Origin of the sequence: Bosea sp. BIWAKO-01, from assembly GCF_001748145.1 — a bacterium.
Taxonomy (GTDB): Bacteria; Pseudomonadota; Alphaproteobacteria; order Rhizobiales; family Beijerinckiaceae; genus Allobosea.
The window spans coordinates 6,785,209-6,832,823 of the sequence record NZ_BCQA01000001.1 but is presented as its reverse complement, the minus strand read 5'-3'; the positions used below and the strand labels follow the sequence as shown (position 1 = coordinate 6,832,823).

General features: G+C 67.0%; 38 protein-coding genes and 1 pseudogene (1 of these 39 running past the window's edge). 22 read left to right on the top strand and 17 right to left on the bottom strand.

Translation table 11 applies throughout. From position 1 onward, the window contains the following. Window positions 1-222: 222 nt before the first annotated feature. From BIWAKO_RS31720 to BIWAKO_RS31710, 3 genes are all read left to right on the top strand, one after another. A complete protein-coding gene (locus BIWAKO_RS31720) occupies window positions 223-840 on the top strand; it encodes a GyrI-like domain-containing protein (RefSeq protein WP_069882993.1) in 618 nt (205 codons plus the stop codon). Window positions 841-912: 72 nt separating this feature from the next. Beyond that, on the top strand, window positions 913-1,866 hold the full coding sequence (locus tag BIWAKO_RS31715) for a SphA family protein (RefSeq protein ID WP_084652097.1): 954 nt from the start codon (window positions 913-915) through the stop codon (window positions 1,864-1,866). A gap of 471 nt (window positions 1,867-2,337) precedes the next feature. After that, a complete protein-coding gene (locus BIWAKO_RS31710) occupies window positions 2,338-3,012 on the top strand; it encodes a phosphoribosylanthranilate isomerase (protein ID WP_074471647.1) in 675 nt (224 codons plus the stop codon). Between the two features lie 159 nt (window positions 3,013-3,171). On the opposite strand, the gene BIWAKO_RS31705 is transcribed toward BIWAKO_RS31710, so the two are convergent. Then, window positions 3,172-6,732 carry an autotransporter domain-containing protein gene (locus BIWAKO_RS31705; protein ID WP_069882023.1) on the bottom strand — a complete coding sequence of 1,187 codons (3,561 nt, stop codon included), beginning with the start codon at window positions 6,730-6,732 and terminating at the stop codon, window positions 3,172-3,174. Between the two features lie 189 nt (window positions 6,733-6,921). On the opposite strand from BIWAKO_RS31705, the gene BIWAKO_RS31700 reads away from it, so the two are divergent. Continuing rightward, window positions 6,922-10,884, top strand: a complete 3,963-nt coding sequence (locus BIWAKO_RS31700) for an AAA family ATPase (protein WP_069882022.1) — start codon at window positions 6,922-6,924, stop codon at window positions 10,882-10,884. A 49-nt stretch (window positions 10,885-10,933) separates the two neighbouring features. Here BIWAKO_RS31700 and BIWAKO_RS31695 read toward each other — a convergent pair whose 3' ends face one another. The 4 genes from BIWAKO_RS31695 to BIWAKO_RS31680 all read right to left on the bottom strand — a co-directional run bounded on the left by BIWAKO_RS31695 (window position 10,934) and on the right by BIWAKO_RS31680 (window position 17,047). Then, the gene (locus tag BIWAKO_RS31695; protein ID WP_069882021.1) at window positions 10,934-12,217 is read right to left on the bottom strand and encodes an NAD(P)/FAD-dependent oxidoreductase; all 1,284 of its coding nucleotides are present in this window, start codon (window positions 12,215-12,217) and stop codon (window positions 10,934-10,936) included. Between the two features lie 85 nt (window positions 12,218-12,302). Next, a complete protein-coding gene (locus BIWAKO_RS31690) occupies window positions 12,303-13,118 on the bottom strand; it encodes an NAD-dependent epimerase/dehydratase family protein (RefSeq protein ID WP_069882020.1) in 816 nt (271 codons plus the stop codon). A 91-nt stretch (window positions 13,119-13,209) separates the two neighbouring features. Next, window positions 13,210-14,925, bottom strand: a complete 1,716-nt coding sequence (locus BIWAKO_RS31685; RefSeq protein WP_201788674.1) for a hydantoinase B/oxoprolinase family protein — start codon at window positions 14,923-14,925, stop codon at window positions 13,210-13,212. 1 nt (window position 14,926) lies between these two features. Beyond that, window positions 14,927-17,047: a hydantoinase/oxoprolinase family protein gene (locus BIWAKO_RS31680; protein WP_069882019.1), complete on the bottom strand. Its 2,121-nt coding sequence runs from the start codon at window positions 17,045-17,047 to the stop codon at window positions 14,927-14,929. A 166-nt stretch (window positions 17,048-17,213) separates the two neighbouring features. On the opposite strand from BIWAKO_RS31680, the gene BIWAKO_RS31675 reads away from it, so the two are divergent. Next, window positions 17,214-18,113 carry a LysR family transcriptional regulator gene (locus BIWAKO_RS31675; protein ID WP_084652095.1) on the top strand — a complete coding sequence of 300 codons (900 nt, stop codon included), beginning with the start codon at window positions 17,214-17,216 and terminating at the stop codon, window positions 18,111-18,113. Between the two features lie 28 nt (window positions 18,114-18,141). Here the strand turns inward: BIWAKO_RS31675 and BIWAKO_RS31670 are convergent, their stop codons facing one another. Then, window positions 18,142-18,780, bottom strand: a complete 639-nt coding sequence (locus tag BIWAKO_RS31670; protein ID WP_244523608.1) for a LysE/ArgO family amino acid transporter — start codon at window positions 18,778-18,780, stop codon at window positions 18,142-18,144. A gap of 69 nt (window positions 18,781-18,849) precedes the next feature. Between BIWAKO_RS31670 and BIWAKO_RS31665 the strand changes: the two genes are divergently transcribed. Next, a complete protein-coding gene (locus tag BIWAKO_RS31665; RefSeq protein ID WP_069882018.1) occupies window positions 18,850-19,791 on the top strand; it encodes a LysR family transcriptional regulator ArgP in 942 nt (313 codons plus the stop codon). Window positions 19,792-19,879: 88 nt separating this feature from the next. Here the strand turns inward: BIWAKO_RS31665 and BIWAKO_RS37225 are convergent, their stop codons facing one another. Continuing rightward, window positions 19,880-20,002, bottom strand: a complete 123-nt coding sequence (locus BIWAKO_RS37225) for a hypothetical protein (protein ID WP_274533607.1) — start codon at window positions 20,000-20,002, stop codon at window positions 19,880-19,882. A 515-nt stretch (window positions 20,003-20,517) separates the two neighbouring features. Between BIWAKO_RS37225 and BIWAKO_RS31655 the strand changes: the two genes are divergently transcribed. After that, the gene (locus tag BIWAKO_RS31655; RefSeq protein WP_069882016.1) at window positions 20,518-23,097 is read left to right on the top strand and encodes an AMP-binding protein; all 2,580 of its coding nucleotides are present in this window, start codon (window positions 20,518-20,520) and stop codon (window positions 23,095-23,097) included. 159 nt (window positions 23,098-23,256) lie between these two features. Here BIWAKO_RS31655 and BIWAKO_RS36950 read toward each other — a convergent pair. Beyond that, a pseudogene (locus tag BIWAKO_RS36950) lies at window positions 23,257-23,540 on the bottom strand (type 2 periplasmic-binding domain-containing protein); the annotation flags it as partial. A gap of 112 nt (window positions 23,541-23,652) precedes the next feature. On the opposite strand from BIWAKO_RS36950, the gene BIWAKO_RS31650 reads away from it, so the two are divergent. Continuing rightward, the gene (locus tag BIWAKO_RS31650) at window positions 23,653-24,666 is read left to right on the top strand and encodes an aldo/keto reductase (protein ID WP_069882015.1); all 1,014 of its coding nucleotides are present in this window, start codon (window positions 23,653-23,655) and stop codon (window positions 24,664-24,666) included. Between the two features lie 184 nt (window positions 24,667-24,850). Here the strand turns inward: BIWAKO_RS31650 and BIWAKO_RS31645 are convergent, their stop codons facing one another. The 3 genes from BIWAKO_RS31645 to BIWAKO_RS31635 all read right to left on the bottom strand — a co-directional run bounded on the left by BIWAKO_RS31645 (window position 24,851) and on the right by BIWAKO_RS31635 (window position 27,681). After that, complete coding sequence (locus tag BIWAKO_RS31645) at window positions 24,851-25,837, bottom strand: Bug family tripartite tricarboxylate transporter substrate binding protein (protein WP_069882014.1); 987 nt, start codon at window positions 25,835-25,837, stop codon at window positions 24,851-24,853. A 42-nt stretch (window positions 25,838-25,879) separates the two neighbouring features. Beyond that, window positions 25,880-26,650: a class II aldolase/adducin family protein gene (locus BIWAKO_RS31640; RefSeq protein ID WP_084652093.1), complete on the bottom strand. Its 771-nt coding sequence runs from the start codon at window positions 26,648-26,650 to the stop codon at window positions 25,880-25,882. A gap of 95 nt (window positions 26,651-26,745) precedes the next feature. Further along, window positions 26,746-27,681: a LysR family transcriptional regulator gene (locus BIWAKO_RS31635; RefSeq protein WP_176733449.1), complete on the bottom strand. Its 936-nt coding sequence runs from the start codon at window positions 27,679-27,681 to the stop codon at window positions 26,746-26,748. A 154-nt stretch (window positions 27,682-27,835) separates the two neighbouring features. Between BIWAKO_RS31635 and BIWAKO_RS31630 the strand changes: the two genes are divergently transcribed. Beyond that, window positions 27,836-28,423: a LysE family translocator gene (locus BIWAKO_RS31630; RefSeq protein WP_069882012.1), complete on the top strand. Its 588-nt coding sequence runs from the start codon at window positions 27,836-27,838 to the stop codon at window positions 28,421-28,423. A 48-nt stretch (window positions 28,424-28,471) separates the two neighbouring features. Here the strand turns inward: BIWAKO_RS31630 and BIWAKO_RS37220 are convergent, their stop codons facing one another. After that, on the bottom strand, window positions 28,472-28,957 hold the full coding sequence (locus tag BIWAKO_RS37220; protein ID WP_274533623.1) for an aminotransferase class I/II-fold pyridoxal phosphate-dependent enzyme: 486 nt from the start codon (window positions 28,955-28,957) through the stop codon (window positions 28,472-28,474). Continuing rightward, the gene (locus BIWAKO_RS37215; RefSeq protein ID WP_274533622.1) at window positions 28,954-29,556 is read right to left on the bottom strand and encodes an aminotransferase class I/II-fold pyridoxal phosphate-dependent enzyme; all 603 of its coding nucleotides are present in this window, start codon (window positions 29,554-29,556) and stop codon (window positions 28,954-28,956) included. The genes BIWAKO_RS37220 and BIWAKO_RS37215 overlap by 4 nt, the downstream gene beginning before the upstream one ends. Between BIWAKO_RS37215 and BIWAKO_RS36940 the strand changes: the two genes are divergently transcribed. Then, window positions 29,512-29,943, top strand: a complete 432-nt coding sequence (locus BIWAKO_RS36940; protein WP_244523705.1) for a hypothetical protein — start codon at window positions 29,512-29,514, stop codon at window positions 29,941-29,943. The genes BIWAKO_RS37215 and BIWAKO_RS36940 overlap by 45 nt on opposite strands. Window positions 29,944-30,039: 96 nt before the next feature. On the opposite strand, the gene BIWAKO_RS31615 is transcribed toward BIWAKO_RS36940, so the two are convergent. From BIWAKO_RS31615 to BIWAKO_RS31600, 4 genes are all read right to left on the bottom strand, one after another. Further along, a complete protein-coding gene (locus BIWAKO_RS31615; protein WP_069882009.1) occupies window positions 30,040-30,747 on the bottom strand; it encodes a class I SAM-dependent methyltransferase in 708 nt (235 codons plus the stop codon). Beyond that, window positions 30,737-31,201: an Rrf2 family transcriptional regulator gene (locus tag BIWAKO_RS31610; RefSeq protein ID WP_069882008.1), complete on the bottom strand. Its 465-nt coding sequence runs from the start codon at window positions 31,199-31,201 to the stop codon at window positions 30,737-30,739. The genes BIWAKO_RS31615 and BIWAKO_RS31610 overlap by 11 nt, the downstream gene beginning before the upstream one ends. 391 nt (window positions 31,202-31,592) lie before the next feature. Beyond that, the gene (locus tag BIWAKO_RS31605) at window positions 31,593-32,066 is read right to left on the bottom strand and encodes a VOC family protein (protein ID WP_141740429.1); all 474 of its coding nucleotides are present in this window, start codon (window positions 32,064-32,066) and stop codon (window positions 31,593-31,595) included. A gap of 173 nt (window positions 32,067-32,239) precedes the next feature. Then, window positions 32,240-33,637: a metal-dependent hydrolase family protein gene (locus BIWAKO_RS31600; protein ID WP_084652088.1), complete on the bottom strand. Its 1,398-nt coding sequence runs from the start codon at window positions 33,635-33,637 to the stop codon at window positions 32,240-32,242. Window positions 33,638-33,884: 247 nt separating this feature from the next. Between BIWAKO_RS31600 and BIWAKO_RS31595 the strand changes: the two genes are divergently transcribed. The 12 genes from BIWAKO_RS31595 to BIWAKO_RS31540 form a co-directional block, all read left to right on the top strand. Further along, a complete protein-coding gene (locus BIWAKO_RS31595; RefSeq protein WP_069882006.1) occupies window positions 33,885-35,474 on the top strand; it encodes a cation:proton antiporter in 1,590 nt (529 codons plus the stop codon). Beyond that, window positions 35,471-36,712 (top strand): flavin monoamine oxidase family protein, encoded by a 1,242-nt coding sequence (locus tag BIWAKO_RS31590; RefSeq protein WP_069882005.1) that lies wholly within the window; start codon window positions 35,471-35,473, stop codon window positions 36,710-36,712. The genes BIWAKO_RS31595 and BIWAKO_RS31590 overlap by 4 nt, the downstream gene beginning before the upstream one ends. 263 nt (window positions 36,713-36,975) lie before the next feature. Next, complete coding sequence (locus tag BIWAKO_RS31585) at window positions 36,976-38,499, top strand: ABC transporter substrate-binding protein (protein WP_069882004.1); 1,524 nt, start codon at window positions 36,976-36,978, stop codon at window positions 38,497-38,499. A gap of 62 nt (window positions 38,500-38,561) precedes the next feature. Beyond that, window positions 38,562-39,503: an ABC transporter permease gene (locus BIWAKO_RS31580; protein WP_069882003.1), complete on the top strand. Its 942-nt coding sequence runs from the start codon at window positions 38,562-38,564 to the stop codon at window positions 39,501-39,503. Further along, on the top strand, window positions 39,503-40,375 hold the full coding sequence (locus BIWAKO_RS31575; RefSeq protein ID WP_069882002.1) for an ABC transporter permease: 873 nt from the start codon (window positions 39,503-39,505) through the stop codon (window positions 40,373-40,375). Before BIWAKO_RS31580 ends, BIWAKO_RS31575 begins: the two co-directional genes overlap by 1 nt. 1 nt (window position 40,376) lies before the next feature. Next, window positions 40,377-41,582 carry an amidohydrolase/deacetylase family metallohydrolase gene (locus tag BIWAKO_RS31570; protein WP_069882001.1) on the top strand — a complete coding sequence of 402 codons (1,206 nt, stop codon included), beginning with the start codon at window positions 40,377-40,379 and terminating at the stop codon, window positions 41,580-41,582. 101 nt (window positions 41,583-41,683) lie between these two features. Beyond that, a complete protein-coding gene (locus tag BIWAKO_RS31565; protein ID WP_069882986.1) occupies window positions 41,684-42,526 on the top strand; it encodes an IclR family transcriptional regulator in 843 nt (280 codons plus the stop codon). Between the two features lie 259 nt (window positions 42,527-42,785). Then, window positions 42,786-43,607 carry a metallophosphoesterase family protein gene (locus tag BIWAKO_RS31560; RefSeq protein ID WP_069882000.1) on the top strand — a complete coding sequence of 274 codons (822 nt, stop codon included), beginning with the start codon at window positions 42,786-42,788 and terminating at the stop codon, window positions 43,605-43,607. A 75-nt stretch (window positions 43,608-43,682) separates the two neighbouring features. Then, complete coding sequence (locus BIWAKO_RS31555; RefSeq protein WP_069881999.1) at window positions 43,683-44,870, top strand: ABC transporter ATP-binding protein; 1,188 nt, start codon at window positions 43,683-43,685, stop codon at window positions 44,868-44,870. A gap of 2 nt (window positions 44,871-44,872) precedes the next feature. Next, entirely contained in the window at window positions 44,873-45,796 is a 924-nt protein-coding gene (locus BIWAKO_RS31550) for a carbohydrate ABC transporter permease (RefSeq protein WP_069881998.1), read from the top strand. Between the two features lie 110 nt (window positions 45,797-45,906). Next, entirely contained in the window at window positions 45,907-46,671 is a 765-nt protein-coding gene (locus BIWAKO_RS31545) for a carbohydrate ABC transporter permease (RefSeq protein WP_371332240.1), read from the top strand. A gap of 108 nt (window positions 46,672-46,779) precedes the next feature. After that, on the top strand, window positions 46,780-47,615 hold the 5' portion of the coding sequence (locus BIWAKO_RS31540; RefSeq protein ID WP_141740307.1) for an extracellular solute-binding protein. It continues 436 nt past the right edge of the window; 836 of the gene's 1,272 nt are visible here — the first part of the coding sequence; it begins with the start codon at window positions 46,780-46,782; the stop codon falls past the right edge of the window.

Here is a 47,615-nt window from a genome sequence, read left to right as displayed (position 1 = left end):
GCATCGACCGGGGTTTCTCTGAGACCTGGCCAGCCCCCGAGTTGGCACACGAACAGGCCGGGCACGCGAACGGATCTGGCGCGTGAACGGATTTGACCTGCCCTGAACGCCCATGTCCGGCTGCGGGCGCGATCGAGCCGGTTCCGCGAGCGACTGCTGCCATTCCTCGTCATCGCACGGTGGTTTCGGTGACAGGTGACCGGAGCGGGGATGGTGGCGCGGATGGCGAAGATCGATTTCAAGAAAGCCCTCAAGCCACTCTATGACCCGCCCGCCGGGGACTTCGCTTTGGTCGAGGTGCCGCCGATGCTGTTCGTGAAGGTGAACGGCGAGGGCGATCCCAACACCGCACCGGCTTACCGCTCGGCGCTCGAATGGCTCTACGGGGTCAGCTACACCGTGAAGTTCGCCGCAAAGGCTGCGCTCGGCAGGGATTATGTGGTGCCGCCGCTGGAAGGATTGTGGTGGGCCGACGATCCCCGGAGCTTCATCACCCGGCAAAAGAGCCAGTGGCACTGGACGATGATGATCATGGCGCCGGATTTCGTCTCACCTGACATGTTCGAGAAGGCTGTAGCCAAGACGGGCTTGAAGCTCGGCCAGCCCCCGCAAAGCCTGCGCCTCGAACCCTATGCCGAAGGGCTCTCGTTCCAGACCCTGCATGTCGGCAGCTATGATGAGGAGGGGCCGGTCCTGGCCCGGCTCCACGGCGAGGTGATGCCGGCCAGGGGGATGGTCTTCAACGGCCCCCACCACGAGATCTACCTGAGCGATCCGCGCAGGACGGAGGCGGCCAGGCTCAAGACGATTCTGCGCCAGCCGGTGAAGCTCCGGGCTTAGGTGAGGCGGTCGAAATGACCGACGGCGCGCCTTCGGCAGCGTCAGCGATGGACCTCCACAGGACATCGGGTGATGTCGATTGACCCCGGGGTCGGCATGACGCAGCTTGACGCTCAAGGCGCATCGATAAGTGCCATGAGGGGAACGATGCGGCAGGTTTCGGTCAAGATCGCGGCAGCTGCGTTTGGTATCCTTGTCGCGGCTGCAGGTCCCGCGACAGCGACCGAAGGTGGCGCCAGCCTTTATGTTCTTGGTTTTCACGGCGCGATGGCGGGTTTCCTTCCGCCGCCGGGCTTTTACTTTGAAACGGACCTCTACAGTTATTCCGGCCGCTTATCCGCGGGCGTGCGGACATCGCTTGGTGGCGCCGTGCTGGCCAACGTCAAGGCGGAAGCGCGGGCCGCTTTCCTGACGCCGACATGGGTGACGCCGCTGGAGATTCTCGGCGGCAATCTGGCCATCGGCGTTTCGCTGCCTTTGGGGGTGCCGCGTGTCAGCGCAGGCGCGGTCATTTCATCGTCACGGCTCGGGCGGGCCGTGGGTCTTAGCGAGCGGGACGCAACCTTCAATCTGGGCGACCCGATCGTATCGGCGGTTGTCGGCTGGCATGCGGGGAAGTTCCATTGGTCGACCGCGGCAGCGGTCAATATTCCGTCGGGAACCTATCAGGACGGCGAACTCTCGAACATGTCCTTCAACCGCTGGATCGGCGATCTGTCGGCTGCCTTGACCTATCTCGACCCGGAGCTGGGGTTGGACATCTCCACGGCCCTGGGTTTTGAAATCAACGGCAGGAACAACGCGACGGATTACAACAGCGGCAATGCGCTCCATGCCGATCTTGCGATCACCAAGAACCTGACCAAGGAACTGTCGATTGGCCTGCTGGCGGGGCACTACCATCAGATCACGGGCGACAGTGGCTCGGGCGATTCAGTGGGGCCATTCAAGGGACGCGTCACGGCGGTCGGCGGGTCCATCGGCTACAATTCAAAGTGGCCGGCACGCCCGTATCGACCCAATTGAAGGTCTTGCGGGAAGTCGCGGTCGAGAACCGCCCGCGTGGCACGATAGCCCTGTTCACCCTGGCCTTTCCCCTTGGCGGCCAGGCAGCGCCGGCCGCGAAACCGGTGAAGTAACGGTCTCGGGCGAGTGGCTCAGTTCTGAGGACGATAAGAACATCCGCTTCCGGCGGTTGGGTTCACACTCAATCTCGCGAGCCTACGCGCCATCATGCTCACGCAACCGGAGCGGGAGCCAAGATCGCTCGGCCAATCCGGAATGTCTGCTTCCGGACAAGGGGTCTTCGATCGCGGGCCTGCGAGAGCAGGTTCCGATCGGTCTGACGCGGCGGAATTCGAAAGCCTCCAGGCGAGGAGGGCTCAGGCCCGGGGCCGATGCAACCCCAGTCTTTCTGCCTCCACGACCAGATGCGTCCACTCCGTCTCGGTGGCGCGACGAGATTGCGTCATGAACCGATTTCCCTGATGGGTGGGTATGAGAACCCGGATCAAGATTTGCGGGATCGCGTCGGCTGACGAAGCCCGCCTGGCGATAGACGCCGGCGTCGACGCTCTCGGCTTCAATTCCGTGGGGCCGTCCAGCCCTCGCTATGTCGCGGACGCGACAGTCGCCGCGATCACGACGCTCACACCGCCTCCCGTCGCGACCTTCCTGCTGACCGTCGAGCGGACAGCCGATGCGATCGCCGCCCATGTGCGCCGGACGCGTCCGAGCACGGTGCAGATCCTCTGGGGCATCGATCCGGCCGAGTCCGCCCGTCTGGCCGAGATCGAACCGGATCTGCGTCGCGTCCAGGTCGTCCATGTCGAGAGCCGCGCAGCGCTGGAGCTGATCCCGGCCTACAGCCCCTATGTTCACGCCTTCCTGCTCGACTCAGGGAGCCCAAGCGCGGCGGCGCCGGAACTGGGCGGCACCGGGCGACCGCATGACTGGGCGATCAGCGCCGAATTCGTCGAGGCCAGCCCTCTGCCGGTGTTCCTCGCGGGCGGGCTTACCCCGGCAAATGTCGGCGCCGCCATCCGACAGGTCAGGCCGTTCGGCGTGGACCTGTCCTCAGGCGTTCGGACTGCAGGCCAGCTCGACCCGGCCAAGGTGGCGGATTTTGCGCTGGCGGTGCGGAAGGCGGATGACGCTCTGAACCCGACCTAGGGCTCGGCGCAAGTCGCCCCCGGCCAATCCAGTCAGGCCTGCATTCCACCAATAGGCGCATCTCGGTTCACTGGCGCCTTGCACACAAGCCAGGGAGCCTTGGTCGTGCACCCGCTCGGCCCGCGCCATTCACGGCGCCGGAATCAGGCCTGCTCGCCTTCAGAACCTGATGTCGATGCGCCCCTTGAGGGCGTGATCGCGGGTTCGCTCGCCGACGGCTGCGGAATAGGTGATCCCGACCGTGGTCGAGGCGGTGGCGCGCCAGTCGAGCCCGGCTTCGGCGACCAGCGCATTGCGATCGATGGCCGTCGCGTAGACCTGGGCCGGCGTCGTGCCGCCCACGAAAGCCGTTGCGGCCTGCGGTGTCAGCTCGCCAAAGCCGTAACGCCAGCCGATGAGGCCGCGGGCGAAGAGCGGCATCGTGCCGAGCTGCGCCTCGGCGCGCAGGCCAAGCGTCGTGAAGCCGAGGTTCTGCTCTCCGGAGAAGACGCGCAGCGCGGCTGCGCCGCCCTGTTCTAGGCCGGAGCCGGAGGAGACCCTGAGCAGGACGAGCTGGGCGAAGGGCTCGAGGGCGAAGCGCTCGAAGCGGAAGGCATGGCCAAGTTCGGTGAAGGCCTGAGCCACCTGGCTGTCGCGATCCGAGCGCAGCCTGTCGCCAAAGCCGCGGAGCTGCACCTGGCGGGTCAGGCTGGTTTCGCCGAATGAATAGCCGAGGCCGCCATCGAGCCGCCAGGCGCCGAGGCGCGCGCCGGCATAGAGTGCGGCATGGCCGCTTTCGAGCCGGCCCGACGACAGTCTGGCGTCGACGTCGAAGTTCGAGCGGGTGTAGCCGCCGGCGATGCCGAGCCTGAGCGAGCCCGCGGCCGTATCGTAGAGCTTGAGGTCGGCGCCGAGGATGGCGCCGCCGGTGCGCTGGGAGAGGCTCGCGGCATTGCCGTCACCATTGCTGTTCGCTTGCGCTCCGACCGCCTCGCCCCAGATGGTGAAGCGCTCCTCGAAGCGCGGCGCCGGCATCTGGACCGGGCTCTTGCGGCTCGGCAGGTCGGCCGTGAACTCCGCCGCGACGCTCTGGCCTGGCGCCACCAGCAGCGGCCCGCGCAGGCGCCCGAGGATCGCCTCGCGCAGCAGCCGGCTTTCGCCGATCGCGACCGCGACGCCCTGGGCATGAGCCTCGCCCGAGAGCTGGTCGAATCCGGCGCGCGCCTCATCGGCGGTGGCCGAGAGCAACGCATCATAGACGCGGTTTCCCGCTCCCAGCCCCTCCGCCGCGACCGCGATCCCGCTCTGGTTGCGCGTTCGGGCGATGAAGGTTCCGCCCCCGCCCGGCCCGAACGACGTGCCGTTGCGGCTCATCGTCAGAGTGACGTTCTGCGGGGCGTAAGCCAGCGAGGGCGTCAGGAAGGCGAGGTTCGAGGTGACGTCGGTGAACCGCCCGCTGACGCCGCCGCCCGCCGTCAGGATGGTGTAGGTCGTCGCGGCCGCGTAAGTGCCGTTCTCGGCCAGGACCTGGACGGTGCCGCCCGAGAGTGTCGCCAGGCCCGACGCATTGATCCGGTCGCCCTGTCCGGCTGCGTTGATCTCGACCTGATAGGTCGAGCCGGCGGCGAAGGCGACATTGCCGGCAATGGTCAGCGTGCCGATCGAGTTGCCCGGCGCGACCGTACCGCCGCTCATCACGGCAAGGCCACCGAGCGTGCCTGAGCCGGCGAGCGTGCCGCCGCTGTTCACCGTCGCCGCGCTCGCGATCGAGCCGTTGACGACGAGCGTGCCGGCATTGACCGACGTCGTGCCGCTATGGAGGCTGGCGCCCGAGAGCACGAGCGTGCCGGCGCCCGCCTTGGTCAGGGATTTGCCGTCCCAGCCGGTCGCGGCATTGGGCGCCCTGTCGGTCAGCGCCACGCCCATATCGAACCTGTCGGCGGGATTGCTCAGCGTGAACGTGCCATGCGCGAGAGAGTTGCCCGCGGTCCAGCTCAAGCCATAGCTCGCGAGATATTGCTTGCTGTCGGCCGACTTGCCGGTCGCCAGCGTCAGATAATCGACCGTTCCGTTGAAGCCGCCGATTGTGACCGTGCCGAAGTCGCCGTTGATGCCTGAACGGGTGTCGATCAGGACCTTGCCCAGGCCGCCCGCATCGCTGATGCCGCTGAGGTTGAAAGCGACGTTGCTGCCGAGCGTGACGCGTTCGGCCTGCAGCAGGGGACCGCCCGCGGAGGCCACGACCGACAGGGCCGTATTGTTGGCGAAGCCCACATCCAGAGCGACGGTCACTGCCGCCAGGCTCTGGATCGCCAGGCTGCCGCCGGTCACATTGATGCCGCCCGCGAGAGTGTAGGTTCCCGCTGCCGCGCCGGTCCCGAATTGCAGCGTGCCGCCCGATACCGTTGCGTTGCCGCCGGAGCCGAGGCCGGCCGTGTTCGCGACGACCAGCGTTCCGGCCTTGACCTGGGTCGTGCCGCTACGCGTCAGGGCTTTGTCCAGTGTCCAGGTGCCGCTGCCCTGCTTGACGAGCGCGCCGGTGCTGAAACTGGTCGTGCCGCTGACGGCCGCCGAATAGAGCTGGGCGCCCGTGCCATCCAGCGTCAGCGTCGAGGCAGCGTTGGTGCCGATGCCCAGATTGCCCGTGATGCTGGAGCCGGTGAATAGCGAGACGGTGTTGGTGCTCGCGGTGCGCAGCGCCACATTGCCTTTCAGCGCGCCGGAATTGCTGAGCGCGGTGTTTCCGCCGATCGCCTGCACCGATGCCGTGCCCTCGATGGTGGCGCCGGCGCCGTTGGTCACCGTGCCGCCATTGATCAGGCGCACGCCGGCCGAGGGGCCCTTGATGAGGCTGCCCGGCCCGGTGTTGGTGACCGTGCCCGCCGCGCCGCTGATGCCCACGCCCGCGGCAAGGGCGTCTGTGCCGTCGGCGATGATCGAGCTTGCCGTGTTGGTCACCGTGCCGCCATCGGCAAAGCTCACCCCGTAGAGCTTGCCCGTGATCGTGCCGCCGCCCTGGTTGGTGACGATGCCCAGGCCGGCGACGATCTCCACGCCATGTCCCTGGTTGTCCGCGGTCACGCTGATGTTGCCGCCGGCATTGGTCACCGTGCCCGCACCCCAGATGCGGACGCCGCCCAAGCCGCCGGCAATGCTGGCGCCGGTCCCGTTGGTCACCGTTCCATCGGTATTGATGAACACGCCGAGGCCATCAGTGCCCGTGGCGCGGATGGCGCTCCCGGCCCCGAGATTGCTCACGTCACCCCCCTTGTCGAGCAGCACGCCGTAGCCCGCGGCTGTGATGGTGCCGCCCCGGTTGGTCACCGAGCCGCCGTCGCCGAGTTGCGCGCCGGCGGAATCCCCCTCGATCCGCCCGGTGGCAGCGTTCTCCACCGTGGCGACGCCGGTCGTGGACAGGACGCCAACCTGTCCCGCAGCCGTTCGCGAAAGGGTGCCCGCATTGCTCAGCGTGCCCCCGTTAGTGAGGGTGATTTCGTTGCCGATGTTGACGCCGGCATTGATCGCCAGGGTGGCGCCAAGATCGGCGCTGTTGTCCACAGTGACGGTATCGCCGCCGAGCTGCGCGTCGGAGCTCACGACCAGAGTGCCATTCGTCACAAGGGTCTGGGCGTAGCTGCCGGCGCCCGGAAGCGTCAGGACCAATCCAGCCAGTGCGGTGGTGGACAAGAGCCGCCCGCGGCGCAAACCGCGCGCAGCGCTGGTCAACAAATTCGATGTCATCAGTCCGTCTCATGCATGCAAAACATCGCTGTCCGGCGCAGCGATCTCTGGCTATTGTTTAAGTTCGTGCGCCGTCGTCAGGCCGTTATTGCGTCGTGACATGAACGTTAATTCTGCCTGCCTCTGCGTTCGCGCCGGGCAGAACCTCTGCTTTTCGAGAAGGATCGACGTGTTCGTGTTGCCGGCAGAATGAAGGACGATGTCGCTCCTCCCAAATTCCGTCTCTCGCTGCTCGGACGATTCGAGCTGGCAACCCGCGATGGCATCGTCGGGCTGCCGAGCCGGAAACTCTCGGGGTTGTTGGCCTATCTGGCCTGCACGGCGCCTCAACCCCAGCCACGTGAAAAGCTGGCCCACCTGCTTTGGGGCTCGCATTTCGAGACCCAGGCCCGACAGAATCTGCGGCAGGCGATTTTTCGGCTGCGCCGGATTCTAAGCCAGGAAACGCTCGTCAGTACCGACGACGAGGTCTGGCTCGCGCCCGGCGCGATCGATTGCGATGCTGTTCGCTTCGAGGCGCTGATCACCGAGGGAGGGGCTGCGTCGCTCGCGGCGGCGGCCGATCTCCACCGGGGCTCGTTCCTGGCCGACCTGAATATCGAAGAAGACGCGTGGTTGAGTTGGCGCGCCTCGCTGCGGGGACGCCTCGAAGGCCTGGCGCTCGACGCGATGGTCAGCGCGAGCCAGGACGCGATGCGGGCGGGAAACGAGGAGGCTGCGCTCAAGGCGGCTCATCGGGCCATCCAGGTCAATGCCCTGCGCGAGGATGCGCATCGGGTCGCCCTCCAGGCGCTCGTCGCCATGGGACGCAAGGCCGAGGCGCTCAGGCATTATCAGGATCTGGCCGCGCTGCTGAGGCGCGAACTCGGTGCGGCGCCCGATGCGGTCACGCAAGCGCTGGCGGCGGAGCTGCGCAGCGCAACGCCACAGCCTGCGCCACGGGCGAGCGGCGAACGGCATCCCGCACCCTCCGGGACAGTCGAATCTCCCGTCGCGGCAAGGATCATGGCGGCGCTGGACGGCGAGGCCCCCATGAAGGCGCGTCGCCCGGATGCTCTCGAGCAACGCCAATTGACGATCCTGGTTTGTGATCTGCTCGGCGCGATCAGCCTCTCGGTGAGCCCCGATCCCGAAGACATCCACGATCTGATCGCCGCCTTCCACGCGACCGTCGCCGACGTCGCGGCACGATTTGGCGGCTTCGTCGCCCATTACCAGGGCCATGGCGTCGTCGTGTATTTCGGCTATCCAGCCGCCCATGAGCATGATGCCGAACGCGCCGTGCGCGCCGGCCTTGCTCTCCTTGCCGCCATCGGCAGCCTGGCTGCGCCGTTGGCCGGGGCGCTGCAGGCGAGCGTCGGCATTGCCACCGGGCTCGTCATCGTCGGGGAGAAGTCGACAGCGGACAGGAATCGGCAGCATGTCGCGACGGGCGAGGCCCCGGCCCTGGCGGCGCGTCTGCAGGGCAGCGCGGCGGGGGGCGAAGTCGTCATTGCCGCGAGCACGCAGCAGCTTGTGGGACGCCAGTTCGCCTGCCGGGCGCTCGCGGTCCGCAGCGGCTCGCAACAGCCGGAAGCCTGGCAGGTGCTGGGCGAGATCGCCGGGGTGAGCCGCTTCGATGCCCGGCGCGGCGCGGTTCTGAGCCCGCTCATCGGCCGCGAGGAGGAGGTCGCGCTGCTGCTCCGCCGCTGGGATCAGGCGGGTGCGGGGGAGGGGCGTGTCGTTCTGATCTCGGGCGAGCCTGGCATCGGCAAATCGCGCCTGGCCGAGAGCCTGCCTGGCCGGATTGGCACACGGCCCCACTCCCTCCTGCGCTATTCCTGTGCTCCGCATCTTGCGCAGAGCCCGCTGCATCCGTTCATTGCCCGCGTCCAGCAGGATGCCGGCTTCAGCCCCGGCGACAGCGCCGGCGCGAGGCTCGACAGGCTGGAGGCGTTGCTCGCGCCGACATCGCTCGATCTGCCGCGTGACGTGGCGCTCTTCGCCGAGCTGACCGGAGTGCCGCTGGAGGACCGCTACCCCCCGCTGGCGGCCAGTCCGCAGCAGAAGCGCGAGATGACGCTCGGTCTACTCCTCGACCAGATCGAGCGCGCCGCAGCCCGAAAACCGGTCCTGATCCTGTTCGAGGACGCGCACTGGATCGATCCGTCGTCGCTGGATCTGCTCGAGCGTCTGGTGACCCGCGCCGCCCAGCTGCCCCTGCTGCTGCTGGTCACCTGCCGGCCGGAGTTCCAGCCGGGCTGGCTCGACCAGCCACATGTCACCGCGCTGTCGCTCAGCCGCCTTGGCCCGGGCGACAGCACCGGCATCATGCGCGGCGTCGCCGGGGAGAGGGCGCTCCCCGATGCTGTCGTTGGCCAGATCCTGTCGCGGGCGGATGGCGTGCCGCTGTTCATCGAGGAACTGACACGCTCGCTCCTCGAAAGCGGGCTGTTGCGTCAGACCGGCGACGGCTGGGTCCTCGACGGACCCCTGCCGCCAGTGGCTATCCCGACGACGCTGCAGGCCGCGCTGGTGGCCCGGCTCGACCTGCTCGGCCCGGCAAAAGACGCAGCCATGATCGGCGCCGCGATCGGGCGGGAGTTCTCACACGAGCTGATCGCTGCGGTGTCGGGCCTTGCCGCCGCGGAGCTCGAGACGGCGCTCGCGCGGCTCGTGGAATCCGGCCTCGTCTCGCGCCGCGGTGCATCTTCAGGGCAAGGCTACGTCTTCAAGCACGCGCTCGTTCAGGACGCTGCCTATGCCACGATGCCGAGGAGCCGGCGACGCGACCTGCATGCGAAGATTGCCCGGACGCTGATCGATCAGTTCCAGGCCTGGGTCGAAGACCAGCCCGAGCTCGTCGCTCACCATTTCACGGAAGCCGGGCTCGGCGGCGAGGCGGTCGGCTACTGGCTCAAGGCAGCCCGGTTGGCGCAGGCGCGCTGGGCCAATCGCGAAGCCGCGGGGTTCTTCGAACAGGCCTTGCGTGTTCTGGCGACACTCCCCGAGACCCGGGAGACGCACGAGCAGGCCATCGATCTCCGGTTCGAATTGAAGGCGTCGCTTCTCCCGCTCGGACAATTCGACCGCATCATCGGCCATCTTCGCGAGGCGCAGAGCCTGGCCACACGCCTGGACGATCAACACAGGCTGGCGCGGTTCGCCTTCCATATGTGCCAGACCCTGGCGCTCGGCGGCGATCCGGCGGAAGCCGCGGGCTTCGGCCAGCAGGCGCTGGCGCTGGCGGATTCGCTTGGCGACGTTCCGCTCCAGATGGCGGCGACCCTGATCCTCGGAACGGCCTGCTTCTCGACGATGGCATTCCAGCAGGTCGAGCCGCTTTTCGTGCGAGCGCTGGAGTTGCTCGATCGTCAGCCCCGCTTCGAGCGATTTGGTCTCGCTGGATATCCAGCCGTGACTGTCCGCGCTTTCCTGGCCCGGATCCATGCCGAGCAGGGCAGGTTCGAGCAGGGCATCCTGCATGGCGAGGAGAGCATTCGCATCGCTCTGGCGGTCGATGACCCCCTCGGCCTGACGATCGCCTATTGGTGTCTCGCCGACCTCATGGTCATCCGCGGCGAGTTTGCCGAAGCCATAACGAGGCTGGAGCGCGCTTGCGTGGTGGCTCGCGAGTTCGATCTGCCCTTCATGGCTGCGGGCAGTACCGGCACGCTCGGCTACGCCTATGCCCTGCTGGGGCAGACCGAACGAGGCCTGCCTCTGCTGGAGCAGGCGTTGAGCGCTCTGGAAGCCATGGGGCATCGCTTTGGCCAGGCCCTGTTCCTGGTGCCGCTCGGGGACGCGCATTTGCTCGCCGGCCAGCATGCAGACGCTCTGAGATATGCCGGGCGGGCTCTGGCCACGACGCGGGAGAATGGGCAACGCCGTGGCGAGGCAGGAGCCCTCCATTTGCTTGGCGATGTTCTGGTCGGCACCGACGCCACCGACCATGCGGAAATTCACTACCGCGAGGCGCTTTCACTCGCGACGGAACTTGGATTGGGCTCGCTTGTCGCGCGCTGCCATCATGGCCTCGGAAACCTGCACCTGCGCGCAGGCCGGCCGGCCGAGGCGCGTGACCAGCTCGAGATCGCCACGACGATGTACCGCGAGATGGGCATGCGCTTCTGGCTGGATCAGGCGACTGAAGCGGCGGATCAGTTGCAATAGTGGGCGGCACCCGGGCCGCGCGATCTCGCCGATGGTGCGGCCGCGTGGTTCAGGCCGGCGCGATCGGGAGATGCGCTACTTGCGCGCCGACCTCGTAATAGGCCTCCCTGATGCCCCGGAAGGCCGGGATGGCGAGTTCGGATACCGGCAGCGGCATGCCGGCGAGATCGATCTCGCCAAGAATGAGCCGGGCAAGCTCGCGCCCGAAGACGGTGCCCGGCGCAATGCCCCGGCCGTTATAGCCGCTGAACCCGATGGCGTTCGGACCGTAGCTGTGCAGCCGTGGCAGATGATCCGGTGTCATGCCGATCTTGCCGTACCATTCCGTTTCGAGCTCGAATTCGCCGAGTTGCGGAAACAGCTTCCGGATATGCCGCTTCGCCCAGGCGCGATGAATGCTCAGGCCCGTCCCGCGCAGCGCGCCGACGCTGCCGACGATCAGGCGCCCCTCGGCATCGAGCCGGAACCCGCTCAGGATGGTCTTGGTGTCCCAGCCCGCGCCGCCATGCGGCAGGATGGTCTTGCGGATATTGTGGCCGAGCGGCGCCGTCGAGACGTGGAAATAGGGCAGATGCACCTGCTCTTCGCAGATACTGGCGGTCGCGCCTGTCGAATAGGCGTCGGTCGCCAGGATGAGCCAGTCGGCGCTGACGCTGCCGCCGGCGGTCCTGACCTGCCAGGCGGCCCCGCTGCGCTCGAAGCCGGTCACCGCGCTGCCGGTATGGATGGTCGCGCCTTCGGTGATCGCGGCGCCCGCCAGGCCGCGGGCATAGGCGAGCGGCTGGATCGTGCCGGCGCGCGGGTCGAACAGCGAGCCGGTATAGCCCGTGGCCCCGGTCCTTGCCTGCGTATCGCCGGCACTCAGCAGCTCGACCTTGGCGCCGAGCCTGCTCCACTGCGCCTGGCGGGCCTGGAGCTGCTTCAGGCCGCTTGCGCCGACGGCGCAATGATAGGTCCCGCGATGGTCGGCCTGGCATTCCATGCCATAGCGTTCCGTGAGTGCGAAGACCTCGCGCGGCGCTTCGCCGAGCAGGCCGATCAGGCGGTTGCCATGAACCGGGCCGAGCGTGGCGATCAGATCCTCGGGCATCACCCAGAGGCCGGCATTGACGAAGCCCGAGTTGCGGCCGGACGCGCCGAAGCCGATCTCGACCGCCTCCAGAACCACGACCTTTCTGCCGGCCTTCGCCAGGTGGAGCGCCGCCGACAGGCCGGTATAGCCGGCGCCGACAATGACGACCTCTGCGGACACATGCTCGCCCAGGACCGTGGTTGGCGGCGCGGGAGGGGCCGAGAGTTCCCAGAGCCCGTGCGAACGCTTGTCCTTCAGCATTGAATTGGCTCCGTTCTGTCAGGTCCCGGGAATGGCCCGGTGCAGGCAATCGCTCGGCGCGGGCGCAGGGTGGCGCCCGGAGTTGTCAGGCCTTCGCTTCGTCGTCGGGGTGGCCCATCTCGCAGAACTTGCCGCCGAGATAGCGGCCCGCCGGAGACTTGGGGTCAAGGGCCGGCGCATTCGCCTCGACCTTGGCGCGAAACGGCTCCGAGCTGTCCTGCGGGTGATAGCCGAGATGGTTGGCGCCGCTGTTGTCGACCGCCTTCACCGTGTTGTCCGAGGTGCCGAAGGAGATGGTGTGGCCGACGAATGGCGCCGTCAGCGAGGCTTCGACGAGGCGCACGCAATCGGCGAAGGAGAGATAGGACCACAGCATCCGCCGGTCGACGGGCTCGGGGAAGGACGAGAAGATGCGCAGGCACGCCGTCTCGATGCCGAACTTGTCCCAATAGAGCCGGCTCAGGCTCTCCACGAAGGTCTTGCCGACGCCGTAGAGGCAGTCCGGCCGAACCGGTGCATCGACCGAAATCTGCGCGCCGATCTCATGGAAGCCGATCGCATGGACCGATGAGGCATAGACGACGCGTTTGATCCCGTGTTTCCGGGCGCCCTCATAGATGTGGTAGGAGGCGCGGATACTGGAATCGAGGATGGTCTGCCAGTCCCGCTCGGTCGGCGCGCCGCCAAAATGGACGATGGCATCGCAGCCCTCGGTCGCTGCGATCGTCGCTTCCATGTCGGCGAGATCGAAGATCGCCTGTTCCTCATGGGCCGCGAGCGGGCCGAGCGGCTCGCGATCGGCGACACGGATCGTCCCGGCGAGATGCGCAAGCCCGGTGCGAAGATGAGAGCCGAGGCGGCCGGCCGCGCCGGTGATCAGGATGCGGTCGTAATGGGGCATGCGGTCCTCGCGTGGTCACAGGCTGACCGCCGCACCAGGCCAGCGCGGCGGCGATGGGGAGAATCGGCGTTCCGGATCTCGTGGCACGGTATCATCCGGGGGAGGGCAGTTCGCCGCGCTTCAGCCCGGCTTCGACCGCCGCGATCTCGGCGTCGCTGACGTCATATGCGGCCTTGGCCATCTCGGCCGAGACATAGCCGAGCGCAAGGTCGCGCAGCACCGCGTCGCGGCTGCGCTCGGCGGCCGGGCCGTAGCCGGCGCCACCGGGAAGCGACAGCATGACTTTGCGGCCCTCGGGAACGGCCTGGCGCCCCTTGCCGGCCATGGCGGTGCCGTCGTCGAGGCGGATTTCGGTCGCGCCGCCATCGGCCCCGCCAAGGCGCCCGCGCGGCGGATGCTTCACGCGGTCGAACATCGCGGACATGTCGAAGACATGGCCCTCGACGGCGCCGACCTCCATGAACTGGCCGAGCCCACCGCGGAAGCGGCCGGCGCCGCCGGAATCGGGCCGCAATTCCTTGCGCCAGATGATGATCGGGCCGGCATGCTCGGTTGCCTCGATCGGCATGGTCATGACGCCTGAGGGGAAGGCGGTGGTGTTCATGCCGTCGAGCGCCGGGCGTGCGCCCGATCCGCCGCAATTGAACATCAAGACCTCGGCGCGTCTCGCTCCGGACAGACGCGCGGCCTCCGAGGCCGGACGCAGCGAGACCTGGAAATTGCAGAGCGGCCCTGCGCCTTCGGCCGGAACGGTCCTGGGCAGGAGCTTGTCGAGCGCATCATAGACCGTGTCGGGGATGAGATGGCCGATGACATGGCGCAGCGCGACGGGGGCGGGATGCAGCGCGTTGACGATGGTGTTCTCCGGAGCCGTGATGCGGAAGGGCTCGAGCGAGGCTGCGTTATTGGGGATTTCGGGCGCGATCGCGCATTTCAGGGCATAGCAGGCATAGGCCTTGGAATAGACCATCGGGCAGTTGATGCCCTTGGGGTCGACGCCCGACGAACCAGCGAAATCGACGCAAACCTCGTCGGCGCCGATCGTGACCTTGACCTTGAGTTCGATCGGCGTGGCGAAGCCGTCGCTGAGCATGGCGCCCTCGGCTGCGCCCGGCTTGAGCGCCGCGATCTTCTCCAGCGTGGCGCGGCGCGAGTTCTCCAGGATGAAGTCGCCGACCTGCTCCAGCCCGTCGAGGGCGAATTCGTCGAGCATGCCGGTCAGTCGGCGATGGCCGACATCGTTGCAGGTCGCCAGCGCGAAGATGTCGCCGACGACCTGGTCGGGCTCGCGGATATTGCCGCGCACCAGCCTGACGAAGGGCTGGTCGACCTTGCCCCGGTCGGCGAATTTCATGATCGGGATATAGAGGCCTTCCTCATAGACGGAGTTGGCGTCCGCGCCGAAGCCGCGCCCGCCGATATCGACGACATGGGCCGTGCAGGCGAAGAAGCCGACATGTCGCCCCTTGTAGAAGGAGGGCGTCACGACAGTGATGTCGTGCAGGTGCCCGGTCCCCATCCAGGGGTCGTTGGTGATGTAGATATCGCCTTCGAGAATGTTCCCGGGCCCGATCTCGCGGATGAAATGCGCCACCGCATCGGCCATCGCGTTGACATGGCCCGGCGTGCCGGTCACGGCCTGGGCCAGCATCAGCCCGGCCCGGTTGTAGACGCCGGCCGAGAGGTCGCCGGCCTCGCGCACCGAGGTCGAGAAGGCCGTGCGGATCAGGGCCTGGGCCTGCTCCTCGACGATCGAGATCAGGCGGTTCCACATCACCTGCAGCGAGACGGTGGAGAGCGTCATCATGTCAGGCCTCGATCATGTCGGCGAGACGGGCTTCCACCGCGTCGGCGCTCTGCTTGAAGACTTCGATGCAACCATCCGAGCGGCAGGTCGCCGCGCAGCCGGAGGGCACGATGATCGTGGTTTCGTCTTCGACGATGGCGCAGGGGCCCGCCACGATCCGGCCGATCGCGATCTCCGCGCGCGCGAACACACCAGCCGTCACCCGAATGCCGAGCGCAGGATCGAAGATCTCGCGCTGCGCGGTCGCCGTCAGCGGCGCCAGGGCGCTGAGCCCTTCGGCCCGCGCGGGCACCGCCTTCGCCGTGCTCGCATTCACGGCCCAGACGGTGATCTCGATGTCGAGGCCCTGCACGGTCCTCGAGAAAAGCTTGGCGTATTCGGCCTCGAACAGCGCGCGATAGGCGTCGATCGTCGGCGGGGCGCGGCTGACATCGATCGGGATCTCCCAGCCCTGGCCGACATAGCGCATATGGACCTTGGTCTCGACGCTGAGCGGCGCCTGCGCGTCGCAGGAGCGGACGAAACTCGTGGCCTCACTTTCGAGTTCCGCGAGCAGGTCGCGCACCAGCGAGGCGTCGAAATCGGCCAGGCGCATATAGACGCTGCGCGTCGCCTCGAAGCTGAAAGGCGCCCGTAGGAAGCCGATGGCCGAGCCGACACCGGCTCCCGGCGGCACCAGCAGGCGCGCGATGCCGAGCTTCTCGCAGAGCCGCCCGGCATGGAGCGGCGCCGCACCGCCGAAGGCGATCATCGTGTAGCCGGAGAGATCCTCGCCATTCTCGACCGCGTGGACGCGGGCGGCATTGGCCATGTTCTCGTCGACGACCTCGACGATGCCGAAAGCGGCCGTCTCGCCGGTCATCCCTAGTCGGTCGCCGATCGCAGCGGTCACGGCTCCGCGCGAGGCGGCGACGTCCAGCACCATGCTGCCGCCGGCGAAATTGGCGGGATCGATCTTGCCGAGCAGGAGGTCTGCATCGGTCACGGCGGGCCTCATGCCGCCGCGGCCATAGCAGGCGGGGCCGGGCTCCGAGCCGGCGCTCTCCGGGCCGACGCGGATCTGGCGCATCGAATCGACCTGGGCGAGCGAGCCGCCGCCGGCGCCGATCTCGACCATGTCGATCACCGGGATCGAGATCGGCATGCCCGAGCCCTTCTTGAAGCGGTAGCTCCGCGCCACCTCGAAGACCCGGCTGGTCTTCGGCGTCTGGTTCTTGATCAGGCAGATCTTGGCAGTCGTCCCGCCCATGTCGAAGGACAGCACCCGGTCGAGGCCGAAGCGTGCGGCGACATCGGCGGCATAGATCGCGCCGCCGGCCGGTCCGGATTCGACGAGGCGAACCGGAAACTCGGCCGCCCCTTCGAGGGACATGATGCCGCCGCCGGAATGCATCAGGAAAATCGGGCAGTCCGCGCCTTCGCCAGCCAGCTTCGCGGCCAGGCTGGCGAGATAGCGCTTCATCATCGGTTTGACATAGGCATTGGCCACCACCGTGTTGAAGCGCTCGTATTCGCGCATCTGCGGCGAGACTTCCGACGAGATCGAGACCGCAAGACCGGGCATCCGCTCCAGCAGCACCTCGCGGACCAGTCGCTCATGGCTGGGGTCGAGATAGGAGTGGATCAGCCCGACCGCGACGCTCTCATAGCCTGCTTCCGAGATCTGCTCGGCCAGAGCCACGACATCCTCGCGCCGGAGCGGGATCAGCGTCTTGCCGCTGGCAGCGACGCGCTCGCGCAGCGTATAGCGCCGGTTGCGCGGCAGCAGGGGCTGGGGCAGCGTCAGATTGAGGTCGTATTGCTCGAACCGGCTTTCTGTCCGCATCTCGATCACGTCGCGAAAACCTTCGGTCGTGATCAGGGCCGTCTTCGCGCCGCGGCGTTCGATCAGGGCGTTGGTCGCAAGCGTCGTGCCGTGGATGATCCGGCCGATCGCGGCAGGCGTCACGCCCGCCTTGGCGCAGACCCGGTGCATCCCCTCGATAATGGCGCGCTCGGGCGCATCATAGGTGGTCAGCACCTTGGCGGAGTAACTTTCGCCCCCGATCTCCAGCACGACATCCGTGAAAGTGCCGCCGATATCGGCGCCCAGATTGCCTTGGGATGATGCCGCACCGCTCATCGAAACCGCCTTTCAGTGCAAGGAGATGCCCGGCGCTGCGGGCAGAGCCGAACCTGCGAAAAGATGGCCGCGATCGATGATCACGTCTAATTATTTGATTGTCTCGTGATGATAGAGAATATTGATCCTGTGGCGCGCTCCGTGGCGGCGCAGACCGGGGTTCTCGATGCAGATCACACTCAAGCAGATCGAAACCTTCGTCCGGCTGGCCTCGCTCAGGAATTTCCGCCGCGTCGCCGAACAGATGAACACGACGCAGCCGAATATCTCGGCGCGGATATCGGCGCTCGAAGCGGTCCTGAACCTGCGCCTGTTCGAACGCGACGCGGGATCGGTGGTGCTGACGGATCAAGGCAAGAGCGTGCTGCCGCTCGCGGCCCGGGCGCTCGAGGCGACCGAGGCGCTGCTTCAGGCGGGGGATGCGGCGAGCCGGCAATCCATCCTGAAGCTCGGCGTGGCGGAAACCGTGGCCCAGACCTGGCTCCATCGCTTCCTGCGCGAGATGGCCGTGCGCTTCCCCGAGGTCGTGGTCGAACTCAGCGTCGACCTGACCTTCAATCTCCAGCGCAACCTCATCGACGGCTCGCTCGACATCGCGTTCCTCAACGGGCCGATCTCGGACCTCTCTGTCACCAATCTGCCGCTGGGGACGGTGGCGCTGCCCTGGGTCGCCGCACCCCGGTTTGCCGCCGCCTTGCCCGATCCGGCCGGGGCCGACGACCTCGCCCGGTTTCCGATCCTGACCCATGCCAAGAACACGCGGCCCTATGCGGAGGTCGTCGACTACTTCAAGCGCAACAGCAGCCGGCTCAGCCGCCCGGTCTCGTCGAGCAATCTGGCGGCCTGCCTGAACATGACGCTGGACGGGCTGGGCATCGCGACCTTGCCGTCGCCGCTGGTCGAGCGCTTCGTCGCATCCGGCGAACTCGTCGCCCTCAACTGCGATTGGGTTCCGACCCCGATGAGTTTCACCGCATCCTATGTGACGATGCCGGCGCGGCCGGTCGTCGAGGCCGCGGCGACACTCGCCGTCGCGGTCGCCGACTGGAAGCCGAACGCGGCCTGACGCTGGCGAGGGCGCAGCTTGGCTATGGTCAGGCGATCAGCGCGTCGCGGAGCAGGCTTGCAGCGAGCGCCAGCATCATCGCGCCGATGCCGAGGTCGAGCACGCGCCAGGAGGCGGGTCGAGACAGGAGCGGGGCGAGGAAGCGCGCGCCGAAGCCGAGCGAAGCGAACCAGGCAAAACTGGCAATCGCCGCGCCGGCCATGAACGGAGGCCGCTCGATCGGCGGAAGGCTCGTCCCGACGGCTCCCATGAGCATGACCGTATCGATATAGACGTGAGGGTTGAGGAAGGTGAAGGCGGCGGTGCCGGCCAGCGCCGTGCCGAGCGTCATGCCCGCCTGTTGCTCGACGATGAGGACGGAAGGGTTTGCGGCCCGCCTGAGCGCGGAAACGCCGTACCAGCTGAGGAAGGCCGCGCCCCCCAGGCTGAGACCAAGCGACAGACCCGGAACCAGAGCAAGCGCGCTGCCGAGGCCGCTGACGCCCGCCACGATCAGTGCGGCGTCGGCCGCAGCACAGAACAGCACGATGGGCCAGACATGCTCCCGTTTGAGCCCCTGGCGCAGCACGAACATGTTCTGGGCGCCAATGGCCATGATCAGGCCGGCCGAAAGGGCAAAGCCCTTGGTGAAGGCGGGCAAAAGGGACGGCATGAGGAAGCTGGTCATGCCGGCCTTGATGTCTGCGACTTTGGATGTAGTCTAGCTAAAGAAGCTAATCATGAATTAGGTAGGCTAATGCTGGACTATGCGTCCCTGGCGGCCGTCGCCGCGGTCGCCCGCGAGGGCAGCTTCGAGAAGGCCGCAATGGCGCTCGGGGTCACGCCATCGGCGGTGTCCCAGCGGGTGAAAGGGCTCGAAGAGCGGCTCGGCGCGATCCTGCTGACGCGCGGCGTTCCCTGTCGCCCGACCGGGATCGGCGCCAAGCTCTGCGCCCATGTCGAGCAGGTTCGGTTGCTCGAAAGCGAAGTCGTCCATGATCTGCCGGGACTGGCGGTTCAGGAGCCAGGCGCGACCACGGTCAGGGTCGCGGTCAATGCCGACAGTGTCAGCACCTGGTTTCCCCGGGCGGCGGCACAGTTCGCGGCCGAGACCGGTGCGATGCTCGACCTCGTCATGGACGATGAGGCCCATACGGCCGAGCGGCTGCGCACGGGAGAGGTCCTGGCGGCTGTGACGGCCGATCCCGCCCCCGTTCCCGGCTGCAAGATCTATCCGCTCGGCGCCATCGACTATGTGGCGACGGCCAGTCCCGGCTTCATCAGCCGGTTCTTCCCCGACGGAGTCGATGCTGCGAGCCTTCAGGGAGCGCCGATGCTGCGCTTCGACCGTCGCGACGAATTGCAGGCGCGCTGGGTGCGGCTGTCCTGGGGGACGCCGGTTTCTCCCCCCGTCCATTGGACACCTTCGACCCAGGGCATGCTGGACATGACGCTGGCCGGGTTGGGCTGGTCGATGACGCCTCTGCTGCTGGCGACGCCGCATCTCGATGCCGGCCGCCTCGTGCAACTGCCGCCGCATCGGCCGATCTCCGTCACGCTGTACTGGCAGCGCACGCGGCTGGCCGCGGGACTGCTCGACCGGCTGACGCATTGCGTCCGCTCGATCAGCGCGGTGGAACTGGCCAGGGCCGGAAACGAAGGACGCGGGCCGGGCAGCGGCCCATCCAGACAGCCCTAAAGCATCGGCCCGAAAAGTGGATCGCGGTTTTCGGTAAAGCCGATGCAAACACGGCATGATGATCCAGCCGGCCGGCGGCGTTCGCGGCCTACCCTGCGATCAGGCCTGAGCGCATCAGCCTTTCATAGGCCGTGATGACATGCTCGGGGACGGGGTTCACGCCGTTCTCGCCATAAGCATAGCGCCGGCTGAGATAGCCGCGCGCACCCATCAGGATATGAACGATGACCTCCAGCTCTTCGTCGCTGTAAGAGGCGCTGCCGGGCTCGAAAACGACGACGGCAACCGGCCTTTCGCCCCAGCGCTCCTACTAGGGGCGCAGTGCGCGCCGATGCGATGCGGGCTGTCCGTCCGGCCGCGGGAGACGTGGCGCTTGGCGAACAGCCGATGCGAAAGGCGGGGAGGCGACACTCCAGAACAGGATTTGAGGGCGCACCAACCCCGCCAGCAGGCCCCTGCCGGGTTCATTCGTTCTGACGATGCCGCCGCCCCCGGGCTCACGCAGAATGCGGCAGAGCTCGGTCAGCAATGGGGGCAATGTTGGAAGCGATCGGGCGCCGACGTTCAGAAGGTTCACCTTCTCATGCCGTGCGGTCCATTCCAGATGATGGGAGGCCGCAGGACGCAACCACCGCCCGAAACGTCATCCTGGACGATGTGACCTGGGCGGGGGCACCGGCGCGCGCCCTCGACAGGGATGGCCCGACGGACCGTCCCTTCGCAGGGATGAGCGACGATTTCTCGGATGTGTCGGCATTCGAGCATCTGGAACGGGTTGTCCAGACGCACGCAGACAAGCTCGCACTCAGTGACGGCACGACATCGCTGACCTTTCAGGAACTGCTGCAGGCGGTCCAGATCCTGGCCGCTGTCATCGCCGAGGCGGTCGTGCCCGGCGAGGCCGTCGGACTGCTTCTCGGCAACGCCCTCTGGTACCCGGTGGCCATGCTGGCCGCCATGCGCTCGGGCAGGCCTGCGGTGCCGCTCAATCCGCGGGACCCGGTGCCGCGCCTGGCGGCCATTGCGGCGGATGCGGGCCTGAAGGCCATCGTGAGGGTCGGCGCTGGCGAACCGCAGGACTGGCCAGATGCGGTGCGGCTGCGATGGATCGACCCGGCAAAATGTCTCGCGGAGGCGCCGCCTGGCAGCGTCGTGCCATCGTCATCCCAGATCTCCGTCGATGCGCCGGCCATCGTTCTCTACACATCGGGCAGCACCGGAACGCCCAAGGGCGTGGTCAACAGCCAGCGCGCGCTCCTCCAGCGCGTGCAGCAATATGTAAATGCCGGCCATATCGGCCCCGATGATGTCTTCATGCCGCTCACCGGGCCTGCGACCATCGCGGGATGCCGTGAAATGATGACCCCGATGCTCTGCGGCGCGACATTGTATCTTCTGGACGTTGAGAGCGCCGGCATTCGCGCCGTTCGCGAGCATTTCCAGAGGTGGCGGGTGACGGTCGCCTATCTCGTGCCGGCCTTGCTGCGCGTCTTGATGAATGGTGCTCAGCCCGACATGTTTGCCTCGCTCCGCGTCGTGCGGGTCGGCGGCGAAAGGGTGCTCTGGGCCGATATCGATCGCCTCCGCGCGGCAGTGCCGGAATCCTGCTTCATCCAGATCAGCTATTTATCGACCGAGAGCACGGGAACACAGTGGTTCCTGCCCAGGGACTATCCGGAACACGGTGCAACGGTTCCGGTCGGTTTCGTCCTGCCCGGCGTCGACTATGCCGTCGTGGATGAGAACGGAGACCCGGTTGCTCCGGGGGAGGAGGGCGAGCTGCTGGTCCGCAGCAGCTACGTCGCCCTTGGATATTGGGAACGCGGGAGAAATCTCCCGCTTCAGGAGAGCCTGCTCGATCCTCAGCTTCGGGTCTTCGCAACGGGTGATCTCGTCACGGTGGACGAAACCGGCTTGATGCGGATCGTTGGACGTAAAGGGCGCCAGATCAAGATCAATGGACGGCGGGTCGAGCCGGCCGAACTCGAACTTGTCCTGCGGCGCGCGCCCGGCATTCGTGACGCCGTCGCGGTCGTGACGGACACGAACGAACTGGTGGCCTTTGTCGTTCCCGAGGAACAGCCAGGCTCCGACCTGATCCCTGAACTGCGCGCACTGATCAGGCGGGCGCTGCCGGCCGCTGTCCATCCGACGCGACTGCATAGTCTTGCCGAATTGCCACGGCTTCGGGGCGGCAAGATCGACAGCATCGGACTGCGGGAGCTGGATCGCGCGCTGCGCCCGCCCAAGGACAACGATGATGTTCGCGATGCCCGACAGATGGGAAACCCTGATGCTGTCGAGGCGGTGGTTGGGAGCCTGTGGGAGCGGATGCTCCAACGCAAGGGAGCGGGAGGCAGCCGCTGGGATGAAGCGGGTGGCGATTCCCTGAAGCTGCTGCAATTCGTCATGGAACTCGAGGAGGCTCTTGGGCGGGAACTCGATCTGGACCTGTTCACCATCGACATGAGTTTTGCCGATATCGTCAGGGCCGCGTCTGGCGACGAGGCCACCAGACATCCGCCTGTCTCCTCCGACACGCGGCCCGTCCTGTTCATCGTGCCGGGATCGATCGGCTACGGCCCAAGCCTTGCTGCCTTCGGGCTGGAGATGGGCAAGGCCGCCCGGGTTGTCGCCGTGCGCTACGAGAACCTGAAAGACCTGCTGGCTGGACAGGGAACGATACCCCGGATGGTGGCTGCCGTCGTCGATCAGATCAAACACGCCCAGCCGGAAGGCAATGTGAAGCTCATCGGGTATTCCCTGGGCGGCGGCGTCGCCTTCGAGGTCGCTTCCGCGCTTGTCGCTGCGGGCCGGTCGGTCACCTTCCTGGGAATCCTCGACACCAATATCGGCCCCGGGCACGACAGCTACGCGGAGACGATTGCCCGCACGGTGCAGCGCGTCCGGGCGCACCGGGTGACCATCGATCGCATGATGTTGCGGGCCGTCGCGAAGATCTTTGCCCGTTTCGGCGCAGAGGCGCGGCTCGCCCGCGGCATCGAGCGGTTGAAATGGGAGATCCTCGCCCGGCCACGCTTCATTCTGCGCCTCGAGCTCGAGGAGGTGCTGCGCATGCGCGCTTTCCACCATTGGCGCGAGAAACCGAAGACCGCGCTACCGATCGCCGCCACCCTGTTTCGATGCTGCCGGCCCGGCGCCCCGTCAGATCTGGGCTGGGGCGAGCTCTTTACCGATCTGAACGTGGTCCCGATCGCCGGCGGGCATCTCGATATGCTGATTGAACCGCACCTCGCCCATAACCGCCCCTTGATCGAGCACGCCTTCCTGGCGAGCGGAGGATAGGGCAACCTCCGGTGGACGTTTCCCTCGGCAACGGCGGCGTTCTCAAGGTATCGGAGCAGGCGAGGCATCCCGGCCTCATGTGGCGCTGGCCGATCGCACCAGCGGGGTTGCCGATCGGCGTGCCGAATGGGCCCAAAAAGCATCGGCGCGAAAAGGGGCGCGCAGCGTGCCGGGCGGCAGCATGTTCATATGCCTGAGCCGTTCGTACCGCTCCCGGGAGACGCAATCCGGGGTCTCCGGGCGGTCGGCATCCATCAGGTGGTGCACGACGAGGTTGTCCGGCGGGCGAGGATGCGACCCAGCACCATCGCAGCCGTGCCGGAGATGACGCCGGTCTCGGCCAGATCGGTGCCGCAGAGCATGAGGCGCAGCCTGATGCCGGGCGCAACGACATCGCTGTTCGGTGCGATGGTCACGAGCCGCTGCGCCTGTGCCGGATCGAAATCCTATACCATGCGAAGATTGCCGACCCCGCGGACCGCTGCGCGCTCATGCTCGACGCTCTGCGGGTTGCCTGACTGAAGCGACCGGGTATTCCAACGAAAGGATCAGACCATGTCACTCAAGGGTATTCTTCCGGGCAAGCTCGGCTTCGGCGCCGCCCCGCTTGGAAACATGTTCCGCGACATTCCCGAGCAGGAGGCGCTCGCGACGGTCGAGGCTGCCTGGAAGGACGGCATCCGCTATTTCGACAACGCTCCCTTTTACGGGGCCGGCCTCGCCGAAATCCGCATGGGCGAGGCGCTCAATGGCCGGCCGCGCGATGAATACGTCATCAGTACCAAGGTCGGCCGCGTCATCCTCGACGAGATCGAGGATGTCAGTGCGCGAGACCTCGGCGAGAAGGGCGAGGTCTTCAAGCACGGCCGCCCCAACAGGATCGTGAACGACTATTCGGAGGCCGCAACATTGCGATCCATCGAGGACAGCCTGAAGCGACTGAAGACCGATCGCATCGAGATCGTCTGGGTCCATGATGTCGCCCAGGATTTCTACGGCGATGAATGGCTCGGCGTGTTCGAGGCGTCGCGCAAGGGCGCCTTCAGGGCCCTCGACCGGCTGCGCGACGAAGGCGTGATCAAGGGCTGGGGCCTCGGTGTCAACCGGGTGGAGCCGATCGAGCTGCTGCTCGGGCTCGACGGTCCGCGCCCAGACGGCTTCCTGCTGGCGGGACGCTACACGCTGCTCGACCATGCGCGCGCCCTCCAGCGCGTGATGCCGCTGGTCACCGAGCGCGGGCTCGGCATCGTCGTCGGCGGCCCCTACAGCTCCGGTGCCCTGGTCGGCGGCCCGAACTTCGAATACGCACCGATGACGACGGAGATCCGCGCCAAGGTCGCGCGCATCAAGGCCATCGCCGATCGCCACGGCGTCAGCATGAAGGCGGCCGGCCTGCAGTTTTCGCTCGCCAATCCCGCCGTCGCTGCGGTGATCCCCGGCGCCAGCCAGCCGAGCCGCATCGCCGAAGACCGGGCTGCGCTGCAGGAGGTGGTGCCTGCCGCGTTCTGGCGGGAGCTGCGGGAGGCCGGGCTGGTCCATCCCGACGCGCCATTGCCCGGCGCGGAGTAACCGGCGGATCACTCGTCATGTGCCTCGCGCTTGAGAAGCGCATGTCGGGCAGCCGACGCCTGCCGTCCCGCCGGGTGAAAAATCTAGAGCATCAGCCCGAAAAGTGGATCGCGGTTCGAAGAAAAATTGATGAAAACACAAAGGGTTAGGTCATCTGATCGGATACGATTTCCTGTCCGATGATCTAGTCCGTGACCTTGATATCCAGTTCGCGGATCAGCCGGCCGAAACGCTCGATGTCCCCGTTGACCAGGCGCGCCATGTCCTGGGGGGAGCCGGGAGCGGGGTCGAGCCCGCTGGCGGCGAGCCTTGTCGCGATATCGGGCGCCATGATCGCGCGCGCGGCGGCCGCATTCAGGCGCTCGACGATCGGCGCTGGAGTCCCGGCGGGGGCAACGAGGCCGAAGAAATTCGGGATCAGCGGATCATCGGAGAGGCCGAGTTCCGTCATCGTCGGCACCTCGCTCATGTCGCGCAGTCGGCGCGCGTTGCCAACGGCGAGCGCCTTCAGCTTTCCGTCCTGCATGAGGGAAATCGCGGCCGGCGGCGTGGAGATGGTCAGCGCGACTTCGCCCGTCGCCACCGCTGTGACGGCCGGCGGCGCACCGCGATAGGGCACATGCACCATCTTGACCCCGAGCCTGCGCGCCAGCGCCTCGATGTTGAGATGGGCCATGCTGCCCTTGCCGAAGCTGGCATAGGGCAGCTCGCGTTGCTTCGCGAGGGCGACGAATTCGGCGAAGCTGGTGACGCCGAGTGCGGGATTGACGACCAGCACATAGGGGCCCGTCGCGACCACCCCGACATGGGCGAAGTCCCGTTTCCCATCGAGTGCCTGCTGCGGCATCAGGATCGGGTTGATGCCAAAGACCTCGCGCGGCGCCATCAGCAGCGTGTAGCCGTCAGGCTCCGCCCGCGCGACGGCGGCTGCCCCGACCATGCCGTTGGCGCCGGGCCGGTTCTCGACGACGACCGGCTGGCCGAATTCGACCCGCAGTTTCTCGGCGACGAGCCGCGCGGCGAGATCGACCGCGCCTCCGGCCGGGTAGGGCACGATCAGCAGGATCTGCCTGGCGGGATAGCCGGTCTGGTTCTGGGCGATCGCCGGCAGGGCGAGGGACCCCGCACCGAGGAGAGCCAGAGCGGCGCGGCGAGACATCGGCTCGGACATGGTGACCTCCCATCCAGTTGTTCGGTGTCGTTGGGTCGGTGCTCAGAATGGCGTGGGCGCGTCGACATGCCGGGTCCATTGCTCCCAGGCGCGGTCCATGGCGAAGGGCGTCAGGTTGAATTCGGCCGCGGAAAACGCTTCAGCGGCCGTCAGTCGGCGAACCGTGCCGAGCTGGGCAGCCTTCAGCTGAACCTCGGCGTTGCGGGCGCCGTAGATCGCCCGAAAGGTCATTTCGCGGAGCGAGCGGCCTGCGACGGTGGCGCCGTGGCCGCGCATCAGCACGGTCCAGTTCGACCCAAGGGCACGCGCAAGCGAATCTCCCTGCGCCTGCGACGAGACGATCAGGTTCGTGTCGCCGAACTCATCCTGGCTGTCCCAGAGCGGCACCGTTGCGCCCATGGTCGCCCCGAGATGGAAGACGGGAACGAGTGCGGCATCGCTCGTGCAGAACGGCATCATCGCCGGGGCATGGTGGTGACAGATGGCCTGCACATCCGGGCGTGCGCGGTAGATCGCGCCATGGATGCTGCGTTCGGCGAAGATGCGGGCCTGCGTCACCGAGACGAGGGCATCCTCGCGGTCGAAGGCGAGCACATCCTCAGGTGTGACCAGCTCGGCCGCACGGGTCCTCGGCATCAGGTAATGGTCCCTGCGATCGGGATGGCGCGCCGAGACATGTCCAAAACTGTCGACGATGCCTTCGCGGGCGAGAATGCGGCTCGCGAGAACGATCTCGGCGATCACTGCATCCCGCTCCGGGGAAAACTGTTGGAGCGGAGCCTCGCTGGTCCCGGCAGGCGCATTCGACAGCATGGGACGCCCTCGATTGAAATGCGCGGATCTGCGCGACTGACGCAGGTTCACTCATTCTGCCGGGCGAAATCCAATGCGAAGCGCTTAGGTCAGCGCTAAGCGTTTTGCTGTGGCTCGACGGCCGGTAGCGGGTGCCCCAACCCGATCACCGCCGCTGACAGCGTCGTCATCGCCGCAGTAACGGCGTCGCGGATGATCGGGAGCGCGGCAAGCTGCCCGGCCTTGCGGGAGCCTGCGAGATAAAGCGTGCGCCTGAGGACCGGTGCGACGATCGGGCGGGCCGACAAGGTCCCGGCCGCGACCTCCGCGAGCACGGTGCCATAGGGCAGGATGCCGGCCGCAGGCCCGCGTGCGACCAGCGTCTTGATGCCGGAAATCGAACGGACCTCATGTGCGAGCCGGAGGACGAGCCCATGTTCGGTGGCGGTCTTCTCGACGAGGGAGCGCACGCCATCGCGCGGCTCCGGCAGGATGAGGGGGTGGGCGAGAGCCTCGGTGAAGCTGATCGGCGCCGTGTCCCGGTCTCCCGTCGCGGTGACGAGAACGAGGTCTTCCTGGTAGAGCGCGCGCCTCCAGCAGCCGGGTGCGTCCGGAACCTCATAGGCCAGGATCAGGTCGAGCTCGGCCCGATGCAGGCTGTCGACCAGAAGATGGCTCATCTCTTCGGTCAGGCTGATGGCGAGGTCAGGCGCGCGCTCCGAGACCCGCAGCAGCAGCTCCGCGCCGATGATCTGCATCAGGCTCGGGGTCAGGCCGAAGCGCACGGCCTCGCGCGCGTCCTCGCGCAGTTCGCGGCGCGTCAGCGCGACGAGGTCGAGGATCTCGACGGCGCGCCGGAACAGCTTCTCGCCGGCGGCCGTCGGGGAGACGCCGCGCGAATGGCGCGTCAGCAGCGTGACGCCAAGCCCTTCCTCGAGCTGCTTGATCTGCATGCCAAGCGCCGGTTGCGCGATCCGCAGCTCATCGGCCGCGCGCGTCATATTGGCGGCCTCAACCACACGGACGAAATAGGTGAGTTGGCGGAGGTTCAACGCCCGCTCCGTGATCGGCTGCTTCGGACGGCGAACCCTGCCACGAAGGCGCTTGCTCTGACGAGTCTGCCGCATTTGCGCGGCGGCCTGGGCGGACCGCAGGAATCTGATCGAGATCAAGGCGGGGAGGGCCTGCCTGCGGCATCAACTCGGCATGAGCTTGCTGGCCTTCATCGCGGTCTGTGCCTCGCTTCTGGCGACGCCGGGACCGACCAATACGCTTCTCGCGACCTCGGGCGCGGAGATCGGCTGGCGCCGGTCCGCCGCTCTGCTTGCAGCCGAACTCCTCGGCTATCTCCTGGCGATCGCCATCCTGCGCCTGGCCCTGGGACCGTTCATCGCATCCCTGCCGATCGTCGCAACGGCGCTCCAGGCTGTCGTTGCGCTCTATCTGGTCTACCTCGCGACGGCGCTCTGGCAGCGCAGCAGCCTGCCTCTCGCTCAGGGCCGTTCGATCACCTTCGTCCGCGTGTTCCTGACGACACTGCTCAATCCGAAGGGGCTCATCTTCGCCTTCACCCTTCTGCCCGCCGCCCCTGCAGGGTTCTCGGCGCTGCTGCCGTGGCTCGCCGTGCTGTCGGCGGAGATCGTCGCGATCGGCTTCGGCTGGGTGCTGCTCGGCAGCACGTTGCAGCGCAGTCTGCAGGACCCGGCCAAGGCCAGGATCGGCTATCGCGCCAGCGCGGCCGTGCTTGGTCTGCTGGCAAGCATGATGGCCGCGCGGACCCTGGTTTCGCTTTGACGGGGGGCTTCTGCGAAAGCCGGCGGCGTGCGCGCTTGGCCCCTGCATTCAGCTCAAGGCAGGTTCCGGCAACCCGTAAGCCCAGGCATCGTCGAAAGCGGCGAGGGCCTCCTCATGGGCAAGGGCTCGCTTCCTTGCAGAAACGGCAATCTCGACCATGGAATCGATGTGGTTCTCTGCGTGATCGGCCATCACCTGCATGCGCCAGCGGCAGGCATTGCGCGCAACCGCCGGATACTCGACCAGATTGACGATTCCGCCTTCCTCGGCCGCGTATCTCGTCATCAGCCGCGAGACCGAGGCATTCCCGAGAATGACGGGCACGATCGCGCTCGGCTGACCCAGGACCAGGAAGTCCTCGGCGGCGAGCCTGTCGCGGAGCAGAGCGACATTGGACAAGAGGCGAGCCCGCCGCTCGCCGCCTTCGGGGCTGTCGATGATCGAGAGCGCGGCGTCGATGACGGCCGCCTGGATCGGTGTCATCGCATTGGTGAAGGTCGACGGCCCGCAACTCGACCGTAGCGCGAACTTCAGGCTTTCCTCGTTGCAGGCGATAAACCCGCCCGGGGAGGCGAATGTTTTGGAGAATGACCCATCAGGATGTCGACCTTGCCGACCATGTCCTGGGCCTGGAAGACACCGCGCCCGCGCTCGCCGAGGGCGCCGAGATCATGCGCGCAATCGACGAGCAATGTCGCTCCATAATCCCGGCAAAGGGCCTGGAGCGCGGCGATGTCGGGCGTATCGCTGTCCATCGAGAACAAGGTCTCGGTGACGACCAGAATGCCGGCCCTCGGATCGTTTTCGCGAATCCGCTTCAGGCGTTTCCCTACGGCCGCGGTCGATAGATGAGCGAAACGGCTGACATTCGCGGTTGCGGCCCTTGCTCCCTCCTGCAGGCAGGCATGGGCGAGGATATCGATGACGACATGATCCGTCTCGCGAACGAGCGTTTTGATGACGCCGTAGCCCGCGGCCCAGCCGATGGGAAAGAGGGTACAGAACTTGTAGCCAAGGTGGCTGGCAATACGCGCTTCCAGTGCGACCGAGAGCGACGTGTTCCCCATGAGGGCTGCGGATCCGGCGCTGTGAACTCCAAACCGCTCGATCGCTTGGTTTGCCGCTTGGACGATCGCCGGATGGCATGCGAGGGACAGATAGTCCTGGCTTGCGAAATTGACCCCGGCGATCGGCGTTCCGTCGCGGAGAAGGCCTTCCACATTCGGACCGACCGGCCCTGTCACCACCTTCTGATAGGGGTCCAGGCCGACGCCTCCGCGCTCCACGAACCACTGGCCTACGGCTTTCCAGCGAGAAACGAGATCGCATTGATTGGCATCGAAGTGGTCAGCGATCGAGGAGAACCGCACCTCGTCGAAATGTACTCGGGCATTCGAAATCCAGCGAAACGGTTTGACTTTGGTCGCACCAGTCTCGGCAAGGGCCGCCGAAATACATCACCCGCCTGGGGGATGTCCGGCGGGTTTTTTGCCAGTCATTGCAAGAGCCTGTGGGGCTAGGCTGCGCTTACGTGAATTCGCGGACGCAGCCGGCAGGCACGAAGCGGCTGCGCTGCCTGAGATGCTGCCGGCAGGAAACCGGCGGCTGCCCGCCCCTCAGGCGTTGGCGATCCAGCCGCGCCAGGTGAAGGCCGCATAGAACAGGCTGACATTGGCGAAGCCGCCGGCCCGAAGGATCGCCTCGTCCTGCTCGGGGCTGAAGCTTTGCAGGCTGGCCGCGACGGCCGCGCGGGCGCGCTGCACCTGCTCGGGATCTGCGCCGGACGCGATCGGGTAGGCGGCGTAGCGATCGAGCCAGGTATCGCGTTCGTCGGCGCCCTGGGGAAAGCTCGCATGCGCGGCAACGAAGGGCGCGCCGGGACGAAGCCGGGCGTGGATCTCGCGCACCGTCCGCTCGCGTTCGACTGCTGCAAGGAAATGCAGCGTCAGCAGGCAGGTCGCCGCGTCAAAGGGCCCGGCCGGCGCATCGTCGATATAGCCCTCGACCAGCGTCACCCTGTCCATCAGCGGCCCCAGCGTGCGTTCGGCGAGGCGCAGCATCTCGGCTGCCGGATCGACCCCGACGAAGCTCCAGCCCGGATGTGTCTCTGCAAGCGCTCGGATCTCGCTGCCACCGCCGGCCCCAAGCACCAGCACCTTCGCATCGTCAGGCGCGCTTTCTGCCAGCAGCAGGCCAGTCATCCGGTGCAGCGCGTCCAGGCCGGGCACGAAGCGCCGCGGCCCCTCCGCATAGCGCGCGACCGCTTCGGGATCGGAGAAATTCTTGAGGAAGGGCTCTTCGCGAGCCGCAAGTTCAGTCGACACAGCTGGAGTCTCCGGGCTGGAGCGGCGCGCGTTGCGCCAGGCGTTCACGGAAATTCGCGCTCAAGGCTGCGAGCGTCACGGTCTCGAACGAGGCCAGCAACAGCGCCTGCGCCTCGCGCAGGCTGCCATCGAGCGCCGCATTGACCGCCTGCTCGACGGCGCAGGCCGGCGCCTCGCTGCGGTTGCCGATGGCGAAGAGGGCGGGCGAGCCGATGCCGTCATAGATGTCGCGCAAGGTGATCTCGGCGAGCTCGCGGGCGATCGTCCAGCCGCCGCCATGCCCCTTCTCGGAGCGGACATAGCCCTGGTCGCGCAAGCCTGACATGATCCGGCGAATCACGACGGGATTGGTCCGCATCATCCGCGCTAGCGCCTCCGAGGTCACCGGGCTGTTCTGCTCCGCCATGTGCAGCAGCACGTGCAGCACCCCGGACAAACGACTGTCGCGATTCATGTAACTTCATATGTTGCGTGACTGGGGCGGCGTCAAGAGCCTCCGCTCGGACAGGGCAGGGGCGCGGCCCCGACGACCGTCAGGACGTGCCGTCGCCGGGGACAGAGCGGCGACCGACCGCTGCGGGGAAACGAGAAGCTCTGCGGCGTCAACTGCGGCATCGTGGCCGGCTATGGCGCTGGCCCGGCGCAGCAGAAGGTCGTAAGGCAGTCGGGCCGCTCGCTCCTGACCTGCTTGGTCAGACCTGCGGCATCCAAGGTCGAGCTCCCCGCGTGAGCTCCCGACGGGAGACGGCTCCGCAGTGATGCGGGGCCGTTTTCGTTTCCGCCGGGCGCGCTCGCATGGCACCCCGGCGGCGCTCCTGGTCTGCCGGAATCAACCCCGGGAACCCTCAGCCGCGCCGTGCCGCCTCGATCGCGGCGACGTCGATCTTCTTCATGGTCATCATCGCGGTAAAGGCGCGCTTCGCTTCCTCGCCGCCGGCCGCCATCGCCTCGGTCAGCACGCGCGGCGTGATCTGCCAGGAGATGCCCCATTTGTCCCGGCACCAGCCGCAGGCGCTTTCCTGCCCGCCATTGCCGATGATCGCCTTCCAGTAGCGGTCCGTCTCCTGCTGGTCGTCGGTGGCGATCTGGAACGAGAAGGCTTCGTTATGCTTGAACGCCGGGCCGCCATTCAGGCCGAGGCAGGGGATGCCGGCGACGGTGAAGTCGACCGTCAGCACGTCGCCCGCCTTGCCGGAGGGGAAATCAGTCGGGGCGTGGTGGACGGCACCCACTGCGCTGTCCGGAAAGGTCTCGGCATAGAAGCGGGCGGCCGCTTCGGCGTCCTTGTCGTACCAGAGGCAGATCGTGTTCTTGGCGATCGTCACGGCTTGTCCTTTCGCTGTTCACGGCCAATTCCGGCCTGGTTTCCACGAAGACGCAGGCGGTTCACGGTTCGTCAAAAATCCCCCACGACCTTGGAATGCGCTGGCCCCATCGTGGTTCCGCCAGCAGGGCAGGAAAGGCTATGGCGGCATCAGGCCGCCTTAGGCCGTCAGCCCGACAGCGCATTCTTGTAGATCTTGCCGTCCTTCATGATCACGACGAAAGACCGGTGCGGATCAGCGACGAGATTGATGTTCTCGAGCGGATTGCCGTCGACAAGCAGCAGATCGGCCAGTGCGTTGGGCGCAACCACGCCGAGTTTTCCCGGATAGGGATTGCGCAGGCCGGACAATTCCAGCAGCCGGGCATTCGTGCCGGTCGCCGTGGCCAGGGTTTCTGCGGGGGTGAACCAGCGCGTCCACTTGGCGAGAAGTTCGCCATGCCGCTTCGCGAGCTGTGGCGAAAACAGGATGTCGGTCCCGAAGGCGAGCTTGAGCTTGTATCGTTTCGCCAGCTCGAAGGTCTTTTCCGTGCCGGCGAATACGGCATAGGCCTTGGCCCGCTCGCCCGAGCCCGGCGGAAAGACCTCCGCCATCTCGTCCGGAAAAGCCTGCGTGCTCAGCCAGATGTCCTTTTCCGCGATCAGCCGCGCCGTCGCTTCGTCCATCAGGTGCCCGTGCTCGATGCATTTCACCCCGACGGAGATCGCGCGGGTGATCGCCGCCGGCGTGTAGGCGTGCACAGTGACATAGGTCCCCCAGTTCTCGGCGGCCTCCACGGCGGCGCGGAGTTCGTCTGCGGTGAAGGTCGAGACATCGAGCGGGCTGAACGGCGAGGCGACGCCGCCGCCTGCCGTCAGCTTGATCTGGGAGGCGCCCTGCATCAGCTGCTCCCGGACGCGCATGCGCACCTCGTCGGGGCTGTCGGCGACCATGCTGCCGCCGACCTGCTCCATCCGCGACAGTGAGCCCGGCGCCCGCGGCAGGTCGGTCAGCTGGCGGAAATCCCCGTGCCCGCTGGTCACCGTGATGACTGCGCCTGAGGGATAGATGCGGGGCCCGGGCAGCACGCCGCCATCGATGGCCTGCTTGAGGCCGAAGGACGGGCCGCCCATGTCGCGGACCGTGGTGAAGCCGCGCATCAGGGTCTCGGTCGCCTCGGCGCCGGCCGTCAGATAATTGAAGCCGAGATTGCCGAAGAGCGATTGCGACGGCGTCGAGCGCACCAGCATCGCGTGCCAGTGCATGTCGGTCAGCCCCGGCATCAGCGTTCGCCCGCCGCCCGCGATGACCACGGTGCCGGGCTCCGCAGTGAGCGGCGCCGCCGAGATGCGCTCGATCAGATTGCCGCGGACGAGCACCTGCGACGGTGCCGAGAGCCCGCTGCCCGTCCCGTCGAAGATGCGGACGTCCTGGAACAGCGTCGTGCCGGTGCCTGTCGGGGAGCCGACCTGCGCGCGCAGCGGAGATGCCAGGCAAGAGGCCAGAGCCGGAAGAGAGGCGACAAAGCGCCGTCGGGTCAAAAGTGCCACGCTGCAACCTCCCGAAGCCAGATGGGGGAACGCCATGCAAGCAGGCTTAAAGGCGTATCCCAGGAGAGCCCGGATGCATACTGCCAGGTGGCGCGCGCCCATCATGACGCTCCGGTCATCAGCCAGGGGCAGGCTGTGCGCAGCGACAGGGCGGGGCGTGAAGACACGTTCGTGACGGCCACGGCCGCGCTCATCCTGCGGTCCGCCTCCTGCAATCGGTCTTTCCTCCCATCTGATTGGCGCGCCAATCGACAATGCCAGCGGCCCCGCGCAAAATCCGGCGATGATCTTCTTCGAGTCGATCCTGGCCATCATGCTGGGGGCGGTCCTGCTCTCTGCGGGCGCGCGGCGCATCGGCGTGCCCTATCCGGTCGTGCTCGCGGTCGCCGGCACGGCGCTCGCCTTCATTCCGAATGCGCCGGAACTCGCGCTCGATCCCGAGCTGGTGCTGGCCCTGTTCGTCGCGCCGATCCTGCTCGATGCCGCCTTCGATACCTCGCCGCGCGACCTGCGCCGGAACTGGCTCTCCGTCGGCAGCCTCGTCGTCGTCGCGGTCGGGGTGACGACGGTCGCGGTCGCCGCGGTTGCCCGCTGGCTGGTGCCGGATCTGCCTTGGGCTGCCGCCGTGGCGCTCGGCGCGATCGTCGCGCCGCCCGACGCGGTCGCAGCGACCGCCGTTTTGCGCCGCCTGCGCCCGCCGCATCGGCTCCTCGTCATCCTGGAGGGCGAAAGCCTCCTCAACGACGCGACCGCGCTGCTGATCTATCGCCTCGCTGTGGGCGCAGCCGTCGCCGGCGGCTTCTCGCCAACCTCGGCGCTGCCGACCTTCGGCCTCGTCGTCATCGGCAGCATCGCCCTCGGCGCATTTCTCGGCTGGGCGCTGGTCCGGTTCCTCAGTGCGTTCAAGGATCCGCCAAGCGCCATCATCCTGCAGTTCATCACGACATTCGGAGTCTGGATCCTGGCGGAGCGGCTGCATCTGTCGGGCATCATCACCATCGTCGTCTATGCCATGGTGATTGCGCGCACCGCACCCGCCCGCACCAGCGCGAGCCTTCGCATCCCGTCCTATGCGGTCTGGGAGACGACCGTCTTCGTGCTCCAGACCCTGGCTTTCGTGCTGATCGGCCTGCAATTGCGGCCGATCCTCGCCAATCTCAGCCCGCGTGAGATCGGCGCCTTTCCCGTCGTCGCGTTGGCCGTCCTGGCGACCGTCATCATCGTGCGCCTGAGCTGGGTCATGACCTATCAGGCGATCGCGAAACTGACGCGCCGGGCCACGGAGAGCGTCAAGACCGAGGGCGCCAGGACCGAGGGCGCCAAGACTGACGGCGCGAAGGACGGGACGCGTCCGGCGTCAACGGCGGGTTCCGACGGCCTGATCATCGCCTGGTGCGGCATGCGCGGCATCGTCACGCTCGCGGCCGCCTATGCCCTGCCGGGCGGTTTTCCCCACCGCGACCTGATCCTGCTCTGCGCCTTCACCGTCGTGGTCGGGACGCTCTTGATCCAGGGGCTGACGCTGCCGCTGCTGCTGCGCCGGCTGTCTCCGCGGGACGACCGCCCGGTCGAGCGCGAATTCCGCATGGCGCGAAAACTCGCCCTCAAGGCAGCCATCGCAACGATCGGCGATGCGCCGTCGGAGGCCGCGCTGGCGGTGCGCCGCGAATATGACGACATGCTCGCGCAGACGCGCGACAGCGACGAGTTCGATACCACGCAGAACCAGCTCAGGCGCGATGCACTCGCCGCGGCGCGCGACAAGGCGCTTGAACTGCGAGGCGACGGCACGATCGGCGACGATGCCTTTCATCGGCTCGAGGAAGAGCTCGACTGGCTGGAACTGGGCGCAGCAGCAAGGACGGTCGAATGAGCGCGGAAGTCGATGTCGTCGTGGTCGGCGCGGGCGCTGCCGGGATCGCGGCAGCGCGACGGCTTGGCGAAGCCGGCCTGTCGCTCATCGTCATCGAGGCCGGCGACAGGGTCGGTGGCCGCGCCTGGACCATCCGCCATGGCGGTTTGCCGATCGATCTCGGCTGCGGCTGGCTGCACTCCGCCGACCGGAACCCCTGGACCGCGCTGGCGCCCGACCTCGGCTTCAGCATCGACAGGACGCTGCCGCCCTGGGGGCGCCAGTTCAGGAATCTGGGCTTCCCCGCCGCCGATCAGATGGCGGCCCGCGCCGCCTTCGCCAGCTTCGAGCAGCGCCTGCGCCAGGCTCCGGCCGGCACTGACCGGGCCGCCGACCTGCTGGAGGAGGGGGGCACCTGGAATCCCTATCTCGAGGCGGTCAGCAGCTATATCAACGGAACCGACCTTGAGACGCTCTCGATCCGCGACTATCTCGCCTTCGCCGACGCCGATACGGGCCTGAACTGGCGCGTCATCGAGGGCTATGGCGCGCTCATCGCCAGGGCGGCATCCGGGCTGCCGATCTCGCTCGGCATGCCCGTGACGGCAATCCAGGCCGACCAATCCCAACTCGCCATCGTCACGGGCTCCGGCACGATCAGGGCAGGGGCGGCGATCGTCACGGTCTCGACCGATGTCCTGGCTTCAGGCGCCATCAAATTGCCGACGGCGCTTGCCGACCGGATCGAGGCGGCCTCGCGCCTGCCGCTCGGCCTCGCCGACAAGGTCTCTTTCGCGCTCGACCGCCCGGACGATCTGGAACCGGACACGCAGGTGCTGGGAAATCCGCGTGAAGCGAAGACCGGCAGCTACCATTTGCGCCCGTTCGGCCGCCCCTTGATCGAGGGCTTCATCTGTGGCGCCGCGGCGCGCGAACTCGAATGCCGCGAGGACATGGTCGCCTTCGCCCAAGACGAGCTTGCCGGCCTGTTCGGTGCCGGCATCCGCCGCCGGCTGAAGCCGGTGGCGCAGACGCGCTGGGCGAAATCGCCCTTCATCAGGGGCTCCTACAGCCACGCGCTTCCAGGCTGCGCCGCGGCGCGCTCGGTCCTCGCAACGCCATGGGACGAGCGCATCTTCTTCGCGGGCGAGGCCTGTTCGACGGATGATTTCTCGACCGCGCATGGGGCGTATCAGACGGGCCTCGATATGGCGGAGGCTGTTTTGAGCAGCCATCGTTCCGGGCGGCGCGATGGTTGAACCCAGCCCAACCCAGGAAGACGTTGACAGTTCGTGGAGCTGAGATGGCCGGTGATCGGCGACCACATCCGTCCATCCCGTCCAGATCGGGGCAAGCTCCCGGTAGCTTCTGGCGCGAGCCCGACGCGTGCAGCGGCACGGGCGAGATCTGCAAGCCGCCCAGCCATGACGGCGCGGCGGTCGGCGCCGCGCGTTGACATTCATTGCAGGCCGATATTCTCTTATAAGGCATAGTATTACATAATAAAAGAATGTGAGGGATCATGAAACGCCTGCTCGGATGCCTTCTCGCCTGCAGCCTGCTCACCGGACCGTCGCTCGCCCTCGCACAAGAGACGGGCGGCATTGCCACGGTGGCGACCGTCGGCGAGCCGCCGACCATGGACCCGATGGTGTCGACCGCCGATCTCGTCGGCACGATCACCCAGCATGTCTTCGAGACGCTCTACACATTCGACAAGAACTGGAAGGTGACACCGCTGCTCGCGGACGCGCTGCCCGCGATCAGCGACGACGGCAAGCGCTACACCATCGCGCTGCGGCCGGGCGTCACATTCCATGATGGCTCCGCGCTGACGGCCGAGGATGCGGTCACCTCGCTGCAGCGCTGGATGAAGCTCGCCTCGCGCGGAAAGCAGGCGGCGGGCTTCATCGAGAGCGTCGAAGCCGCCGGCCCGGCTTCGCTGGTGATCACGCTGAAACAGCCCTACGCACCGCTGACCTCGCTGCTCGCCTTCAACAACTCGGCCGCGATCATCATCCCGGCGAAAAAGCAGAGCGACCCGATGAAGGAGTTCATCGGGACGGGCCCCTATATGCTGAAGGAGCGCAAGGCCGATCAGTACATCCAGCTCGTCCGCTTCGCCGGTTACAAGCCGCGCGACGGCCAGGGCGACGGCTATGGCGGCGCGCGGCGCGCCCTGCTGGACGAGGTCCGCTTCGTGCCGGTCCCGGATCCGAACACCCGTGTCGAGTCGGCCGTTTCCGGCCAATACGCCTATGTCGATTCCATTCCGGTGGAATCCATCGACCGGTTGAAGGGGGCGGCCTCGCAGCCCGTCCTGCTGAAACCCTTCGGCTATCCCGTCTTCATCTTCAACACCGCCGAGGGCGCGGCGAAGAACCTCGCGGTCCGCAAGGCGATCCGTACGGCGCTGAACATGGAGGACATGCTGGCCGCGGCGTTCGGCAGCAAGGAGTTCTACGCGCTCGACGGCAACATCTATCCGCCGGGCTATGTCTGGCACACCGATGCCGGCGTCGCCGGGAACTACAATATCGGCGATGCCGAAAAGGCGAAGGCCGCCGCCAAGGCGGCCGGGTACAAGGGCGAGCCGATCCGCATCCTGACCAGCCGCCAGTACGAGTTCCACTACAAGATGGCGCAGGTCGCGGCCGAGTATCTGAAGCTCGCCGGCTTCACCATCGACATGCAGGTCGTCGACTGGGCGACCCTGACCCAGCGGCGGACCGACAAGGCCCTATGGGAGATCTACATCACCCACAGCCCCTTCCTGCCGGAGCCGGCGCTGATCGGTTCGCTGTCGACCAGCTCGCCCGGCTGGTGGGACACGCCTGCCCGCAAGGCCGCCGTCGACGCCTTCACCTCCGAAGCCGACCCGGCGAAGCGCGCCGTGCTGTGGGCGAATGTGCAGAAGACGATCTATGACGAGGTGCCCTTCATCAAGATCGGTGACTTCAACGCGCTCTCCGCGAAATCCGCGAAGCTCGACGGGGTCGTGCCGGCGCCCTGGCCCTATTTCTGGAACGTCACCCTGAAGAAGTGATCCCCCAGTGCCGACCGGTCGTGTGATCACGGCCGGTCGGCAAGCAACGAGGCGGGCGGGCCATGGTCGGCTACATCCTTCAACGCATCTCCGGCATGCTCGCGGTCATGCTGCTCGTGGTCACGATCGTCTTCGTGATCGTGCGCGTCACGCCCGGCGATCCCGCCGCGGTGATGCTCGGCCCCGATGCGACGGCGCAGGACGTCGCGGATCTGCGCAGCAGGCTCGGGCTCGATCGCTCGATCCTCTCGCAATACGTGCTCTATGTCGGGCAGTTGCTGCGCGGCGATCTCGGCCAGTCGATCTTCCTGAACATGCCGGTGACCTCCGCGCTGCTGGAGCGGGCCGAGCCGACCTTCTTCCTGACCTTGCTGTCTCTGGCCATCGCCAGCGTCATCGCGCTGCCCGTCGGCATCTACGCCGCCTATCGGCGCGGCTCCTTCATCGACCAGGCGGCGACGACGCTTGCCATGCTCGGCGCGAGCATTCCCGGCTTCTGGCTCGGGCTGATCCTGATGCAGATCTTTGCCGTGCGCCTGCAGATCCTGCCGGTTTCCGGCTATGGCGGCCCCGATACGAGCCTGATCGAACGGATCCGGCACCTGATCCTGCCGGCGGTCGCGCTCGGGCTCGTCTCCTCGGCACTGATCATGCGCTTCACCCGCGCCTCGATGCTCGACGTGCTCGGCGACGATTATATCCGCACGGCGCGTGCGAAGGGCCTCGGCGAGCAGACGGTCATCCTCACCCATGCGCTCAAGAACGCGCTGATCCCGATCCTCACCGTGCTCGGGCTGACCGCTGCCGTGCTGATCTCGGGTGCGGTCGTGACGGAGACGGTGTTCGGCCTGCCGGGAGTCGGCAACCTCGTGGTCTCGGCCGTGCTGCGGCGCGACTATCCGGTGATCCAGGGCGCGCTGCTCGTGATCGCCGGCCTGTACGTCCTGATCAATTTCGCGATCGACATGCTCTACCTGCTGGTCGACCCAAGGGTGCGCTACTGATGGTCGACCTCACACCCGATGCGCTGGCGCCGCGCCGCGGCCGGGCCTTCCTGCGACAGCTGATGAAGCGCCGCATGGTGGCGATCGGCCTCGCGATCCTACTCGTCTTCGTGCTGCTCGCGGTGCTGGCGCCGCTGATCGCGCCCTATGCGCCGGGCCGGCTCTCCATCGTCAACCGTTTGAAGCCGCCGTCCGCGACCTACTGGTTCGGTACGGACGAATTCGGCCGGGACCTGTTCTCGCGGATGCTCTATGCCGGCCGCCTGTCGCTCTCGGTCGGCGCCGCCGTCGTCGTCCTGTCGTCGCTGATCGGCGTGACGCTCGGGCTGCTGGCAGGGTTCTTCAAGCGGCTGGACACGCCGACGGCCCGTCTGATCGACGCGATGATGGCGTTCCCCGACATCCTCCTGGCGATCGCGCTGGTCGCGGCGCTCGGACCTTCGCTCCTGACGGTGATCGTGGCGCTCGCGATCGTCTATGCGCCGCGGCTGGCGCGCATCGTCCGCGCAGCGACCCTGGTGATCCGCGAGCTGCCCTATGTCGAGGCGGCTAGAGCCTGCGGCAACACGACCTTCCGGATCATGATGCGGCATGTCCTGCCGAACATCGTCTCGCCGATCACGGTGCAGGCCACCTTCATTTTCGCCAGCGCCATGCTGGCCGAGGCAGGGCTTTCCTTCCTCGGGCTCGGCGTCAGCCCCGACGTCCCGACCTGGGGCACGATGATCGCGTCCGGCCGGCAATATATCGGCCAGGCGGATTGGATGACCTATTTCCCCGGCCTCGCCATCGTGCTCGCCGTGCTCTCCCTGCAGATGGTCGGCGACGGCCTGCGCGACCTCCTCGATCCGCGGCTGCGGAAGGATCTCTGAGATGACGTCTGTGACCCGCCAACCTCTCCTCATCGCGAATGTGAGGCCGGTCGCCTTCGGACCGGCGATTCCCGCCGCGGCGACCGACATCCTCGTCGGTGGCGATGGCACCATCAGCGCGATCGGCCCGGCATTGGCAGCACCGGCCGACGCACTGCGAGTCGACGGCAAGGGCGCCTTCGTCTCGCCCGGCTGGGTCGATTTGCACGTCCATGTCTGGCATGGCGGCACCGATATCTCGCTCAGGCCGAGCGATTGCGGGGCCGCGCGCGGCGTCACCACCATGGTCGACGCGGGCTCGGCCGGCGAGGCAAATTTCCACGGCTTCCGCGAATATGTCATCGAGCCGGCGCGCGAGCGGATCAAGGCCTTCCTCAATCTCGGCTCGATCGGGCTCGTCGCCTGCAACCGCGTGTCGGAACTACGCGACATCAAGGACATCGACCTCGACCGTATCCTCGAATGCTATGCGGAGAACAGCGAGCATATCGTCGGCATCAAGGTCCGGGCGAGCCATGTCATCACCGGCTCCTGGGGCGTGACGCCGGTCAAGCTTGGCAAGAAGATCGCCAAGATCCTGAAGCTGCCGATGATGGTCCATGTCGGCGAGCCGCCGGCCCTCTACGAGGAGGTGCTGGAGGCGCTGGGGCCGGGCGACGTCGTCACGCATTGCTTCAACGGCAAGGCGGGATCGAGCCTGATGGAGGACGAAGACCTCTTCACCCTCGCCGAGCGCTGCGCCGCGCGGGGCGTCCGCCTCGACATCGGGCATGGCGGCGCCTCCTTCTCCTTCAAGGTGGCGGAAGCCGCGATCAAGCGCGGGCTGATGCCGTTCTCGATCTCGACGGACCTGCACAACCGCTGCATGAACTTCCCGGTCTGGGACCTCGCGACGACGATGTCGAAACTGCTCTCGGTCGGCATGCCCTTCGACGCCGTCATCGAGGCGGTGACCCATGCCCCGGCCTCGGTGATCAAGCTTGCGATGACGGACCGGCTCACGATCGGCGAGAGGGCCGATTTCACGATCTTCGATCTGGTCGACGGCGATCTCGAGGCGACCGATTCGAACGGCGACGTCTCGCGGCTGACGCGGCTGTTCGAGCCGCGCCACGCGGTGATCGGCGCAGAAGCGATCACGGCCAGCCGCTACGTGCCGCGCCCGCGCCGGCTGGTCCGGCACAGCCACGGCCTGTCCTGGCGTTGACGATGCGGCTGGCAAGGCAGCGAGGTTTGCAAGGCCCCGGCGGAAACCGCAGCGGGGCGCCGCCGTTGAATCAGCGCGCGGCAAATATCGAAAGCTCGGGCATGACGAGAGCCACGACGGCGCAGCCGAACGAAGCCGAGCCGGAGCGCACCGGGCAGCGGCGTTCGCGCGTCAGCGGCATCGACCGCGCCGTGCAGATCCTCGACCATCTCCAGCAGGAGGGGCGAGCCCAGACCGCCTATGAGGTCGCCCGTGCGATAGGCGCGCCGCTATCGACCGTCTACGCCATCGTCGAGGACCTGCTCGACAAGAGCCTGCTGGCGCGCTCGGGCGAAGGCGGCGTCTGGCTGGGGCCCCGGCTTTACCATTATGGCCTCGCCTATGCGCGCGATCTCCAGGTCATCACCGTCGCGACGCATGAGATGCATGTGCTGGCGCGCGAAGTCGGCGAGACCGTCCAGATCTGCGGCCGCGACGGCGGCATGATGGTGGTCGAGGCGATGGCCGAGGGCCCGGGGCATTTCGTCATCACCTCGCGCGTCGGCACGCGCGTGCCGCTGAACTGGACCGCCTCCGGCCGCCTGCTGGTCGCCGGCCTGGACGAGGCGGAGCGGGCAGCCCTGTTCCGGAGGAGCGCCAAGGCCTCGCCAACCGGGCGCGCCGTCACCGACCCCGCCATCCTGCTCGCCCAATCCAGCGACGCGCTCGCCGCAGGCCTGTCGATCCAGGCGGGCGAGTCCGACTATGCGGTCGCCTGCATCGCCGCGCCAGTGCTGGACGAGGCCGGCGCCTGCCCGATCACCGTCTCGGTCGTCCTGCCCGAATTCCGCGTCAACGAGGAGCATTCGAATGTCGTCGAGGCGGTGAAGACGGCAGCGCACCGTATCGAGGACAAGCTCGGCTGGCGCGTCGGACCATTCGCCGCTGGCCGGAAGAGCGATTGAAGGCCATTCGCGCCATGGGGCGCGCCTGACAGATGCGCCGCGCGTTTCATGCCCACCTTTACCCCCTCAGTTAACTAGACCCGCGGCGACCGCTCGGCTCCAACTCCGTGCATAACGCCCGCCCGCCCACTCCCACGACTCCGCAAAATACATTTGTGTCATAAAACATTCATTTGTATGATCCACTGCAAACGCACTGCCCCGCATCTGACGGCGGCAGGCCGCTTCCGATTTCGGGAGCGCCCTTTGGGAGGGGACAATGCAACGGGTCGTGCAGATTTCCGACACCCATCTCAGCCCGGGCAAGCCGCATTTTGCCTGCAACTGGGAGCCGCTGAGAGCCTGGCTGGCGGGGCAGGGGCCGGACCTCGTCATTCATACCGGGGATGTCACGGTCGATGGCGCCGATGTCGACGAGGATATGCGCCATTGCCGCGAGCTGCTGGACGCGCTCGATCTGCCGGTGCTGAGCATTCCCGGCAATCATGATGTCGGCGAGGCCTGGCACCCGCATCAGCCGGTCAATGCAGAGCGTCTCGCCCGCTGGCGCAGTCATCTCGGTGCGGATTTCTGGAGCCGCGATATCGAGGACTGGCGGCTGATCGGCCTGAACTCGATGCTGTTCGGCAGCGACGAGGCCGATGAAGCGCGCCAGCTCGCCTGGCTCGAGCAGGAGATTGCGGACGCGCAAGGGCGCCGTCTCGGCTGGTTCCTGCACCGGCCGCTCTTCGTCGAGACGCCCGATGAAGGCGACAAGGGCTATTGGAGCGTGCCGCCAAGGCCCCGGGCGCATCTGCTCGATCTCGTGCGCCGCCATGACGTCGCCTTCGTCGCCAGCGGCCATCTGCACCGGGCCCATGATTTCATGGTTGAGGGCACGCGCTACATCTGGGGACCGTCCTCGGGATTCGTCGTCGGTCCCGAATTGCAGCCCGGCATGGCCGGCTCAAGCACGCTCGGCGCCGTCACTTACAGCTTCGACGGCCGGGATTTTTCGGCCGCGATCCATGAGATTCCCGCGCTGACAACGCTCTGGATCGACGATGTGATCCACGAGGTCTACCCGCCACGCGCCGCCTGACGATACCGTCGGCCGCGCCTCGCGGCCGCCTTCGACACCGCCCCGCCATCCCTCACGGTTCAAGAGGCGAACGACATGGCCACAGTCGCGCTGTCTTCCATCGCCAAGGCGTTTGGGACCACAAAAGTGCTCGGCGGGGTCGATCTCGACATTGCCGATGGCGAATTCCTGACGCTGGTCGGCCCCTCCGGCTGCGGAAAATCGACCCTGATCCGGATCATCGCCGGGTTGGAACAGCAGGATTCCGGCAGCGTCGCCATTGGCGGCAACGGCGTCGACTATTTGCGCCCGCATGAGCGGCGCGTCGCGATGGTCTTCCAGTCCTATGCGCTCTACCCGCATATGAGCGTGCGGGCGAATATCGCGCTGCCGCTGATGATGGCGCGGCTGAAGCTCTGGCAGCGCCTGCCGCTGCTCCGCCTGCTCTCGGGGCAGAGGCGCAAGGCGATGGCCGGCATCATGACGGATGTCGACGCGGTCGCGGCCCAGCTCCAGCTCGGCCATCTGCTCGACCGCAAGCCGGCGCAGCTCTCGGGCGGCCAGCGCCAGCGCGTCGCGCTCGGGCGCGCCATGGTGCGCAGCCCCGATGTCTTCCTGATGGACGAACCTCTGTCCAATCTCGACGCCAAGCTGCGCGTCCATATGCGCACCGAGCTGGCGGAGCTGCACAAGCGCCTGGGCGCGACCTTCATCTATGTCACGCATGACCAGGTCGAGGCGATGACGATGTCGGACCGCGTCGCGATGATGGATTCAGGGGCGATCCTGCAGCTCGGCACACCCTCGCAGCTCTATGAGAAGCCGGCTTCGCTCAAGGTCGCGCAGTTCATCGGCAGCCCGGCGATCAACCTCCTGCCCGCAACGGTCGGCACCGCCGGCCGCCTCGAACTCTTTGGCCGGCCGATGGCGCTCGCGGTGGCGCGGGCGGCGGGGCAGGCGGTCACGCTCGGCATCCGCGCGGAGGCGCTGACGCTCGTCCATGGCGAGCCGGCCGGCGCAGGCCGCGCCTGGTTCTCCGCGCGCCTCAGGCGCAAGGAGAACCTCGGCTCCGAATATATCCTGCACTTCGATCTCGCCGGGCGCGATGCGGCGGGCGTGACCATGCGCGCGAGCCCCGCGATCGCCGCCGGCGTCAACGAAGCGGCCGAGGTCACGCTCGGCTTTGACGAAGCCGCAAGCCACATCTTCGATGCCGATGGCGACAGGCTCGAGCCGCGCGGGCAGGGCAGTCTCCGCGCCTCCGTCGTGCCGCTGAGGGCCTGAGCATGACGCTTGCCCTTGCATCGCCCGCCGCTTTCGCCCCCGTCGCCCGCCACCGGGCGCTGATCGAGCGGCTGACCGGGCTTGGCTTCGCGTTGCCGGCCTTCATCCTGCTGCTGCTGACGATCCTGCTGCCGCTTGCGGTGCTGATGCTGCTCAGCCTGACCAATTACGAGTTCGGCGGCGTCGACATGGACTGGGTCGGCCTCGCCAATTTCCAGAAGGCGCTGGACGATCCGATCATCCGGCGCTCCGTCGTCAACACCTTGCTCTATGTCGCCATCGTCGTGCCGGGCGGCGTCTTCGGCGCGCTGCTGATCGCGGTCATGGTGCATCGGCGCCGCCGCAGCCGCTCCTTCTACGAGGTGATCTATTTCCTGCCGGTGACCTCGACGCTGATCGCGATGGCGACCGTCTGGCAGTTCCTCCTCCACCCCTCGCTCGGCCCGGTCAACGGCCTCCTGAAATGGCTGGGGTTCGCTCCGGTCGCCTTCCTGAGCGAGCCGTCGACGGCGCTGGCGACGCTGGCCGTGATCGGCATCTGGCAGCTGCTCGGCTTCAACATGATCCTGTTCCTCGCCGGGCTGACCGCGATCCCGCGCGATCTCTACGAGGCGGCCGATATCGATGGCTGCTCCAGCGGCATCGACCGCTTCCTCACCATCACCTGGCCGCTGCTCGGGCCGACGACGATGTTCGTGCTCGTCACCACGATGATCACCGCCTTCAAGATTTTTGACACGGTGGCGGTGATGACGCGCGGCGGCCCGGTCGGCTCCACCGAGGTCCTGCTCTACAACATCTATCTCGAGGGCTTTCAGTATTTCCACACCGGCTATGCCGCGGCGCTGACCTTCATCTTCCTCGCCTTCATCCTCGTCTTCTCGGCCGTGCAGACCTTCGGCCTCGACAAGAAGGTGCACTACTGATGGCTGCTCCCGCGCTTGCCCCCGCCGCCGTCACGCCCGTGCATCCGGTGCTGCGCCGCTTCCTTTCGCTCGCGCTCGTCCATGGCGTGCTGCTCGCGGGCGCCATCTTCATGCTGGCGCCCTTCATCTGGATGCTGGTGACCTCGATCAAGCCGCCGGCCGAAATCTTCAGCGCCGAGATCTCGCTCTGGCCAAAACAGTTCTACGGCCTGCAGAATTACGGTTTCGCGCTGGAGAAGGCGCCGCTGCTGCGCTTTGCGCTGAACGGCGTCATCCTCTGCGCCGGCATCCTCGTCGTGCAGCTGCTGGTTGCCATCCCTTGCGCCTACGCTCTGGCGAAGCTGAATTTCCCCGGCCGCAATGCGCTCTTCGTCCTGGTGCTGCTCGGGCTCTGCATCCCCGTGCAGGTGCCGGCGATGCCGCTCTACATCGCGCTCGCCCAACTCGGCCTGCTCAACACCTATTTCTCGATGATGGTGCCGTTCTTTCTCTCGGTCTTCGCCATCTTCCTGTTCCGCCAGTTCTTCCGCAGCTTCCCGAACGACATCATCAATGCCGCCCGGCTCGACGGCATGAGCGAGTTCGAGATCGTCTGGCGCATCGTGACGCCGAGCGCCTGGCCGGCCATCGCCGCCTTCTCGGTCTTCTCGGCCGTGGCGCATTGGAACGACCTGTACTGGCCGCTGATCGTCATCTCCGATGCCAGGCTCGCCCCGCCGCCGCTCGGGATGATGTTCTTCGCCGATGCCGAGACGGGCTCGAATTACGGCGCGCTCACCGCGGCGGCGACGATCCTGACCGCGCCGCTCGTCCTCGCTTTCCTCATCGCCAGACGGAGGTTCATCGACGGCATCACGATGACCGGGGTGAAGTAGGCAGGTTCCGACAAGGACCGGCACTGCCAAGCCCCAACCGCAAGACGCTCAGGCCTGACGCATTGAAACAATCCGGCAGCTTCGCTGTCCCTGTCACGGAGTTCAAACATGAAGCCCTTCGGCAAAGCGCTTGCTGCGGCAGCGCTCGCCCTCGTCGCATCCACGGCCGTCCGCGCCCAGGATGTCACGCTGGATGTACTCTACGCCTTCCCGGCCTTCGCCAAGTTCCATGAGCCGATCGCCGCGGAATTCATGAAGACGCACCCCAATATCAAGATCAATTTCCGCGCGCCGGCGGCGAGCTATGACGAAGGGCATCAGGCGATGCTGCGTCAGTCCGTCACCAACCAGCTGCCGGATGTCTATTATTCCGGCTTCCATCTGTTGAGCGAGCTGGTCGAGACGCTCGACAAGCGCAAGCAGGTCGTCGATCTCGGCCCGCTGCTGAAGGGCGAGCCCGAAGACTGGCGCAAGGCGAATTATTCCGACGCGCTGCTCGCGCTCGGCCAGGTCGGCGGCAAGCAGGCCGGCCTTGCCTTCAACGCCTCGACGCCGCTGATGTATGTCAATGCCGAGCTGGTGAAGAAGGCGGGCGGCGACCCCGACAAGCTGCCCGACACCTGGGCCGATGTCGTCGCGCTCGCCAAGAAGATCCGCAGCGGCGACACCGCCGGCCTCGCCTACAACATCCATGACTGGCCGGATGACTGGCTCTGGCGCGGCGTGATCCTGCAGGGCGGCCATTCCATGCTGTCCGCCGACGGCAAGAAGGTCGCCTTCGGCGGCGAGGTGGGCGAGAAGACGCTCAGCCTGCTGCGCAGCCTGGTCACGGAAGGCGGCATGCCGGTGATCGACTGGGACCAGTCGCGCCAGCAGTTCATCGCCGGCAAGATCGGCATCTTCTTCGACACGCCGGCACGGCTGCGCCAGGTCACCGACCTGGT

Excerpts from the sequence above, each read along its gene's own strand:
- BIWAKO_RS31690 (WP_069882020.1), bottom strand. The coding sequence starts at position 13,118 with ATGCCCCATTACGACCGCATCCTGATCACCGGCGCGGCCGGCCGCCTC.
- BIWAKO_RS31710 (WP_074471647.1), top strand. The coding sequence starts at position 2,338 with ATGAGAACCCGGATCAAGATTTGCGGGATCGCGTCGGCTGACGAAGCC.
- BIWAKO_RS31545 (WP_371332240.1), top strand. The coding sequence starts at position 45,907 with ATGCTGGCGCCCTTCATCTGGATGCTGGTGACCTCGATCAAGCCGCCG.
- BIWAKO_RS31565 (WP_069882986.1), top strand. The coding sequence starts at position 41,684 with ATGACGAGAGCCACGACGGCGCAGCCGAACGAAGCCGAGCCGGAGCGC.
- BIWAKO_RS31645 (WP_069882014.1), bottom strand. The coding sequence starts at position 25,837 with ATGTCCGAGCCGATGTCTCGCCGCGCCGCTCTGGCTCTCCTCGGTGCG.
- BIWAKO_RS31655 (WP_069882016.1), top strand. The coding sequence starts at position 20,518 with ATGAGCGACGATTTCTCGGATGTGTCGGCATTCGAGCATCTGGAACGG.
- BIWAKO_RS31685 (WP_201788674.1), bottom strand. The coding sequence starts at position 14,925 with ATGATGACGCTCTCCACCGTCTCGCTGCAGGTGATGTGGAACCGCCTG.
- BIWAKO_RS31715 (WP_084652097.1), top strand. The coding sequence starts at position 913 with ATGTCGATTGACCCCGGGGTCGGCATGACGCAGCTTGACGCTCAAGGC.
- BIWAKO_RS31670 (WP_244523608.1), bottom strand. The coding sequence starts at position 18,780 with ATGACCAGCTTCCTCATGCCGTCCCTTTTGCCCGCCTTCACCAAGGGC.
- BIWAKO_RS31650 (WP_069882015.1), top strand. The coding sequence starts at position 23,653 with ATGTCACTCAAGGGTATTCTTCCGGGCAAGCTCGGCTTCGGCGCCGCC.
- BIWAKO_RS31705 (WP_069882023.1), bottom strand. The coding sequence starts at position 6,732 with ATGACATCGAATTTGTTGACCAGCGCTGCGCGCGGTTTGCGCCGCGGG.
- BIWAKO_RS31680 (WP_069882019.1), bottom strand. The coding sequence starts at position 17,047 with ATGAGCGGTGCGGCATCATCCCAAGGCAATCTGGGCGCCGATATCGGC.
- BIWAKO_RS31590 (WP_069882005.1), top strand. The coding sequence starts at position 35,471 with ATGAGCGCGGAAGTCGATGTCGTCGTGGTCGGCGCGGGCGCTGCCGGG.
- BIWAKO_RS31580 (WP_069882003.1), top strand. The coding sequence starts at position 38,562 with ATGGTCGGCTACATCCTTCAACGCATCTCCGGCATGCTCGCGGTCATG.
- BIWAKO_RS31675 (WP_084652095.1), top strand. The coding sequence starts at position 17,214 with ATGCAGATCACACTCAAGCAGATCGAAACCTTCGTCCGGCTGGCCTCG.
- BIWAKO_RS31630 (WP_069882012.1), top strand. The coding sequence starts at position 27,836 with ATGAGCTTGCTGGCCTTCATCGCGGTCTGTGCCTCGCTTCTGGCGACG.
- BIWAKO_RS31585 (WP_069882004.1), top strand. The coding sequence starts at position 36,976 with ATGAAACGCCTGCTCGGATGCCTTCTCGCCTGCAGCCTGCTCACCGGA.
- BIWAKO_RS31560 (WP_069882000.1), top strand. The coding sequence starts at position 42,786 with ATGCAACGGGTCGTGCAGATTTCCGACACCCATCTCAGCCCGGGCAAG.
- BIWAKO_RS31550 (WP_069881998.1), top strand. The coding sequence starts at position 44,873 with ATGACGCTTGCCCTTGCATCGCCCGCCGCTTTCGCCCCCGTCGCCCGC.
- BIWAKO_RS31595 (WP_069882006.1), top strand. The coding sequence starts at position 33,885 with ATGATCTTCTTCGAGTCGATCCTGGCCATCATGCTGGGGGCGGTCCTG.
- BIWAKO_RS31610 (WP_069882008.1), bottom strand. The coding sequence starts at position 31,201 with ATGAATCGCGACAGTCGTTTGTCCGGGGTGCTGCACGTGCTGCTGCAC.
- BIWAKO_RS31575 (WP_069882002.1), top strand. The coding sequence starts at position 39,503 with ATGGTCGACCTCACACCCGATGCGCTGGCGCCGCGCCGCGGCCGGGCC.
- BIWAKO_RS31720 (WP_069882993.1), top strand. The coding sequence starts at position 223 with ATGGCGAAGATCGATTTCAAGAAAGCCCTCAAGCCACTCTATGACCCG.
- BIWAKO_RS31570 (WP_069882001.1), top strand. The coding sequence starts at position 40,377 with ATGACGTCTGTGACCCGCCAACCTCTCCTCATCGCGAATGTGAGGCCG.
- BIWAKO_RS31600 (WP_084652088.1), bottom strand. The coding sequence starts at position 33,637 with ATGGCGTTCCCCCATCTGGCTTCGGGAGGTTGCAGCGTGGCACTTTTG.
- BIWAKO_RS31555 (WP_069881999.1), top strand. The coding sequence starts at position 43,683 with ATGGCCACAGTCGCGCTGTCTTCCATCGCCAAGGCGTTTGGGACCACA.
- BIWAKO_RS37225 (WP_274533607.1), bottom strand. The coding sequence starts at position 20,002 with ATGGGTGCGCGCGGCTATCTCAGCCGGCGCTATGCTTATGGCGAGAAC.
- BIWAKO_RS31700 (WP_069882022.1), top strand. The coding sequence starts at position 6,922 with ATGAAGGACGATGTCGCTCCTCCCAAATTCCGTCTCTCGCTGCTCGGA.
- BIWAKO_RS31695 (WP_069882021.1), bottom strand. The coding sequence starts at position 12,217 with ATGCTGAAGGACAAGCGTTCGCACGGGCTCTGGGAACTCTCGGCCCCT.
- BIWAKO_RS31665 (WP_069882018.1), top strand. The coding sequence starts at position 18,850 with ATGCTGGACTATGCGTCCCTGGCGGCCGTCGCCGCGGTCGCCCGCGAG.
- BIWAKO_RS31640 (WP_084652093.1), bottom strand. The coding sequence starts at position 26,650 with ATGCTGTCGAATGCGCCTGCCGGGACCAGCGAGGCTCCGCTCCAACAG.